This is a genomic window from Dyadobacter sp., assembly GCF_039919315.1.
Lineage (GTDB): Bacteria > Bacteroidota > Bacteroidia > Cytophagales > Spirosomataceae > Dyadobacter.
This window is the reverse complement of record NZ_JBDSFX010000058.1, coordinates 57,672-99,220: the sequence shown is the minus strand read 5'-3', so window position 1 is coordinate 99,220 and position 41,549 is coordinate 57,672. Positions and strand designations below refer to the sequence as shown.

Here is a 41,549-nt window from a genome sequence, read left to right as displayed (position 1 = left end):
TCAGTAACTGTACCAATGAAGTCAGATAGTTGCTCTGTGCGTCCAGCAGGCTATTTTCGGATTGAATGACATCGGTCAGCGATACGGTACCCTCTTTAAATTGCAGCTGGATCTGTTTGTAAACCCGTTCTGCCAGCGCTACCTGATCTTTCTTGGCGTTAATGTTCCTTTGCTCTACCCCAAACTTGTTTCGCGCATTGGCTTCCTCCATTTGAATCGACTCTTTCACCTGTCGCAGCTGCACATTCAGCTTCTCCTTATCGATCTGGTTCTGGCTTCTTTTAGCCCGTCTGGCAAGTCCGTCGAAAACACTCCAGTTCAGTTGCAAACCCGCCCGGTAACCCGGCACATCCTGAAAAGTAGAGTTCTCCCCGGCTTTGGCATAAAAAGCCATATTGGCCACTCCATAAGCATTTACGGTTGGAATAATGCCCGACTTAATGTTCTTGTCCTGCAACTCATTCAGATCTCTTTGTTTCTGCAAAAGTGCCACATCTGTACGCCTTGTTTCGTCAAATCCGTCCCTACCAGGCAGCGCAACACCACTAACGCTAATAGCTATACGCATTGAATCCGATTGCGGTGTACCAGTATAGTATTTCAACAAATTAACCAGCTGACTATAATTGTCTTTCAATGTAGCCAGCTGGGTTTCTGTTGTAGTCCTGTTGATGATAATGCGGTCTACGTCCACTCTCTGGCCTAATTTATTCTGATAGAGGAGGTTTGAAACTTTGTATAGGCGGTCCAGAGAAATGAGGTTACTGTCCAGAAAAGCCATTTGTTGTACGACGGTAACAAGGTTGTAATAAGCGTCCGTCACATTGTAGGCAACATCTTCTTTCGTCTTCACCGTACTTAATGAAGTTAGCTCACGATTCAGGTTGGCAGCTTTCAATGCGTACCTAACCGACGGATTGTAAAGATTCTGAGTCACTTGCGCCGTGGTCGACAAATTATACGGAAGACCGAACGCCAATGTGCTGTAAGATCCTTCCGGTCCGCCAAATGCGCTGGCTGGTACTACCTGGCCGGGAATCTTGAAATATCTCTTATAGTCACCGGATACGTTCACACTTGGCAAAAGGGCCGATTTCACTTCGTCAATTTTAGCATTGGTTTTCAGTTCGTCGAGTCGTGCAGATTGTATGCTGAAATCGTTTTTCATGGCCAGGTCAAGCAACTGGCTCAGATTGTAGTCCTGCGCATGCAGGCTTTGCGTCGCTAAAAGGCATAGCACGGCCAGTAAATGAAATTTGAATTTCATAGCAATGGGTCAAATAAATGTTTATTTTAAATGGTTGTTTAAACCGAGGGCAAAAAAAATCGCTATTATCCGATCACCAAATAATTGCAGATCATCTCTTTAACGTGTTCTTTTTGCGCCTCTGCATGAACATTAAATTCCTCTTCTGTCAGATTGAAAAGCTTTTTATGAATGTGCTTTCCTAAAAATATGAACTCTACATTACACTTAATAAGCGGTAAGATACTTTCGAGGTGCATAGGCCGTAATGTTCCGTTTGCTACCCCTTCCTCCAATTGCTGTGTGAAATAGGTATTCCGCATCTGATGAAAAAACGTCATGTCGGGAAACAAACGCTCCGGTTCTTTATGGATTTCATTGACAATGAAGATGACCAGGTCCGGTTCCTTTTTCATCATTTTAAAATCATTCTCAATCATTTCCGAGATTTTCGCCTTCACGTCAATCTTTTTGTTCAGAATATCAATGGTACTTTGAAAATACTCACTCAGAATGTCCCTGAAAATTTCCAGAAAAAGCTTCTCCTTGCTCCGGAAATAATAATTGGTCAATGCAATGTTCATATCGGCCTCCCGTGCAATGTCACGAGAAGTAGTTCCGTCAAAACCTTTTTTCAGAAAAACCCGTTTCGCCGCTTCCTTGATCTTATCCTCACTTTTTTCTGCTATGCACTTCACCTTGTTACCGATTAGGTTTGTTTAAATATCCAAAACAGGTGTTTCAGACTTAACGATTCAAAGGTTGGAAATAATTTTCAAAAGCACAAGCGTTTTAAATGAATAATTTAAACAACCATTTAAAATGCATATTTAAGCCTAGAAAATATTGACTTTATACAATTGCGCGCAGCCAATTGCATCAGTGCCTTTGACCTGCGTTCTCCTGAGATTGAATGGCCGTAATCATGACGGTATTAAAGATATCTTCCACCGTACAGCCACGGCTCAAATCATTAATAGGCTTGTTAAGTCCCTGTAACATAGGACCAATCGCCAACGCGCCAGTTTCGCGTTGCAATGCCTTGTAAGTGTTATTTCCTGTGTTCAGATCCGGAAAAATAAACACGCTGGCCCTGCCCGACACGTCAGGATTTGACAATTTCTGACTTCCTACAATCGGATCAACCGCAGCGTCGTACTGGATTGGCCCGTCAATTTTAATGTCCGGCCGCTTCTTTCTTACCAAAGCCGTGGCTTCCCGCACCCTTTCCACATCCTCGCCCTCACCGGATAGGCCCGATGAGTAGGACAGCATTGCGATGCGAGGCTCAATACCAAACAACTTACTGCTCTCTGCGGACGAGATCGCTATTTCCGCTAGTTCCTCCGCAGTCGGATTCGGATTGACCGCGCAATCTCCAAAGACGCTTACCCGTTCGGGGAAACACATAAAAAACACGGATGAAACGAGCGAAACCCCGGGTTTTGTTTTGATGAATTGCAACGCAGGCCGGATCGTATGCTGCGTGGTATGCACGGCTCCCGATACCATTCCGTCTGCATGGCCCTTGTACACCATCATTGTCCCGAAGTATGAAACATCCGTCATCAGGTCGCGGGCCATTTCTTCGTTCACATTTTTGGATTTTCGAAGCTCGTACAAAGTTTCCACATACGAATCATAGTTTTCGGAAGTAGCCGGGTCCACAATCCTGATTGCGTTGAGATCCAGGTTCAATCCGAGTCTTTTGAGCGAAGCAGCTATTTCGACGGGGTTTCCGAGCAGCGTCAGGTTTACAATATTCTGGCTGATCAACCGGGCCGCTGCCTTTAATATCCGGTCATCGTTACCCTCGGGCAACACAACGTGCTTTTTCTCGCTTTTCGCCCATTTCACGAGTTGGTACTGGAACATATGCGGGGTAATACCCTCCGACCTGAACGTGATGATCTTGTCGTCCAGCATTTTCATATCCACGTACTTCTCAAAAATATCAATGGCGAGCGTGATCTTCTTCTTGTTATCAGCCGAAATCCTAGAATGTATCGCCCCCACTCTCGTCGTGGTTTCAAAGGTTCCTTTTTGCACTGAAATCACCGGCACGATCGTTTGAAGACCTTCGATTAACCTTACAATGGGCTCCTCAGGCTCAGTTCCCGCAGTAAGCAAGATACCTGCCACTTTCGGATAATTAGCGGAGAGATTCGCCTGCAACGCACCAATGATGATGTCCCCACGATCACCAGGGGTGATGATCAGTACATTTTCTTTAATGTGATTCAAAAAATTCGGGAGCATCATGGCGCCCGTCACGAAATGGTCTACCTGGCTGGAAAGAAGGTTTTCACCGAAAAGAACCTTTGCGTCGAGTGCATCGGCAATCTCCTTCATCGTGGGGCTTTGCAGATTTTTGTCCCACGGAATGACCGTCAGCATGATATCTTCGGGTAACTGCATCCGCAGCAACGCTTGCACATCATCGACCTGCTCGGGTTTTACGCGGTTCGCGATGATACCCAGCACCTGCACCTCGCGGGACTCAAAATTGCGGAGTACATTCAGCGCGGAACTGATGATCTGCGTTGTGGACTTGTTTTCCCCATTGATGATCGTCAAAACGGGTGCTCCGAGATTCTTGGCGATAGCAGCATTGGTTTCAAACTCAAATGCTACCCCTTCCCCCAGAAAGTCACTCCCCTCGATGACCGTGAAATCATAAGCCTCTTCCAGTTTTTTGAATTTACCAATGATCGTGTTGATCATATCGCGCCAGTTCTCCGAGTCTGTCTGCTCCAACACCTCCTGCCTGCTGAACGCGTACGTATCCTCATAGGCGATCGGGAGAGAAAAATGGTTAAGGATCGCTTCAATGTGCTTATCCTTTGTACCGGGAGCCAGCTGGGAAATGATAGGTTTGAAAAAACCTATCTTTTTGGTTTTGGCAAGAAGCATATTCACCAGCCCCAGCGCGATCACCGATTTGCCGGCATAAGGCTCCGCGGAAGCTATAAAAATCGTTTTCGTCATAACCAGCTTTCAGTTAACCTGCATTTATTCAAGCATATTCCAGTCGGCAATGCGTTCGTCCTGCTTTTCCACCAGCCACACGCGACTGCCGGGGAAATGTTTCAGATAGGCTTTACTTTTATCAATTCCCGCTACGCTGAATGCCGTCGCCAATGCATCCGCAACTGTTCCGTCGGCTGATATAACCGTGGTCCGCACATGGAACAGCAAGCCTATACCTGTCTGTGGATCAACGATATGTGAGTATTTTATACCTTTGTATTCCATAAATCGGTAGGTAGGGCCGGACGTGGCCAGGGCTACATTCGAAAGTTCCATCGTTTTGAGTGAATCGCTGCCGTTGGAAATCGTAATGTTCCAGCCTTTCGTACCCGGAGGTGGATTGGTGAGCACTATTTTCCCGCCGGCGTCCATCATGGCAGACGTAATGCCCATATTTTTCAACACTTTAATGGCTTCCTCAGCAGCATATCCCTTTCCTAACCCTCCAATATCCAGCCGCATACCTTTTTGAGTCAGTAAAATGCGCTGTTTCGACTTGTCCATTTGCATTTTGGAATAACCCGTCTTTTGCAAAGCGTCCCGAATTTCGTCCTGCGACGGAAAAATTCCTTTCCGGGTTGCGTGTCTCCACATCTGAACGACCGGCCCTAGTGTAGCATCAAAAGCCCCGTCTGTTTTCTTGCTAATATCCTGGGAAACAGCAAGAATATCGAAGAGATCCTTGCTCACAGAAACCCATTTGCCACTACCCGACTGGGCCGAAAGCATGTTGATCTCACTGCCATCACGGTAGTCACTTAAAATCTCATTCAGTTTTTCAATTCTTTCAAATGCACGCTTAGCAGCAAGGTTGGCCAGTGAGTCGCCGGAGGCGTAAAACACCAGTTTAAAAGGCGACCCCATCATTCCTTTTTCAAAACTATAACGCACTTCCTGCCCATAGGTGTGGATTGAAAACAGGCATATCAGAATGGTAAGTTTCAGGGAGTTTAAAATAGCATTCATGTGGTAACGGAAGAAAACAGGGCTGAAAATTACTTCATTTTGCCCAATTACAGCCAGCAAAGTAAATTATGTTTTGAAATAGACAAGGCTATAAAAAGCAGCGAGGGTACGGATTGTGAATCCGTACCCTCGTATATCATTTTGATTTTCAGCAGAATATTATCCGTAATAGTCTAAGAGATTGTTCGGGTCAGCGTGATGATGCTGTGAACCCATTGCATCCTTCAACATACCCACTCCGATAAACGGAAGAGATACAATCGTTGAAATGATCATTGCCACAAACAGTATGGTTGCAAACAATAGCTTTCCGGAATAATATATGATGTTTGACAGGAAGTTCATAGTCGTACAGTTTATATGATATTTTTCATTGACAAAATTAAACAAATTCCCGTGCCAGACAAGAAAATATGGTGATTTAATTATATATTTAGATGATTTTCAGACAAAGACCTGTCATTTTCCTTGTTTAAGTAGTTGCATTTCTATGGTACGATAGTATAATTTTTCAATAATTATATTTATAGCAGAATTTATTCTACACATACACCACACACGAAGATTTAAATGAATCAAATCCTGATCACCATTCTTCGGCTCCTATTCGGATCCGTCCTCGCGATAGCCACCATTGTCACCACCACCATCCTCTCTCCCTTCGTTTTGACCCTCTGGATCTGGAAAAAATTAACGGATTTCACCTCCAAAAAATGAAGCGCAGGTTTCCATACTTTATATATTGCATTGGAACCGTCACTGACATTCACTCTTATGAAAAGAAGCACTTTTATACGACTAAGCTCGCTGGCCAGCTCGTCTTTTTTTGCCATTCCATTTGCTCATTCCAAATCAAAAACTGGGATTAACCGTGCATATCTCCCGGAAGCCGCAGCAGACCTGTCGGAAATGAGTGTGGCCAGCCTGCAGAAAAAAATGCAGTCAGGTGAGCTGACATCCAGGGCTATAACCAGCTATTATCTGGAACAAATCGGCAAACTGGATAAGCAGGGGCCGAAATTGAATGCTGTCATTGAGCTAAACCCGGACGCATTGAGCATTGCCGATGCATTGGATAAGGAAAGAAAAGCCGGAAAAATGAGAGGGGCTATGCACGGTATCCCCGTTTTGATCAAAGATAATATCGACACGGCTGACAAAATGCAAACCACTGCCGGTTCGCTGGCATTGGTGGGTAACATAGCTAGTCAGGATGCATTCGTTGTAAAAAAACTGAGAGAGGCCGGCGCGGTCATATTAGGTAAGACTAATCTGACTGAATGGGCCAACTTCCGCTCTACCCGGGCATCCAGCGGATGGAGCAGCCGGGGCGGACAAACGCGGAATCCCTATATACTAGACCGTTCACCATGTGGTTCCAGTTCGGGATCGGGTGCGGCTGTGGCTGCAAACCTATGCGCAGTGGCCGTGGGAACCGAAACAAACGGATCCATCGCATGTCCGGCATCCATGAATGGCGTGGTGGGTATTAAGCCTACGGTTGGGCTCGTGAGCAGGTCGGGCATCATCCCTATTTCTAAAACACAGGATACAGCCGGCCCATTCGGAAGAACTGTCGCCGATGCAGCAGCATTACTCGGCGCGATGATCGGAAACGATCCCGCTGACCCCGCCAGGCACGTTGCTACTACGCCGGTTCCTGCTGATTATACCAAATTCCTGGATTCCGGTGCATTGAAAGGCAAAAGGATCGGTGTGGAAAAAAGCATGCTCAAAGTGCACGAAGGCATTGATTCACTTTTGGCAAAAGCATTAAGTCAGATGAAAGATGCGGGGGCGGTGATCGTGGAAGTGGAATATATGAAAACGCAGTCGCTGGACGGCGCTGAATCTGCATTGCTGCAATTTGAATTCAAGGATGGTGTGAACAATTATCTGTCCCATTCCAATGCGAAGATCAAATCGCTGGAAGGCCTGATCGCGTTTAATAAGGCGAATGAATCTAAAACCATGCCCTATTTTAAACAGGAATTGTTTGAAACCTCTCAGGCCAAAGGTGATTTGAACAGCGAAGCATATCGGAATGCTTTGAAAAAAATAACCGGCGTCGCAGACTCGCTCAATAAAAAGTTCGAGGACGACAAACTCGACGCACTTTGCGGCCCCGCCACCGGCGCTTCCTGGTGTATCGACCTGGTTAATGGTGATTTTTGGACGGGTTACGGCGCTTACGGACCAGCTGCCATTTCCGGATTCCCCTCCATTACGCTTCCAATGGGCAATGTCGACGAATTACCAGTTGGGCTATCATTCCTTGGAAAAGCCTACGACGAGCCCGGACTGATCGGCATCGCCTATGCTTATGAGCAAGTTTCAAAAAATCGCGTAGCTCCAAAATTCATTGAAACCGTCGGTAAAAAGTAGCTTGGCTGACGCTATCTTGCCAGATAAACCTCGTAAAAGGAGCCTTTCTGTCCCAAAAACTGATTGGCTTCCTGCTGCGAATAAATCACTTTGCCCATTTGGTAAAAATCCTCGTACTGACTGTAAGGATAAGGCGTAAACTTTACCTGATCGGGAAACAATGCATGCGTGATCAGGTTCTCTTTCAGCGCCCGCGTAATGTGCGAAACCGGCACAATAAGGCCAAGAAGCAGAAATAAGACCACAGGATATGCCATTTTCATCTTATACCAGTCCGGCCGCTCTTTGATCCAGACTGAAAAACGATGGAGAATAAATAGTGAAAGCAGAGTCAGTACCGGTGTACTCCCGCGCAAAAACCAGTCATTCCATTTCCCCATCCTGACCAGTGATATCATGATCAGCAGCGCAAATAATGCGTGAATGAACCAGCTGAACGAGCTTTTGTGCAGATTAAGCAACAATACAATTCCGTATAGCACCAGCAGATCAACCACCACTCCGAAAAAATAATGGAAAGCAATCTCATTCAATGGCTTAAACTGCCAGATAAAACCGGCCACTACTGAATTTTTCCCCGACAAAAAATAAAAGAATGTGGGTATGAAAAGCAGGCCGGGGACCATTATGTCCATCATTGCCCTGGGTTTGAGGAAGTATCGCAAATCCTTATGGTAACGGAACAGCACCAGGATACCGAAAATAATCACAAAAACAATGGATGGGAATATGCCCCAAATGAAAATGGCAGTTACCGCGATGAAGCTTTTCTCAGGCCTTTTCGTGTAAACGTAATCGTGAAATAAAATACAGGAAACAATAATGATCGGGATGAGCTGGTTGGGTGCCCATTGAGTTTGGTACAATACCGGCCAAATTTCTGTAAAAAACGGTGGTACATGGTAATTGAGACCTATTGCGCGCAGCAAAAGCACTTTGGTAATGTGCCCTACCCCGCCGAGTGACAGGAAAAATATCAGCGCCAGGTAATTTTTGCTCGTAAAAATAAAAATCCAGCTAAGTCCGATAAACAACCCGATCGATGCCCAAATGTAAAGCGCGATCCCGGACAATTCGCCCAGGCCTTTTGAGATCAATGCTGGTACGAGGAAAAACCCGAAATAATGGCAGGCATAGCGCCCATTTTCTTTGAATAAAACCGGCCAGGATTGGTTGTATAATGTATAGTATTTGGAATTGTGTGCCCAGAAATCAAAAGCCTGAAAGCAAAAACCGCCAATTCCGGAAAATGCAATGATGAGCAGGGATATAAAGGAAATCTGAACTATTTGCTTGGTTTCCAGATCGGTTTTGAGTGTTTTTCCACGTTCATAACTTTGGATAAACATAAAAATTAATCCGGCAACTAATAAGATAGATATGGGCAACCTGAACCAGCCGAGCGAAAAAATAATGTTCGGCAGAAGCAGATATCCTAAACTTAAATTACGCAGTAGAGTTGTTTTCATTTAAAGATGCGGCCATTTAATGATTGGTTTTTAATTGATGAGGACGGAGTTAAAATCTAACAAAAATAACGGATTGATTGATTATCAAATGTTAAGACGAAAACATATTTCCGAGGGTTGGAAAATGGATATGGATTTTTTCAGATTAAAACCGATCTGGGAGGGTTTTTGAGGCGTATATCAAGCTAAAAAGACTCCTATGAAATTAATCAGCATGATTCTTCTGACATGGCTTTTTAATGACAGCAAGATTCCCAACTCCACGGTGGACAAACTCGACGTGGCACACTATTCAGGAACCTGGTACTCACTCGCTTCTATTCCGACTACATACGATAAGGGCAGCAGGGAAACCACGGGAAAATATAACTGGAATAACACAGGCGGCTATTTTGATGTGGTAACCTCCTACAAAAAGCCCGGCAGCGAAGAGATTTTCTCCATTCATTCCAAAGTCTATAAAAACGCGGATCAGGGCGCAAGGATGAAATGCCAGTTTATGTGGCCATTCAAACTGGATTACTGGGTGATCGAGCTCGCATCCGATTATTCCTACGCAGTGGTAGGCCACCCTGAGCATAAGCTGCTGTTTATCATGAGCCGTAAAAAAAACATGGACAAGAAGCTTTATTCAGAGATTGTTGCTCGATGCCGCGAACGTGGCTATGACGTCGCCAGGCTCACTTCACAACGTCATGATCAATAATTAAAAACCAGGTTTCAGTATCCTGCAAGGCTTCTGTTCTTTTACTTCCAAAGTAAAAAGTACCTTCATGGACAGAAGAAATTTTGTAAAAAACAGCACGCTTACCCTTTGCGCATGGCCCGTCGCTCATTTGTCTGGAATTTTCCCTACAAAAATCAATGACGATAAAATGCCTCCCTGGCTACTGGCACTTGTAGCCCAGAATGATAAAGGAGTAGAATCGCTGAGGAAATATCAGGTCAAAGATGTGCAGGGCGAAATATATGGTGGATTGAAGGATGGATTCGACATTCTCAATCCGCACAGTACGGCTGCTTTGGTGCAATGGGGCGCGTGTGCATTGTTTTCTCCTTCTTCTAAATTTTACCAGTCTGCCGAATTGCTGGCGGATATGAACCTGGCCACGCTGTACCTCATCCGTACCCAGCACGCCGACGGTACTATTGACCTCCTATCGACCAATTTCCATTCAACGCCTGATACCGGTTTCATTGTCAAACGGCTCGCAATGGCCTACACTTTGGTTGAAAAATCCGGGATGCAGGGATCGCAGAAGTTTTTGTCAAATCTCAAAACCTTTTTGATCCGCGCAGGAAATGCGCTAAGTGTTGGTGGAATTCACACGCCCAATCACCGATGGGTAGTTTCTGCTGCATTGACCAAGCTAAATGAACTCTGGCCAGATCCCAAATACGTCGCGCGGGCTGAGCAATGGCTCGGCGAACACATTGATATTGACAAAGATGGGCAGTACAATGAAAAAAGTACATTCATTTACTCTTCGCTGACGGATCGGTTGCTGATAACGGTTTCAAAAGGTTTGAAAAAACCGGAGTTGTTGGACGATGTGCGTAAAAACCTGGATATGACCTTATACTACGTCCACCCTAATGCTGAAATTGTGACTGATGCATCGGGACGGCAGGACAAGGCGATCATTGGCACGCTGGAAAATTACTATTATCCGTACCGGTACCTGGCCATTAAAGATCAGAACGGAACTTATGCTGCCATGTGCCTCCTGATTGAAAAAACAGCGGGCCCGAAAACCGGTGCTTTTTTGGACTACTTTCTGACGGACCCTACTTTATGGGCCGAGCTTCCGGCAGCCAAAGACTTGCCTGTTGATTATGTCAAAACATTTCCAAATTCGGGGCTTGTGCGAATCCGAAGAAATCAATGGGATAGCACGTTGATCGCCAATAATCCGGTTTGGTTTACTTTTATGAGAGGTAATGCGGTGTTGCAGGGCGTGCGTTTTGCCTCTTCGTTTTTTGGGAAAGGACAATTTCAAACAGAAAAACTAGTACAAAACGGTAATACCTGGGAATTGACCCAAAACCTGGAAGGCCCTTATTTTCAACCCATTGCCAAAGACGCTATCGCCGCTGACGGCGATTGGGAGAAAATGCCGAAGACAACCCGCCCTCAAAGCGAGGTTCAGAAACTCGAAACCAGAATCCTGGTCCGGGAAACCACGGAAGGTATGGAAATCGAGATCACATCGAATGGTACCGAACGCGTTCCGGCAGCATTGGAACTGATTTTCAGGCCGGGTGGTGAATTAAAAGGTGCTACCAAAATTGAGAACACCAAAGATTCGTGGCTGCTCAAAGAGGAAACAGGCAGCTACCGCTTTGGGGACGATACTGTTTCATTTGGCCCTGGCCTTGCACTGCACAAAAACATTGCATTGCGCGGCGCATTACCTGCAATGGAAGCTCCTACCGTATATCTGACAGGCTTCACCCCATTCCGGCACACGATCCGTTTTCATTAATATCAAACAGATATTGCCTGCAATGCTTTGACCACTTTGTCTATATCATTCAAAGTGTTATAAATGTGCGCCGACATTCGAATGCCGCCCGTTGGCGCGGCTGCAATGCCGTGTGCTTCGTAAAGCTTTTTAGAAAGCTCTGCCGGTTTCTTGCCAGCGAAACTAATGATAGTAACCCCTCCGCTGAGTTCAGTGGGCAATGGTGTTACAAAAGTTGCGCCTGGAACTTTGGCTTTGATTTGGTCTTTGAGGTAGGTATTTAATTGAACCACACGGTTTTCAATATTCTTTTTACCAATGGTCTGGTGAAAATTCACGGTCTCCGCAATCCCTGCCAATGTGGTCTCATTGCGCTGTCCCAGCATGCAATATTTTTCGTCGACTGTCAATGCGCCTTCTTTCCAGCCAGCGCTGATAATGTTCGGCCATAAACTGTCGGCACTTTCCTTTTTCACATACAGAATGCCATTTTCCAGCGGCCCCATAAACCATTTGTGCGTGCTCCCGGTGTAAAAATCACATCCGAGATCTTTCAGGTTTAGGTCAAGAAAACCAAATGATTGCGCACCATCGACGAGACTCAGCACGTTTTTTTCTGCTGCCAGCATGCACAATTCCTTTGCCGGAAGCGCTATTCCGCTGGTATTGGAAATGTGGGAAAAGCCTAGCAGCTTGGTACGCGGCGTGATCGCATCGCGAAATGGTTTGATCAGATCTTCTATCCATTGCGGATCGGCCGGTACACTTATTTTTTTAACGGTAAAACCATATCGCTTCGCCCGCTGCTCCCACGCACTGGCGTTCGAGGGATGATTTTGGTCCCATAGCAGCACCTCATCGCCCGGTTTCAGATCCAGGCCATTGACGATAATGTTGTTGCTTTCCGAAGTATTTCTGGTAATGCCGATTTCCTCCTTTCCTACTCCTGTGAATCCTGCCAAAACCTGTAATGCCTTCTTTCGTTTCTCTGAAAACTGCTCGCGATATTGGAACGACACATCTTTTCCCAGCCCATCGAGCATCTTTTTAACCTGATCATTGACTGCTGTCGGCGGCGGACAGAGATTTGCCGCATTCAGCATAATGAGGTTGGAAGGAACAGCAAACTGCTTTTGGATTTGCTCCCAGTACTTTTCGTCGGGTGCGCTACCCCCATTAGGTGCCATAAGCTGCACATGACCTTCGTTTGCAAACGCGGGCAATGCAATGGCGGCGAGCGATCCGGCTCCCAGCCGTTTCAGGAAATGCCGTCTTTCATACTGTATTGAGGTTTCTGTTTTCATAGGAGTAACTGGAGTGTTATGAGCATTAGTTTCTGTCAAGCCATTCTAAAATGTAGTCGGCATCTTCGGTCCAGGTAGGTTGTCCTAAAACGTAGTGGTTGCGGCCGGGGAATTCTTTGTATTCAAGTACAGAACCATTGGCTTTGTACGCCTTGAAGTTCCGGGTGTTCAATGAGGCAGGGATAATGTTGTCTTTATCACCGGAAGTGAGCAACAATGGTACGTGAGGTTTTGCAAAATCAACTTTCGCAGCTGAACCCAATCCGCCTCTCGCTACTGTTTTCGATTCCGGGATCGTATTTTCCTCCCAGGATTTTTTCTGATCTGCCAGGGACATTCCATTCGTAAATGCATACTGCCAGTCTGCCAGTGACATCAGATAGGTTTTTTTCAATGATGTAAACAAACCCAGCACTTTATAACCTGCTCTTAAAAATGAAAACTCGTAAGGGATCACGCCTTGTGGAGGCACCGAGTGAATGGCTACTGCGGCGGCGGCCAAATCTCTGTTTACCAAAATTTGCGTAATCAATCCGCCCAGCGAGTGACCGATAATGATCGGTTTGTCAGGAAGCGCTTTTACAAAATTAGCATAGTGATCGACCAGCTCTGATAATGTCAATGCAGCGAGGTCAGTATCATTGGGTTGTCTGTTTCTCAACTCCGCTGCCGGTGCATCTTTGAATGGCCAGGCCGGTGCGTAAGTAGTGTATCCTTTTGCTTCAAAATAGGCTTTCCATGGATCCCAACCACTGTTACTTACAAATGCGCCCGTTACAAATACGATGGTTTTTGTGTTACTGCTTTTCATGATTTCTATCGTTTAAAAATGAATTTTGTTTTTGTTAAGTGCTTTGAACATGACAAAATTCAGCAGTATCGGAGACAATAAAATTAACCTCGGTTAAGATCGTCACTTACCCATCATTCTTTTTCGGATACGGCTCAATGATGGCGCCTGTATGCCTAGATAGGATGCAATGTGGTACAATGGAACGTTGTTAAAAATGTTAGGATGTTTCTGGATCAGATCAAGGTAGCGTTCTTCCGGCGTGTGGAACATTAGGTCTTCGGCCCGCGTCATGGCTACATTAAAGGCAGTTTCAGCTACCAATCGGCCGAACCTTTCCCATTGATGCGACTTTTGATACAGTTCTTTCAGATGATTGATGTGAATGTACAGAATGGTCGAGTCCATCATGGACTCAGTGTAATAATTGCAGGGAGTTTGGGTAACGAAGCTTTTATAGGAAACCACCACCTGATTTTTAGAAAAGAAAAATACATTCTTCTCCTCGGCGGTATCATCATTGATATAATAGGTTCTGAAAACCCCGTCCAGAATGAATCCAAGGTGTTTGCAGACATTTTTGTACTCATTGTAGAACTCGCCTTTTCCATATTCTTTCCGTTGCCAATAAGGTAATGACAATGCAAAAGCCTCCTCTCCGATGTCCGCAAAATTGTTTACAGCGTAACCAAGTATATCTATTTCAGTCATGAAGAAGGGAGTTTAGAAACGCATATTCCAAAAATAACCAGATATGGCATTATTCCCTCATGAATTGACCTGCCGCACCACAAAACATTCAAAAAATGATAATACTGATTTGAATGTTACAGATTTTGGGCTAAAAAACTCGTTTACAGCATGATAAATCCAATTTTAATTCATTAAATTTGGTAACCTCTCCCCCTACTTTACAGCTCTCGACTTCTAAACTTTACCAGTATGCTGAAAAGGGTTACACTACTGCTTTTGCTACTTACGTCCGGTGTTTGTTACGCAAATCAGATCCTTATTCCGATGGATCAGGCGCAGACGAACCACCTGAAGGCGTACGGCCTTGCCTATATGTTGCTCAAAGGGGATATCGAGGTTGAATGGCTGCTCAATTATCGCGGCGGCAGCTTCAAGGTTCAGTATGCCAAATCCATCGAAAACGAATGTAAGCTGCGGGCGATCTCCTATGAGGTACTGTCAGAGGCGGCCAGCCAGCAGATTGTGAGCCAGATCAGTAGTCCAGACGTGAACATGGATGTGGTGAAGCTATTTAAAGCGGCCAAAATCGCGGTTTATTCGCCCATCAAGATCAGTCCGGCCGAGTTTGAGAATACAGATGCGGTTTTGTTGGTTTTAAAGTATGCTGAAATTCCTTTCGAGGTCATTTATGACGAAGAAATTCTGAAAGGCGAGCTTCCGAAATACGATTGGCTGCATTTGCATCACGAAGATTTCACCGGTCAATTTGGTAAAAACCTGCGCCGCACGACACAAACGGACATTAAAGCCCAGGAAGCGATCGCTAGCCGGTTTGGCTACGCGAAGGTTTCTAAAATGAAGCTGGCGGTTGCGAAGTCTATCAAGGAATTCTGCGCAGGAGGAGGATTTCTATTCGCCATGTGCTCCGGTGCAGAAACATTTGACATTGCGCTGGCAGCAGAAGGTCTCGACATCGTGGATAACCTCGACGGCGATGGTATAGACCCGGACGCACAATCCAAACTGGATTTCGACAAGACTTTCGCCTTTTACAATTTCAAATTGCAACTCGACGATTACGAGGGAATGAATTTCTCCGATATCAACTCCTCTGCGGGTAGGTTCCGCGGCTGGGGTGAAAATGATGCCTACTTCTCGCTTTTCGATTTTTCAGCCAAATGGGACGTCATACCTGCCATGCTGGTGCAAAATCATGAACATCTGGTTCGGGAGTTTTTTGGCCAAACGACTGCCTTTTCAAAATATACTGTCAAGCCTAGCGTCCTGGTCATGGGTACCAGCAGTTCATCGGATCGCTACATTTACGGTGAGCTTGGCCGGGGACAATGGACATTCTACGGCGGTCACGACCCGGAAGGCCGCGGCGGCGGCGGCCGCAGAATGCCAACTGACCTGAATTTATATCCCAATTCACCAGGTTACCGGCTGATTTTGAATAATGTGCTGTTTCCCTCGGCGAGGAAGAAGAAGCGGAAAACGTAAATCAAGACTTTCATTTTACTCTTTTGTCGATTTTCGGTAGCTTTACCTGAAGCAGCAACACTATGCAGACTACAATCAGGGATATCAATCAACTGGATCTCAACGGGACCTACACCTACGCCGACTATCTAATGTGGCGTCTGGAAGAACGTCTGGAATTGATTAAAGGGAAGATTTTCAAAATGTCTCCCGCACCAAATGTGCGTCATCAAAAAATTTCCGGAAAATTGCATTTGGAGATGGGCATGTTTTTCAAAAATCATTACTGCCAGGTTTTCTATGCTCCTTTTGATGTAAGGTTGCACGAGAAAAATAGTCAGTCATCAGATACCAAAATTTACACAGTAGTCCAGCCGGATCTTTGCGTGATCTGCGACGAAGGAAAACTAGATGAAAAAGGGTGTTTGGGCGCCCCTGATTTGATTGTTGAGATACTTTCCCCAGGTAACTCTCGCAAAGAAATGGATATTAAATTCGAACTATACGAGGAATCGGGAGTAAGAGAGTATTGGCTCGTCGAACCAGCGGAAAATGCTGTATTTGCTTATGTATTAAATGAATCCGGCACTTATATAGGTCTTAAACCAGCCATTAACATATTACAGTCTGCCATTTTCCCAGATCTCAAAATTGATCTTGAACAGATATTTAAGTAACTATCCCATTCAAGCCAATTCCATTTCCATTTTAATATCTGCACGTTTAAAGTTCGTACCTCCCAGCGGTACTTCCACAAAACCCAGCTTTTTATACAGGTTAATGCCCGCCGCCGAGCCTTTTCTATTTGAATAAAGAATTACCTTTTTCGCACCAAGGTCCGCAGCTTTCTGAATGACTGCATGACCAAGCAAATCGCCAAGTTTTTTGCCTCGCATGGTTTTAGAAACAGTCATTTTGCTCATTTCCACCACTCCTTCGCCGCTCCATTTCAGTGCGCAGGTACCCACTGGCTCATCGTTATACAAAGCCATTAATATTGCTCCTCCGTCTTTGAGGTAGTATTTTTCAGGATCTGAAAGTGTTTTTTCGTCTTCCGGTTCCACTTCGTAGGTCTCCGAGATCCATGCATAATTGAGATCGTAGAATGCTTGTGCGTGCTCAGGTTTGTAATCGATAATGCTCACTGCTGAATCAGTTTCCTCCTGCGTCAAACGAAGATAGCGATCAAGAAAGCCCTCTTTGTTCAGTTGATACTCTGTCTCATCCATAGCTAGTAACAGGTTATTTGCATTGTTTGTAATTTCTTCGGCAGTTTTTCTCATCTTTTCCCAAACCGGCTGCATCTTACTCACCAGTTTTTGGGCCTTGGCAGTTAATCGCACCATTCTCTTCCGCTCGTCCTTTGAATCCTTGAAAGATTCTACCAGACCTTCCTTTTCCAGTTCTTTCAACAAACTAATCGTGGACGGATGCGCGTAACCGATTTCCTCTGAGAGTTCGATAATGCTAAGTGATGTTTTTACATGCAAAGCATAGATTACAGGAAACCATTTTGGCTCAAAGTCAATCTGGTTGGCCTGATAAATCAAAATTCCCTCCTTCCGAAACTGATCACTCAAACGCTGTAAACGCGTAGAAATGGCCAGTCCTCCCAGTTCATTAAAGATATTCATTGCATCCATTTAAATTAATGTTCAATTATACGTAGTTGACTACTTAAATACAAATGAAAGAACTATTTTGCCTTAAAATCTTTACTATTTCAAATAATTAACGATCAGATTCCCTGCTCTCCCCGAAGCTCCCGGGCCGCCTACCAGCTCTTGCAAAGTTGCATAATCACGAAGCTGAGCAGCATGTTTTGTCCCGCCAGGAATAATTTGTGTCAATTCCTCTACCAGCAATTTCTCGTTCAAATAGTCCTGGATTAATTCTCTGACAGCCTCTTTTTCAAGGATCAGGTTTACCAATGAAATGTAGGGAACGCGGATAAGACGCTTGGCGACGGCATAGGAAAAGCCGCTCGTTTTGTAACAAACTACCTCGGGTACATTGAAAAGCGCCGTTTCCAAAGTGGCGGTACCGGAAGTGACCAGTGCGGCCGTGGCTACTGAAAGTAAGTCGTACGTACTTTCGTAAACGATGGTAGCCCGCTCCGAGGAGCTATATTGTTCGTATAAGGTAGCTGGCAGATTACTAACTCCTGCTATGACAAACTGATGATCAGGAAAATGGGGTTGAACAGTCAGCATTAAATCCAGCATGCCCGTGATTTCCTGTTTCCGGCTTCCGGGAAGCAATGCAATGATCGGCCTTTCGTCAAGTTTGTTTTTCTTTTTAAACTCAGGGTCAGGTTGGAAAGCCGCAATCGCGTCCATTAGCGGATTACCTACGTAATCCACTTTGTAATCATACTTTTTGTAAAAATCGATTTCAAACGGAAAGATCACGAACATGTGATCTACATTCGTTTTGATCTTCCATGCCCGTTTCTGGTTCCAGGCCCACACTTTTGGAGAAATGTAATAGAATACTTTCAGCCCTTTTTCTTTGGCAAACGACGCAATGCGAAGGTTAAAACCCGGATAATCAATGAGTACCAGGGCATCCGGCTGGTAAGCAAGGATATCCGCCTTGCATTTTTTCAGAAATCCGGAAATCTTGTGCAGATTGAGCGCTACTTCCAGGAAACCCATGAAAGCAGTATCCTTGTAATGTGTGACCAGGTCCAGCCCCTCCGCCTCCATCATATCACCGCCCCATCCCCTGAACTGGGCTTCCGGGTCATTTTCTCTAATCCCTTTGATCAGGTTAGAGCCATGCAAATCTCCCGAACGCTCGCCAGCAATGAGGTAGTATTTCATTTTTTGAGGTGTTGACTTTTAGCGATTAGCTTTTAGCTGCTAGCGTTTATTCTCCGTAGTATTCTACGAAGTTCTTAGGAGTTTCAACGAGTTTGATGTAATGTAGTTTTGCATTCGGAGCCGCGTCAGAAACTGCGGGAGCGAGAATATTCCAAATTTCCATTACGAAAATTTCGCAGGAAGCCATTTTACCCTGCATAAAATCTACATCGAGGTTCAGGTTTTTGTGGTCAACCTTATCTACCACCTCATTTTTAATGATATCTCCGAGTACTTTTAAATCGATCACAAAACCTGTGTCGGCATCCGGTTTTCCTTTTACCGTAACAATCAGCTCAAAATTATGCCCGTGCCAGTTGTTATTGGCGCATGGGCCAAAAACTTCCTGGTTTTTCTCTTCTGACCAAGCCGGGTTAAAAAGCCGGTGGGCCGCATTGAAATGCTCTTTTCTGGTGACGTAAATCATAAATTTTCTTCGCACTTATTAAATAGGACACAAAATTACATCTTGTATCCGTAGTTTTGCAGTTAAACAAGCGGATAACTAAAAAAAATCCTATTTCAGAATAAAATTTAAGAGTAGATTACACATCATGTATGCTCTTATCTGGCATTCTTTTTACAGTTTAACATATAATCTCTCCCATGATTATCGTAACAGGTGCAGCCGGATTCATTGGCAGCGGACTTATTAGCCGCCTCAATCAAGATGGTTTTCAAAACATTATTGCAGTCGATGATTTTTCAAAAATTGATAAGGCGGAAAATCTGGAAGGAAAAACGATCAAGGAAAAAGTAGAAAGGGATTCTCTTTTTGAATGGCTTGACCAGAACAACAGGGACGTTGAATTCATTTTTCACATTGGCGCCCGGACAGACACTACCGAGTTCGACAAACAAATATTTGATGAACTGAACGTCAACTATTCCAAACAAATCTGGGAAAAGTGCGTAGCCTACCAGATTCCACTCGTATATGCCTCTTCCGCTGCTACTTACGGCCTGGGCGAACACGGATATGATGATAATGAGTCTACACTATCGCAGCTCAAACCATTGAACCCGTACGGCGATTCTAAAAATGAATTTGACATTTGGGCATTGCAACAGGAAAAGAAGCCTTTTTTCTGGGCAGGACTGAAATTCTTCAACGTATACGGGCCTAATGAATATCATAAAGGAAGAATGGCTTCGGTTATTTTCCATGCCTACAACCAGATCAAGGCGACGGAGAAAATGAAGCTTTTCCGGTCACACAATCCTGATTTCCAGGACGGAGAACAAATGCGTGATTTCATTTATGTGAAAGATCTGATCGATGTGTGTATCTTCTTCATGCACCACCGCAAGAACTCGGGGATCTATAATCTGGGCAGCGGCCGCGCGAGAACATTCAAAGATTTGGTAACCAATACATTCACTTCCATGGATAAAACACCGGATATTTCATTTATTGATACCCCGGTAGACATTCGTGATAAGTACCAGTATTTTACACAAGCTAACATGAGCAAACTTCGTTCCATAGGCTACACCCGTCCATTTACCTCACTCGAAGACGGTGTGGCTGATTACGTGAAAAACTACCTGAGTTCAAGCGCATACCTATAATATTTTTTATTTTTCAAAACCCCTGATACAGACTGAGACCAGCTCAATCCGTAACAGGGGTTTTGCTTGTCATGACGGATTTGTCCGCAATTTTCCGTATTTTTGACCCTCTGATTAAACTCAATCCCACTTCTCTGTGTTACAATAACTACGAAACACAGTGTGATACAAATACGACTATGAGCAAAGAAGATGAATTGTTGGAGGAAATCACCAGTTCGGAATACAAATACGGCTTTGTAACTGATATTGAAGCAGATGAGGCCCCAATGGGGTTGAATGATGATATCGTAAGGTTCATTTCAGCCAAAAAAAATGAACCGGAATGGATGTTGGCGTGGCGTTTGAAAGCTTACCATTTGTGGCTTACCATGGCTGAACCCAAATGGCCGAACGTACATTATCCAAAAATCGATTTTCAGGCAATCAAATATTATTCGGCGCCTAAAAAGAAAAAACAAGTTGATAGTCTGGATGACATTGATCCGGAATTGCGTGATACATTCGAGCGTCTGGGAATTTCCCTGAACGAACAAAAAAGACTTTCAGGTGTTTCTATTGCAGTGGATGCTGTCATGGATTCGGAATCAGTTTTCACTACTTTCAAGGAATCCCTGAAAGAAAAAGGCATCATTTTCTGCGCGATCAGTGAAGCAATCCGCGAACATCCGGAACTGGTAAAAAAATACCTAGGATCGGTTGTTCCCCCAAAAGATAACTATTACGCCGCGCTGAACTCCGCAGTGTTTTCTGACGGTTCGTTTGTATACATTCCAAAAGGCGTTCGTTGCCCGATGGAGCTTTCGACTTACTTCCGTATCAATGCAGCGGGAACCGGCCAATTTGAGCGTACATTGATTATCGGTGATGCCGATAGCCACGTGAGTTATCTGGAAGGCTGCACCGCGCCGATGCGTGACGAAAACCAGTTGCATGCTGCTGTCGTTGAGATTTTTGCGCATGAAAATGCGAATGTTAAATATTCGACGGTACAAAACTGGTATCCTGGTGATAAAGAAGGTAAAGGCGGGATTTACAATTTCGTAACCAAACGCGGTATTTGTGACGGCAATGGCTCCAAAATTTCCTGGACACAAGTGGAGACCGGATCTGCCATTACCTGGAAATACCCTTCGGTCATCCTGAAAGGTGATAACTCCATCGGAGAATTCTATTCAGTTGCTGTAACCAATAACATGCAGCAAGCCGACACCGGTACTAAAATGATCCATATCGGGAAAAATACCAAAAGCCGTATCGTTTCCAAAGGTATCTCTGCCGGAAAGAGCCAGAACTCATACAGAGGCCTGGTACAGGTTTTCAAGAAAGCCGACAAGGCGAGAAACTTCTCCCAATGCGATTCTCTTTTGCTGGGCGACAAATGCGGCGCGCATACTTTTCCATACATTGAAGTAAGCAATCCTTCGGCCACGGTCGAGCACGAGGCGACCACTTCGAAAATCGGCGAAGATATTCTTTTTTACTGCAACCAGCGAGGTATCCCAACGGAACAGGCGGTTGCGCTGATCGTTAACGGATATGCGAAAGAGGTACTGAACCAGCTTCCAATGGAATTTGCCGTAGAAGCGCAAAAGTTACTGGAAATCAGTCTGGAAGGCAGCGTTGGTTGAAAAAACTGCGGGTACTTTTTACAAGCTTATATTACAGAAGCCTTTGATTCGTCAAAGGCTTTTTGTATTTTATTGATTCTAAATTATGTCCCACCGACTATAACCCTTCATGACCCACGTTCCACAACTAATCATTGACCTTTCTTTAATACTCTCGATGGCGGGTATCATTACCCTCATTTTCAAGAAATTGAAACAGCCCATCGTGCTGGGATACATATTGGCCGGATTACTCGTTGGACCTAATTTTCATTTGTTTCCTACCATCACCGACATCAAAACCATTGAGATATGGGCGGAGATCGGTGTGATATTTCTGCTCTTCAACCTAGGCCTCGAATTCAGTTTCAAAAAGCTGGTCAAAGTCGGGAATACTGCCGCTATTACCGGTCTTTTCGAAGTCACGATGATGCTGGTAACGGGTTTCACAACCGGGCAGTTATTGGGATGGAGCAAAACGGACAGCCTCTTTCTTGGCGGGATTATAGCCATTTCATCGACAACCATTATCTTCCGTGCATTCGACGAACTGGGCATTAAAACACAAAAATTCACAAGGGTTGTACTCGGTATCCTCGTGATTGAAGACCTTACCGCCGTTTTGCTGATGGTATTGCTGTCCACGTTATCGATCAGCCAGCAGTTTGCCGGGTATGAGTTGCTTCAATCTATATTAAAACTCTTCTTTTTTCTTACGATCTGGTTTCTGGGAGGGATTTTCGTCTTTCCGACATTACTCCGGCGCTACCGGAAACTGATGAATGACGAAAGCGTATTGATCACGTCGGTTGCACTTTGTTTCGGAATGGTATTTTTCGTTACAAAAGCCGGTTTCTCTGCGGCCCTGGGTGCATTTATCATGGGCTCCATTCTCGCGGAGACCACGCATGCGGAAAAAATCGAACACTTACTCAAACCCGTCAAAGACCTATTTGGTGCGGTGTTCTTCATCTCGGTAGGAATGTTGATCAATCCGGGGCTATTGCTGGACTACGCCATTCCGACTGCTATTTTGGTATTAGTCGTGATCATTGGCAAAACCACTTTTGTAACAATGGGTGCCGTCATTTCTGGCCAGCCATTGAGGAAATCATTGCAATCGGGAATGAGCCTTTCCCAAATCGGAGAATTTTCTTTCATCATCGCCAATCTCGGTTTATCCCTAAAAGTAACAAGCGGATTTCTCTATCCTATCGCTGTGGGAGTATCTGTGATCACGACTTTCGCGACGCCCTACATGATGAAAGCCTCAGAGCCACTATATGAATGGCTCGACAAGCGGTTACCGGAGAAATGGCGGCTCTATCTGAACCGGTACAGCACCAGTACGGAAACCATCGCGCAAACTACACATTGGAAGGAAATATTGCAATCCTATGCGCAGACCGTCATCCTGAACTCCGTAGTGGTCATAGGAATCATCCTGGCAGCGTCACGTCAGCTAGCGGGGCAGCTTCATACTTTCATTCCCGAGACATTCCTTACCAACTCTGTACTCTTTGGTATTACCTTTCTTTTGATATCCCCGTTTCTGTGGGCGCTGATCTTCAAAAGGTCAAACCGAAAGGCTTATTCATTCATTTGGCTCAGCCGAAAGTACAGTCGCGGGCCATTGTTACTGCTTGAATTGTCCCGGGTGCTGATCGCCATTGTGCTCACAGGATTTCTGTTAAATTCATTTTTCGATACACCCACGGCCCTGAGCGTTGCGGGAGGAATTATGGTGTTGGGTTTTGCGATTTTCTATCAAAGACTTCAACAGTTTTATAGCCGGATTGAAGACCGGTTTTTACAAAATTTGAATGCAAGACAACTGGAAGGCAGCGGTAAGTCTAAGAAAATATTGCTTCCCTGGGATGCACATTTCGCTTTCCTGGAAGTGAGCGCAGATTCCTCATTAATTGGCAAGACTTTGCAGGAGTTGAAGATCCGGGAGAATTTCGGGATTAATGTGGTCCTGATCGAACGTGGTAGCAAAACCATTCACTTGCCGCGACCCACAGAAGTGCTCTATCCCTGCGACCGCATTGAAGTCATTGGCACGGATGATCAGCTCGATATTTTCCGCGGGCACGTGGAGGTGAGTACCAACGGGGACGTGTATATGGCACACGAGGACAGCATTGTACTCGAACGCGTGGAAGTGAGAAACGAATATAACATCCGCGGAAAAACCATTCGTAACAGCCAGATCCGTGAGAAAACGCATGGTATGATCGTAGGCCTGGAACGAAATGGCGAGCGTATCCTTAATCCCGATTCATCCATGCTCATTGAAAATCAGGATGTGCTGTGGATCGCAGGCGACCGCGATCTGATCAAGGAATTTATGGATAACAAAACTGCCAATAGTGATGAGGAAATTCCGGCTGTTATTTGAGCAAACCTTGCAACCCACCAGTATGTACAGCCACAATGGTTGAACCTGCTTTGAAATATCCTTTTTCAATCTGATCAAACAATCCGTAGAACATTTTGGCTGTATAAACCTGTTCAAGCTGAATATCAAACCGGCTTTTAAAATTGTCCATAAAATCGGTAAGCTGGGTATTCCATTTGGCATAGCCGCCAAAGTGGTATGTTGTGAAGAGTTTCAGGTTCCCTTTCTGTTCAGAATGTACCAGCAGGTCGTGGATATCGGTTTCGAGAAATTCGCCTCCTTTCAACGCAGAGAATGCAACTACATTGGCCCCGGCAGAAAGTAGTCCGGCGGCGGTACCGCCCGTACCAGCTGCAACCGCGAAAAAATCCGGTGAAGTTCCCAGCTGCTCCTGCACTTCGGTTACCATTTCGGCAACGCCTTTCAATCCAAGTCCCGAGGTACCGCCTTCAGGGATCAAAAAAGGATGATCCAGTTTTTGTACAAGTTCATATAAATAGGATAGTGAGTTTCTCTGCTTATATTCTTCCCTCGAAACAAATCGAAGCTTCATATTTTGTTCTCTACAAAATTGCAACGTTGGTGTTTCATTCTCAGCAAACTCCTCTCCTCTTACCACACCTATTGTCTCAAAACCCATTGCATTACCCGCGGCTGCTGTGGCATACAGGTGATTGGAATAAGCCCCGCCGAATGTGAGAATAGTCTTTTGCTGCGTCGATTTTGCTTCCTGCAAATTATATTTCAGTTTCCTCCATTTATTACCGGAAACAATGGGATGAATGAGGTCGTCCCTTTTAATGTATACTTTTACTTGTGCTTTGTCAAAGATCGGATCCGAAATTTCGAGCAGAGGCGTAGGTAAGGCAGGATGAAGTAAATCCATCAATTTTAATAATTTTGTTTTTAGTAAATATAGAATGAAAATGTCCGACGATAATATCGAATTTACCTCCGAAGAAGATGATTTATTTGAACATTACCGAATCGTCGCGGATAAAGGTCAGGGTCTGGTAAGGCTCGACAAATATCTGAACCTTCATGTGGCCAATGCTTCCCGGACAAAAATACAAAACGGAATTGAAGCAGAAGCTGTAAAAGTTAACGGACTGCCTACAAAAGCGAGCTACAAAGTCAAGCCGCTGGATGTGATTACACTTTCTCTTCCCGAACCGCCGCGGGACACCGAAATTATCCCGGAAAATATCCCGCTGGATATCGTTTACGAAGACGAAGTTTTGCTGATCGTAAACAAACCCACCGGAATGGTCGTACATCCGGCATACGGCAATTGGACCGGCACCTTGATCAATGCATTGGTATACCATTTTCAGCAGCTCCCTACCGGCAGGAACGGTGAAGGGAGGCCCGGCCTCGTCCACCGGATCGATAAGGATACCTCAGGACTGCTGGTGATTGCCAAGACCGAATTTGCCATGTCATTCCTGGCCAAACAGTTTTCTGATCATACTATTGAGAGAACCTATAATGCATTGATCTGGGGAGAACCAAAAGAAGAGAAAGGCACCATTACCGGCAACGTTGGAAGGAGCGTCCGTGACCGGCGCGTGATGGATATCTTTCCGGATGGCAGCCAGGGAAAGCATGCCGTTACACATTATGAGCTTATCAAACCACTGCGTTATGTTTCGTTGATCAAGTGTAATCTGGAAACTGGCCGAACACATCAGATCCGCGCACACATGAAGTATATCGGGCACCCGATCTTCAACGATACTACTTACGGAGGCGATAAAATCCTGCGTGGAATTTCGAATGGAAGTTATAAAGCAATGGTTGAAAATTGTTTCAGTATGCTGCCTGGGCAGACACTACACGCCAAATCACTGGGGTTTATCCATCCTACTACCAGGCAATGGATTCAGTTTGACACTGAATTACCTGAAAACTTCCAGGCGATTATAGAAAAGTGGGAAAACTATGTAAACTATTAGTAGGAAATAGTATATTTTAAGTTTGTAAGTATTTTAAAGATAAAAACCGAACTATGAATGTCTCAACCCGGCAAGGAACAATAGAGGATATACCTGCCATTTTTGAATTGGTAAAAGAGTTGGCGATTTATGAGAGAGCTTTAAATCAGGTCACGAACAATGTCGAAAAAATGACCCGTGACTATCATGAAAAGCTGTACGATTTTTTTATCGCCGAGTCCGATTCGAAGATCATAGGCCTATCCCTTTATTACTACCGGTACTCTACCTGGAAGGGAAAGAGATTGTACATGGAAGATATTATTGTGACGGAATCAATGCGGGGAAATGGCATTGGAAAGATCCTGTTTGACGCCACTGTAGCAGCTGCCAAACAAACCGGATGTACCGGTATGCTTTGGCAGGTACTGGATTGGAATACGTCGGCAGTTGGTTTTTACCGTAAATACGGCACTAATTTCGACAATGAATGGATTAACTGCAGCCTGGATTTTTAGGCTAACAGGTCGGGCCTTCTCTCCCGGGTTCGTTGCAGAGATTGCTCATAACGCCACTCTTCGATTTTAGCTTCGTGTCCCGACATGAGAATGTCAGGCACCTTGCTTCCCTCATAATCCGCAGGCCTGGTGTATACCGGCGGCGCGAGCAAGTTGTCTTGAAATGAATCGGTTAATGCAGATGTTTCATCATTGAGCACACCCGGTAGTAATCGTATAATCGCGTCGGACAGCACCGCAGCAGCCAGTTCGCCACCCGAGAGCACATAATCACCGATACTGACCTCTTTAGTCACAAAAAGATCCCTGACGCGCTGGTCGACACCTTTATAATGTCCGCAAAGCATGATCAGGTTGCCTTTTAGTGATAATTGATTCACCATTCTTTGCTGCATCAGCTCACCGTCCGGCGTCAGGTATATCACTTCGTCGTAATGCCTTTCAGCTTGCAATTTCCTGATACAGGCCGCGATGGGCTCGATCTGAAGCACCATTCCTGCGCCGCCGCCAAATGCGTAATCGTCAATCGTGCGGTGCTTATTGACCGAATAGTCTCTAATATCATGTACTAACACCTCTACAAAGCCACCCTGCTGTGCGCGTTTCAGGATTGAATGTGCAAAAAAGCTGTCCAGCAGGTTAGGGACACAGGTTAAAATATCAATCCGCATCGTCGGGGATGTTTTCAGCGTCAGAGGTATTATCCAGATAAACTTCCAGCAATCCTTCGGGCAAATTGACCAGCAGGTGCTTTTGTTCTTTATCAGCTTTTAAAACAATGTCCTCCGCAGTAGGGATCAGGATTTCTACACCCTGGTAGTCCATCGCGATCAGATCCTGTCCGTTGAGAGAATATACTTCGCGAACAATGCCCAATTCACCCTGATTTTGGTCAATCACTGTAAAACCTTTGATCTCGTGGTAGTAAAATTCCTCTTCACTCAGTTCTTCCAGTTCATCCAGAGACAGGTAAAGTGAGCTTCCGACAAGCGCCTGCGCTTTTTCAATGGTATTCACATCTTCGAAAGTCACGATCGCATTCGCCTGTTTTTGAAGATTAAAATTACTGATGAAGTAAGGAACCAGTTCTCCTTTTATTTCCACGAAAACAGCGTCCAATTCGTCGTAATCTTCCGGATAATCTACATCCAAAAATATTACCACATTCCCGTTCGTCCCGTGCGTGCGAACGATGTAACCCAGCAAGTAAGAATTATCGTGTGTCACCGATTCTTAGTTTAATTTGTCTTTAAATAAATATGAGTCTGCACGGAAAACCGACAGACTCATATTTGACATTGTCTTTGAAATACTTATGAAGCAGCTTCGTCTTTCTTAACTTCTTCTTCAGCTGCAGGAGCAGGAGTTTCAGCAACAGGCTCTTCTACCGTTTCAGCTACCGGAGCAGCTTCTCCTACTGCAGGAGTTTCCGCAACAGGCTCTTCTACTACTGTTTCGGCTACCGGAGCAGCTTCTTCAACCGCAGGAGTTTCTGCAACAGGCTCTTCTACTACTGTTTCAGCTACCGGAGCAACTTCTTCAACCGCAGGAGTTTCTTCTACAACAGCTGCTGTTTCTTCAGCAACGGTTTCCTCTTCCACAACAGGAACTACTTCTTCAACAACTTCCTCAACAGGAGGCGCGTTTTTCTTAGCAATAGCTTCTGCACGGGTCTGATTCACTTTGCGTTCAGCTTCCAGCTTAGCACTTCTCTCAGTTTCTTTCTTTTGAGACAATGAATCAGCAGCGGTAGCTTTACGATCTGTTTTAGATCCTTTCCACTCTTCAAAACGTGCATCAGCAACTTCCTGAGTAATTGCACCTTTGATCACGCCCACTTGCAAGTGTTTTTTAAGCATTACACCTTCATGTTGCAAAATAGAACGGGCTGTATCCGTTGGCTGAGCTCCTTTAAGCAACCAGTCAACGGCCTTATCTGCTTCCAAAACAATGAAAGCCGGGTTGGTACCTGGATTATAGATACCAATTTTTTCGATGAAGCGACCATCACGTGGTGCTCTGGCATCTGCGATTACGATATCATAAATCGCTTTTTTCTTGCGTCCACGACGCGCTAACCTAATTTTAACTGCCATTATTGAATTTGTTATGTTGGGAACTCGTCCCTCGTTTAAACAGGGTGCAAAGGTAATCTAAATTCTCGGTTTATTAAATAGTTAGGCGCAAAAAAGGGGAGATACTAAGTACCTCCCCTTTAAAATGTTTGATAACTACTAGCGGCGGAAACCAGCCGGGTAAGTAGAGCGGATGGTGTTATTTGGAAGAATCTTGATCTCAACACGACGGTTAGACTGTAATCCTTCAACTGTTGTATTTTCTGAAATCGGGCGATATTCACCATAGTACTCTACAATGATACGGCTTGGATCCGTTAAGCCTCCACGAACCAGGAATCTCTTGGCTGCGTCAACACGACGACGTGAAAGTGATACGTTGTAGCTGTCAGACGCACGAGCATCTGTGTGACCAACCAGAACAATGCGGCAGTTCGTACGCATGTTCAACAATTCAACCACTTTGGCTAATGTTTCTTTCGAAGGATTGCGGATGATCGCTTTGTCAGTATCAAATTCGATGTTGCTGAATAGCGCTTCGCATTCGTCTTTCGGCAGGTTATTTTTGATAGCGTCTCTAATAATTTTATCAAGATCCATTGCTACACCGCCACCCGAAACGACGCTTCCGATTGGCGTATTAGCTTCTTTGTCAAAAAGGTCAGCAACGCCGTCACCATCAGAATCCGTGTAAAGACGTGGGTCAACTGCCTTTGGCATATTTGCTTTTGCAATCGAATCCGCATCATCCATAGTAGGATTGTATGGAACTGGAATCAACGCCTGTGGATTAGCCCAACGAAGGTGGTAACGTCCGCTGCCTGCATCATACTTGCCTTTTTTCGCCATCACCGCATTTTTGCCCAATTTGTAGGTCAATGCGATGGTCGCCAATCCGTAAGCGTCATTGTTTGATTCTCCTTTCGCAAACGTCCAGATTCCTTGTTGGGTAGTGTAATCACTCAATCCACCAACCGTAGCATCCAATTTCTCGGTATTTACGAAGTTGTGTGTGTAGTCGATACCCAAATCAAACCGTGGAGTCAACTCATAGTGTACTGACAGCCCTGTCGGCATAACCCATTCCCGGGTATAAGTAGAACCATTACGTTCCCATTTACCAGCTGTTTTCGAGCTACCGTCGGTATTGGTTGAGAAGCTTGCTGTTAAACCTTTGGTCACGTTGGTATAGTCAACGTCTGTGTGGTAGTAGATGATACCAGCTCCCAAATGTGCATCAACTTTCCATCTGCGCATTTTTTTGTATCCAAAAAGGAGACGGTTAAGATTGGCTGTACCGTCCAAAGTCACCTGCACGAATGAAGGGCTGTTGAAGGTAGCATTATAAGTATCGTTGGATAGTGAACTGATGTGTCCGTTTTTAGAACCTTGGAGGCGGCCATTGTATCCAACAATCTGAACTCCGAAAATGGGTGATAATTGCTTATTTACGGAAAGCCCCCATGCGCCGGTTAATTTTTCATTGTCTCCGCGTTTCCAGCCGCTGTATTGAGTCAAATCTCCGAAGAATTTGGTTATCCCGCCGTAGCCTGTGATGGACCAGGTGTTCATTTTATTGGGTCCTTCATACGTCCGGTTTTGAGCAAACGTATTGAAACTCAGTAGGGAAAAACAAATTAAAGTAACGTAAAGATTCTTTTTATTCATGGGAAACACCAGTTATGTGATTCAATATTCACTATTTAATTAACTAAAAATCAGAAAAAGGATAAGCCTATAAGCCGGGTTCTGTTTCCTTCATTGAAACTCAATAAAAGACTCCTACCATTTATCCAGGATTCCGGTCGCCCGAAACCTCTAACGATCTACCCGTGTCATTGTTCCGAAGAACGGGGACGAGTAACCCCACTTCATAACACCTATTTGATCTTTCAGCCCGTAAGGTTTACCCTGCCTCACCGGTTGCCCGGGGAGCGGTGGGCTCTTACTCCACCATTTCACCCTTACCTTCACATATAAAAAACATGCCAAGGCGGTATCATTTCTGTGGCACTTGCTGTCAACCGGTCGTCTCCATCCGGTTGCCTTCCCGTTAGGAAGTACGGTACTCTTTGCTGCCCGGACTTTCCTCCTCGGCCAAATACCGCGGCGGTAGGACAGCTTATTCCTTTCCTCTGACCACAAAGCTAAGAAATACTTTCTTTCGATCAGCAGTCAATATACCACAAAAAGTAAAAAAATATGGTAGCGACACTGATTATTGTACAAATTTTCTTTTAAATTCCTTTCAATCCGCCTACTTTCAAATTGACCTTTCCGTGCGCAAATACAACAGAATAAAGGTGTTTCGGGGTCAGGTAAACTTTATCCGGCGTGATATCTGAAAGCGTTCCTTTGATCACAACTCCCTCTGTGACTTTATAGTTACTTAATGCTTTCTGAATGGTTTTCTTAGCTTCGGTGATCTGGTCGCCCACAGGAAAAACCATTTTTTTCTCCATCATTCTGCTGAACTGTCCCTGCATTAACCACCCCGCCGTGCGGACAATACTATTTCGTGTGTCCAGGTCGTAATCTAATCCTTTCAGTGACAGCTGCTGAGTCACAGGATCGTAGTAAGGTATGCCTTTCAGATAAATAAAGCCGTTTATATTACCTTTCAGGCCAGCCTTAATTACCATTCGGTCATTTTGCCCATACATCTCAATGGAGGTTACCTCCACATTGTACTGCCCACCCAGGAATGAAAACTTCTCGCCCGCAAACTTTGCCGTAGCGAGCCGGGCCGCATCTTCGTAGGACACCAGACTGATCAGACCAACTTTAAAGTCTTCATCGACTTTGTCAACAATTTGCAAATCAGGCAGTTTATATACAGCCGGTATTGCAGGCTTGGTCGCTGAGGTGATCGTTTGCGTGTATCCCTGGATCCCTATTACCGAACGAAGGACATTGTTTTTGGCCAAAAGCGGCGTCATCACGATAGCAGTAGGGACGATCACCAGCCAGGTATCAAACTCTTTGGCGAGCATAACCGGCTGACGTGCAATACCCCACGCAAGCTCCACATTCTTTTTGAGTTCAAGGTTACTGGCAACCTGTTCGTCAATCGCCTCCGTGATTTTATCGAAGTTCTTGTTCAGCAGGCGACTCGCCATGCTCTTAATGGGAATGTTAATTCCTGCTACTTTAATGTTTGGGTCTGAAATCCAGTCATAACTATCCACATAAGTTTGCGATTTGATCTGCCAATTGGGTGAAATACCTATTTTCGAAATAAGGCGTATTTTGATCGAAAACTCGGTATCCTTGTATCCCGACATGGTTATTCCGAGCGGACTGATCTTGTAACCTGCACTTACCCAAATTTTTAAAGGAACTTCAAACAAAAATGAAGAATCAATCGCTACAACCCGTATCGGACTAATTTTCCAAACTTTGGCTTTCAGGTTGTCCTGCCCGTCATCTTCGTAGCTGTTGTCTTCATAAATCAGCCCCTTAATTTTCGCATTGATCTGATTTTCAATCTCCGACACTGGTATTTCCACCGGCACATTCAGTGAGGACAAATGCTTTTCATTCTGGATTTCCTTATCGGAATACTTATATTCTTCCATAGGTGCCTGGGGAGAGGTTTTTTTGGGAGTACATTGCCATTGGCCGCAAATAATGATTGCTAATACCAATGGATACAAGCACTTAACGAGTCTGCTATTTGATTTTAACGAGGGTTGCACCGTATCCGAATTTTTCTTTTTGAGCGTCTTTAAAATATTGAACATGCTGATTTTTGCCCAGCCGGCGGTGAAGTTCATTTTTCAGGGCTCCGCTTCCGGCACCATGAATAAAAGTTATTTCCTCCATCCCGTTCGCTATCGCCATTTCCAGGCTGCTTTCAAACGTTTCTAACTGTGTTTTTAATATAGCATCATTCGAAAGCCGGGACGAATCCTGCGTCAGTTTGCCAATGTGCAGATCCACAACCTGTTCCGGCTTTTCCAATATCGCTTGCTCCGGCTTCGGACCTCCCAACATACTGGCCCTCAGACTTTCCGAAAGATTTTCGGCTGCATTCACCGGCTCCTTTTTAAGGCTTTCATCATCCAGCTGGTACACAAATGCTTCCCTATCCAACACCGGCGCCTTGCCCTTATTTTTATAAAAAGACTGGGCGCGACATTTGATTTTTCGGGTCAATGGCTGTGGCAACAAGTGATTTCCCTCTCTGAAATACAGCAGTTTAAGTTCAAATACCGGCCAGCTTTCAAAATCTTTCAATTGCACTTCCGTCAGCTTTTGTGACGTCCGTGGTTGCAGCACCCCTGCTCCCAGCCCGGCGCTCACCTGCTCAGTGAGCGAAACGGCTGTAAATGGTAAAATCCAGTCGGTATTGTTAATGACATGCAATGTCAAAGCACGGTCATTAATCGAAACGAAAGCGATATAAATCCCTTTTTCTGCAAACGGGGCCTGTCTCGAAACAATGATATCGCTCTGAGAACCAATCTTTTTAGAATCCTGGGGTTTCACAAGCCGCTGTGACTCGATCGGGGAAATGGTTACGATCTCATTACGAAGTACCGGAATCCTGAAACCGTCTTCTATTTCAATTTCAACAATATTGCCGGGCAAAAAAGCATAAATAACGCCTTCTTCGCGACCATGTACCAATCTTACTTTATCTCCAATATTCATAAATTCACTTTGTTAAACTATCCTTCTCAGTCCTGCTGCCACTATATTTCTTTCCAAAAGAATGTTGTCAAAAATAGAATGGTTTAAAATCAACCCCTTTTTTGCTGAAAACCAGCGCAGGCGCCGGAATTTTAAGGGAGTTGGCTAAAAACCCTATTGTACGAACAAACTTACTCTTGCTTTTGATCTTCGTCAGGTCAATATCCAGTGATAAATAATATTGACGATAAGGGCGGTAACCCATTTCTATACTTTTGCCACGCTCCGCTGAAACCATGTTCTGAATTCCGTAACCCACTGAAAAACAGAGCCACACCGGCCAGTTACCACCTTTAAAAAATGATCTCGGACTCGCTGATAACCAGTAAGTTTGCCCGTTATAATCTTTCAACCAACTTTCATAACGATTACTCCCCAGTAACTCCGGCCTCACCTTGGATAATGATGTGTAATGAAAGGAATACTTAGGTTGAATGCGCACTTCATCCCATAAAGCCACCTGCCCCAAATACAGTACCGAGCCGGTAATGTTAGCGATCATATCTCCCGGAGAAAAACCGTAATCGGGTGAAAAGCCGTCCAGAATTTCAATGGGTGTCTGGAAAATAATTCCGGAGATCGCGCCGTACACAAGCATCTGTCTTTTTGAAATACCCGTTTTTTTATAAATAGCAGCCGTATGACGTGCGATCTGGTATGATGTGTAAACGTGCCCCATTTTGTCCATTTGGAGCCACTCACCCGTGTCGTCTTTGATGGTGAAGTTGGTAAGCTTGTTTTTATACCATGACTTGCTCAGCCCATAAATGCTACCCAGATACAATGCCGACTGCGCAGCAAATATCCCCCGAAGCATTTTGTAGTTAGGATGGACGTGTGAAGTTGAATCTTTCGTTGTAGGCCAAACTTGTGCTGAATCTGGCTGGGCAAACAGGTTATTACTTTGAGCGAGACCCAGTATCAGGAGAAATTGAACCAAAAATACCGACAATGGATTACTGAAAACTCGTTTTTTACTAATATCCACCATGGTATTTTCTTAATCCCCACTCTGTTCCAAGTAGCAAAACCAGCAGGAAAAACAACCATTTGAGGTAAATCAGTTCTACCATATCTTCGGAACTGTCGAGCCGGTCGGCAGGACGATTGTCTTTCAATTTTTGAATAAAACCTGCAAATGACGCCGGGGTAATAAATGATCCGCCGGAACGTGCGGCCAATTCACGAAGCATGCCAAAATCAGCAGTGGTATTGTTCAATTCCACATCTACATTTCTGATTACAAACTGTCCGCTCGCCTTTTCCTGACCATTCCGCAACGCAGCAGAAGCCGAATAGCGGTACACGCCTTCCAACAGCCCACTCACATTAAACCGTGGCGACTCTTTGGTATGGGTATATGTGAATTGCTTAGTCCGTCCCTTTTCGTCGGTCACGTCCAGTTTCACTTCCTGGCCGTAAATCGGTTCATAAATGTCATTGTAAATCTCGGTCTGGAAAACTACCTGCTCGCCGCCCTCGAATTCGTTCCTAACCGGATAAACCCTGAACTTCCGCTTGTCTTCCCGAACAGAAAGTACCTGAATCAGCTTTTGGAACAAGTTATCAACCACTTCCTGCTTGTTAGTCTGAGCAAATTCCTCCTGCCTCCACTGCCATATTCCTTCTCCCGCGAGTACGGCGATTTTCTGTTCCCCGCTGGTATTAAGCACCAGTAAAGGTTTGTTGGTATTTAATGTCCCCACTTTTTGGTACAAAATGGTCTCCGTACCCGACGACACATTGTATTCCCCGAATGGTACCGATAATGGCGGCAGGCGTTCGAGTAATTTAAGACTTTCTGTATCGAAATTAAGTTGTTGAAATGACGGGTTAAATCTTGCCGTAACCTTGTCAACCTGACTATTAGCCGCGTTGATCATCAATGACCGGTTCAGTGAATTGGCTAGCGGTACTGCCGACTGGTTTCCCAGAATGTAAAATGCAGGCGTTTTGGATTCAACGAATTTTCGGACCTGGGCATTGCCCAGCCCCAGCAAATTGGGTATTTGGTGCAAAATAACGAGGTCGTAAGGCTTGGTACTGGCAGGCGGCGTATTGGAGATCGAAAGAATGTTGACATCCAATTCATAATTATCATTGGCCTCGATCAGGCTTCTGATACTTTTAATGTCCGGATGTGGCGCCAGAGCCATCAGCAATATCTTTTGTCTGCCGTCGATGATATCAATGTAAATATCCTTGCGGTTGTTCCGACCCGAGGTTTCGCCGGCCACCGCACCCAGTTCGAGTATGTAATGCTGCACACCTTTTTGCGTAGATGATGCCTTGAAATCAAATGCCTTAAAAAAGGTAGGCTTATCAATCAGGACATTCTGGCTTTCGATCACGCGACCATTCTGTTTCAATGAAATCGTAGTCGCTTTTCCTGCCAGACCATTCGCTACAATCTCGGCGCGGATCGGAAATTCATTGCCCCGGTAAGCTATGCGGTTACTGATCACATCCTTGATCCGGATGTCAAGATCGGGCACAGAATCGCCCACTGCTAATGTATTGACGCGAAAAGGATAACGATTATACGAAGGAGAGATTCCCTGGTTGACGATCCCGTCAGAGAGCAAAACTACGTCTGTCAGATTGCGGCCTTCAAAGTTGCCCTTCACATTTTGTAACATTCCCGACAGGTCAGTCTTATTTCCATTGAAACTGACAGAATCAGCATTCTCAGGTTTAGCAGTTTTATCCAGTGTTTGGAAACTTATTTCAAATCCCGAGGCAACGAGGTCCGCAGACGCATCCGCGATTTGCTTCATTAAATCCTGACCATACTTCCCTACCGACTCAGAATTATCGATTGCAAAAACGATTTTAGCTTTATCAACCGAAGTTTCAGTCTTTCGGATCAGCGGGCTCAACAGCAAAAAACAGATCAGCGAAACGGTAATCCCGCGAAATGCAGCCAGAATGTTGTTCAGCCTCTTTCCCCAGGAGGCTTCCGGCTGATAAAGAAAAAATGCATAGGCTGCCCCTGCTATCAAGCAGAAAATGATAAACCAATAAGGGGTTTGAAAAATCAGTTCGGACCGCATGTCTTTAAATATCAATAGCTGGCAACGTTACAATATACAATGAAACTGCCAGCTATTCACTAACGAAGAAAGAGACTAGGTTAACATACCACCGTCGACCTGAATAACCTGTCCGGTGATGTAACGCGACAAATCAGATGCCAGGAAAACGCAGGCATCAGCCACTTCTTCCGGTTGTCCGCCTCTCTTCATGGGTATGGATTGTTTCCAATCATCCACCGCTTTGGAGTCCACGGCGTCCGTCATTTCTGTTTCTATGAAGCCTGGCGCTACCGCATTGGAGCGAATGTTCCGTGAGCCTAGTTCAAGTGCAATGGATTTGGTAAAACCGATGATACCCGCTTTGGAAGCCGCATAATTGGATTGCCCTGCATTGCCACGGATACCTACTACCGACGTGATATTGATGATTGAACCAATTCTGGCTCGGATCATGCTTTTGGTAGCGGCTTTGGTAAGGTTAAAAACCGATTTCAGGTTAATGTTAATGACAGTATCCCATTGTTCCTCACTCATGCGCATCAGCAGACCGTCACGCGTGACACCGGCATTGTTGATCAGCACGTCAAGTTTACCAAAATCAGCGATCACATCCGTTACCAGCTGATCAGCGGCCTGAAAATCAGAAGCATCTGAGCGATAACCTTTTGCTCTCACTCCAAAGGATTCCAGTTCTTTGGTAAGGGCCTCTCCTTTTTCAACGCTTGAAAGATACGTAAATGCCACATCAGCACCTTCCTCAGCCAACCGCAATGCGATAGAGCGGCCAATGCCTCTTGAAGCCCCTGTTACCAATGCAACCTTGTTTTCTACTATTTTCATAAATGGGTAAAAATCTGTCAAAATATATACTGCCGGCAAAAATAGGATATTGACCAGAGACCGGCAAAAAAACAGAGTACAGAAACTTGTAGTGGTACTTTATTCTGAAAAGAAGTAATATTGACAAACTCTACTATCACAATCACTTAATTAACACCAACATGAACACTATTACTGCACAAAAAACCTCTGGTGCGTTTATCGCGGCTTCTTGGATTGCATTGGGCGTTGGAATGCTCGGTTTCATCATAGGACTATGGAGGTCCGAAATGTTGCTAAGCGAAAAAGGCTATTATTTTACCGTTTTAATGTACGGCTTATTTGCAGCCGTATCCGTTCAAAAAAGCGTTCGGGACCGCCTGGAAGGTATACCCGTCACGAACATCTATTACGGCATCAGCTGGTTTTCAACGATCCTGGCGATCGTACTTTTAGCGGTCGGGCTATGGAATGCGACATTGCTTCCAAGTGAAAAAGGGTTCTATGCTTTTGCTTATTTACTTGGCATATTTGGCGCCATTGCCGTGCAGAAAAACACCCGGGATTCACAAATTTTTGAATCTCCCGGCAATTAATCCAAACCTTAAAGACTTGAATGCTGTTCATCCATTACGCTTCATTTTTTCAAAAAACATATTGTAATGGCAGAATCAAATAAAGTCGCCCTCATTACCGGCGGCTCCAAAGGAATCGGGTACGGCATAGCAGAGGTACTTATCGGCGAAGGAATATTTGTCGCGATCACCAGCCGGTCACAGGAAAGTGCTGACCGGGCCGCTGTCTCGCTCAATAAAATTAAGGATGGCTACGCGATCGGAATTGCGTCGGATGTAAGAGATCTAAAATCGCAGGAAGCTGCCGTTGAGCAGGTGATTTCCAAATGGGGGCACCTCGATTATTTCATAGCCAATGCAGGCGTAGGACATTTCGCCCCTATCCAGGAGCTGACCGCCGAGCAATGGAATGAAACGATCGACATTAACCTGACGGGTGTATTTTTCAGCGCGAAAGCATCGTTAGCGGCTCTTACCGAGTCCAAGGGTTATTTTATCAACATTTCTAGCCTTGCCGGGACCAATTTCTTCCCGAACGGCACTGCTTACAATGCAAGTAAATTTGGCCTGGTCGGCTTCTCGCAAGCCATGATGATGGACGTGCGAAGTGCGGGTATCAAGGTGACCACGATCATGCCTGGCTCGGTAGCAACGGAATTCAGCAATCACCAGCCTTCGGAAAAAGATGCGTGGAAAATCCAGCCGGAAGACATTGGCCAGATCGTTTCTGACCTCATCAAGTTACCCGCCCGGACATTACCCAGCAAGATCGAAGTAAGGCCATCCGTCCCCAAATAACCCGTCACTTCAGTGGCGGGTAGCACCGCACCCGTCGCTAAACCTTATACCATTTCGGGAACATGTAATAAGTCAGCACCAGCAAAACCCCGCCGATCAGTAACAGCGGGGTTTTATATAATATCAAAATAGTGACACCAACGAAGCCAAACAGGATCGTTTGCATGGAATCTTCCAGCAATCCTTCTTTTTTGTAAAAAAATGAATGGAGGACGGTCAGCACCGATAGTCCCAGCCCAAACAACTGCGATATTTCAAAAAAAGTGAGTGCGCCATTCCGTATCACGGCCAAAGTTTCGGGTAGTATAATGATCGCGTGCAGCGCCAAAACTCTGCCAAACCGTTGCAGATTCGAAACCGGCAACGTCCTCCCCCACAGCCACACCTGGCTCTCCCATCTGTAAAGCTCATAGGAAATCCCAAGGTTCAGCGAGTAAGCCAGTAACAAGCCCACCGCCGGAAGCCGCAGATCATAAGCATCGGTAGTGTAATAGAGCATCGTTCCCGTCGCTACCAGAATAGCCCCCGCTTTCCCTGCCAGTAATGTCACTCCCCGCTCCCTGAAAAGCCATTCAATAGACCAGTATGTCCAGTTGCCCGGTCGTGGAAAGGGCCAGTGGAAAATTAGTTTGCTGTTTTTAGCGACATATAATCTGGGATTCCTGATCCGCCATTCTGCAGCAATCATAATGAATGCAATCATGACCAGGTACAATGGCAACACGAACCCCAGCCGCCCGGAGATGTGGTCTTGAATTGAAATGGAAATCAGGTAAACTCCGTAATAGAGGATGGGTTGCAGGAAACCGAGAGACATCAGCAAAAATCTTAAAAAGCGCCTCGATAGCACCCATAGCCTTGTATGGTACACAAATGTATATTCGGGCTGCTTCCAAAGCCGGGTCAAAAATTGCACACATAATAAGGTATACGCCAGCCAGATCGCACACAGGTACACGATGCCGTAGGTACCCGTGAGGAAAAAGACCGCAAACGCATGGTGCTCCGCTCCGCTCAAAAACCCGAACAAAATTCCCATTAAAACGAAGAACAGTCCCGCCCTTTGACTGAAAAACGCCGTCACCGTCGAAAGCATCAATGTTTTCATGGTACCGGAAATTCGACGAGTGTTTTGTTCATTAATGCAAAAGTTTGCGTCACCTCTAAGCCCTCCTGCTGAAAAGTCTGATGTGAGGATAGCAAAAACGTCACACCGGCGCCATAGTAAGTTTTGATCAGCTCAAATAATGCGGCGCGCGCTTCCAGATCAATGGTAATGAGCGGTTCGTCGAGGATAATGACCGAGGGCTTGCCAAGAAAAGCGACGGCCAGCGATACTTTTTTCACCATTCCACTGGAACAGCTACCGAAAGTATTGTTCAAATACTGAATACCCAATGCGTTGATCAACTTTTCGGCTTGACCGGCAGGACTTCTTTTTGCTTCCGCTACAAATGCAATGAGGTCTGCCGGAGTTAGAAATGAGGGGTATAAGGGTTCCGCTTCTCCAAGATTAAGCCCAAGCCTGTAATCAACCGGGTCTTTCCGCAGATCGTAGTGGTTATTAAGCAGAACTGTGCCCTGGTAAGGCAACATTCCGGCGAGCGTCCGGAAAAGGGTGGATTTACCCGCACCATTCTCGCCTTGGATCCAGTAAATACCGTGACCGATCTGAAAAGATGGTATCGCCAGAATTTCCTGATCACCATATCGCTGATGAAGGTCATGAATTTCAAGAACCATCTTAGAATGCTATGTTATTTAAATGACTGGACTGCTTCATACCTGATAACCAAACTCATCTTTCAAACACTGTAACGCTACCGACTCTTCATATTGGTATAGCTCCTTATTAAATAGCGCTTCATGTCCCGCGTTTTTGAGACTAACCCAACTATGAATGGCATACGGTTCATAATCGAAATGGGTAAAGGTATGTCCCGCATTATTAAGCATATAAAACCACTCCACGCCCGTATCAATGCGGTTATGAACCCCAATCGGCGTGGCTTTGCCGAATGGTACAGTGGCTGGCCGCGCATATTTCATGTTCACCATGGCGACATATTCATTCAGACGGCATTCGGGCAGCGGCCAGATTTTGTCCGCCTTCATTACATCTGCATACTTGTGGCTTCGCGGGCCGGGAAATTGGTTCGACAAATTCATGATTTCCTGGTAATCGGGACGATAAGTCGTATAGTTTTTACCATCGCACATGTTAGCCGAAAAAGCAGGACAATTCCAGCATTGCCCGATCTTCCCGATACCGGTATGTTCGCCAATATTGCGCAGATATTCCCCCACCAGATCACCGGTGAAATAAACGTCATTATGGAGTAGCAGGAGATAATCTTTATCGGTTTTTTCCCAGCCATACTGGTACCTGATCGATTGCCGGTAAGGTCTGAACTTTTGAAATGACGAATGCACTTTGTTGTACCAAAACCAGAAAAAAGGTTTGTAATGAATGAGTTGGCTACCGATATGATCGTAAATAAACTGAAAATCAACCGGTTCAGGCTGCTTTCTTTCTTCAACAAAATAAATTTTATCAATCCATTGTCCTGAATGCTTTAACAGGGAAAACAAGGTAACTGCGGTCTGGTACGGTTTTCCGTAAGCCGAAATCGCCACGTCTACACTGAATTTGGAAGGAACTATCATGAGTATTGCTAAGAAATAATTCAATGACCATGTCGGGTGGTCAATTTAAGTATTAAATAAAACATTCTGATACTCAATCCTCCAAAGACAGACAATCTGTTTCCCTATTTTACTATCCGTCAAAATATTACTATTTTCATTTGCCACGTTACATAG

Annotated in this window: 38 protein-coding genes and 1 other RNA gene; 13 read left to right on the top strand and 26 right to left on the bottom strand. The window is 45.0% G+C overall.

Annotated features, from left to right (window positions below):
• From ABIO93_RS17350 to ABIO93_RS17330, 5 genes are all read right to left on the bottom strand, one after another.
• Window positions 1-1,267 (bottom strand): TolC family protein (locus tag ABIO93_RS17350; RefSeq protein WP_348069873.1); only part of this gene is annotated, 1,267 nt, incomplete at its 3' end.
• A 65-nt stretch (window positions 1,268-1,332) separates the two neighbouring features.
• Window positions 1,333-1,944 (bottom strand): TetR/AcrR family transcriptional regulator, encoded by a 612-nt coding sequence (locus ABIO93_RS17345; protein ID WP_348069871.1) that lies wholly within the window; start codon window positions 1,942-1,944, stop codon window positions 1,333-1,335.
• A gap of 181 nt (window positions 1,945-2,125) precedes the next feature.
• A complete protein-coding gene (pta, locus tag ABIO93_RS17340) occupies window positions 2,126-4,234 on the bottom strand; it encodes a phosphate acetyltransferase (RefSeq protein WP_348069869.1) in 2,109 nt (702 codons plus the stop codon).
• A gap of 24 nt (window positions 4,235-4,258) precedes the next feature.
• Window positions 4,259-5,302: an FAD:protein FMN transferase gene (locus ABIO93_RS17335; protein WP_348069868.1), complete on the bottom strand. Its 1,044-nt coding sequence runs from the start codon at window positions 5,300-5,302 to the stop codon at window positions 4,259-4,261.
• Window positions 5,303-5,401: 99 nt separating this feature from the next.
• Window positions 5,402-5,587: a hypothetical protein gene (locus ABIO93_RS17330; protein WP_348069866.1), complete on the bottom strand. Its 186-nt coding sequence runs from the start codon at window positions 5,585-5,587 to the stop codon at window positions 5,402-5,404.
• A 225-nt stretch (window positions 5,588-5,812) separates the two neighbouring features.
• Here ABIO93_RS17330 and ABIO93_RS17325 point away from each other — a divergent pair, with 225 nt between their 5' ends.
• Window positions 5,813-5,959 carry a hypothetical protein gene (locus tag ABIO93_RS17325; RefSeq protein ID WP_348069864.1) on the top strand — a complete coding sequence of 49 codons (147 nt, stop codon included), beginning with the start codon at window positions 5,813-5,815 and terminating at the stop codon, window positions 5,957-5,959.
• 57 nt (window positions 5,960-6,016) lie between these two features.
• On the top strand, window positions 6,017-7,627 hold the full coding sequence (locus tag ABIO93_RS17320; RefSeq protein WP_348069863.1) for an amidase: 1,611 nt from the start codon (window positions 6,017-6,019) through the stop codon (window positions 7,625-7,627).
• Between the two features lie 11 nt (window positions 7,628-7,638).
• On the opposite strand, the gene ABIO93_RS17315 is transcribed toward ABIO93_RS17320, so the two are convergent.
• The gene (locus ABIO93_RS17315; protein ID WP_348069861.1) at window positions 7,639-9,096 is read right to left on the bottom strand and encodes a hypothetical protein; all 1,458 of its coding nucleotides are present in this window, start codon (window positions 9,094-9,096) and stop codon (window positions 7,639-7,641) included.
• Between the two features lie 199 nt (window positions 9,097-9,295).
• On the opposite strand from ABIO93_RS17315, the gene ABIO93_RS17310 reads away from it, so the two are divergent.
• Entirely contained in the window at window positions 9,296-9,802 is a 507-nt protein-coding gene (locus ABIO93_RS17310; RefSeq protein WP_348069860.1) for a lipocalin family protein, read from the top strand.
• A gap of 67 nt (window positions 9,803-9,869) precedes the next feature.
• Window positions 9,870-11,582: a hypothetical protein gene (locus ABIO93_RS17305; RefSeq protein ID WP_348069858.1), complete on the top strand. Its 1,713-nt coding sequence runs from the start codon at window positions 9,870-9,872 to the stop codon at window positions 11,580-11,582.
• Between the two features lie 2 nt (window positions 11,583-11,584).
• Here the strand turns inward: ABIO93_RS17305 and ABIO93_RS17300 are convergent, their stop codons facing one another.
• The 3 genes from ABIO93_RS17300 to ABIO93_RS17290 all read right to left on the bottom strand — a co-directional run bounded on the left by ABIO93_RS17300 (window position 11,585) and on the right by ABIO93_RS17290 (window position 14,366).
• Window positions 11,585-12,865: an aminotransferase class V-fold PLP-dependent enzyme gene (locus ABIO93_RS17300; RefSeq protein WP_348069857.1), complete on the bottom strand. Its 1,281-nt coding sequence runs from the start codon at window positions 12,863-12,865 to the stop codon at window positions 11,585-11,587.
• Window positions 12,866-12,890: 25 nt separating this feature from the next.
• Entirely contained in the window at window positions 12,891-13,676 is a 786-nt protein-coding gene (locus ABIO93_RS17295) for an alpha/beta hydrolase (RefSeq protein WP_348069855.1), read from the bottom strand.
• 102 nt (window positions 13,677-13,778) lie between these two features.
• A complete protein-coding gene (locus ABIO93_RS17290; RefSeq protein WP_348069853.1) occupies window positions 13,779-14,366 on the bottom strand; it encodes a Crp/Fnr family transcriptional regulator in 588 nt (195 codons plus the stop codon).
• A gap of 231 nt (window positions 14,367-14,597) precedes the next feature.
• On the opposite strand from ABIO93_RS17290, the gene ABIO93_RS17285 reads away from it, so the two are divergent.
• Both ABIO93_RS17285 and ABIO93_RS17280 read left to right on the top strand, forming a co-directional pair.
• Complete coding sequence (locus tag ABIO93_RS17285) at window positions 14,598-15,851, top strand: asparagine synthetase B (protein ID WP_348069852.1); 1,254 nt, start codon at window positions 14,598-14,600, stop codon at window positions 15,849-15,851.
• A gap of 62 nt (window positions 15,852-15,913) precedes the next feature.
• Window positions 15,914-16,507, top strand: coding sequence for a Uma2 family endonuclease (locus tag ABIO93_RS17280; protein ID WP_348069850.1), 594 nt, complete (start codon window positions 15,914-15,916; stop codon window positions 16,505-16,507).
• 9 nt (window positions 16,508-16,516) lie between these two features.
• Here the strand turns inward: ABIO93_RS17280 and ABIO93_RS17275 are convergent, their stop codons facing one another.
• The 3 genes from ABIO93_RS17275 to ABIO93_RS17265 all read right to left on the bottom strand — a co-directional run bounded on the left by ABIO93_RS17275 (window position 16,517) and on the right by ABIO93_RS17265 (window position 19,121).
• The gene (locus ABIO93_RS17275; protein ID WP_348069849.1) at window positions 16,517-17,464 is read right to left on the bottom strand and encodes a bifunctional helix-turn-helix transcriptional regulator/GNAT family N-acetyltransferase; all 948 of its coding nucleotides are present in this window, start codon (window positions 17,462-17,464) and stop codon (window positions 16,517-16,519) included.
• 84 nt (window positions 17,465-17,548) lie between these two features.
• The gene (lpxB, locus tag ABIO93_RS17270; RefSeq protein WP_348069847.1) at window positions 17,549-18,655 is read right to left on the bottom strand and encodes a lipid-A-disaccharide synthase; all 1,107 of its coding nucleotides are present in this window, start codon (window positions 18,653-18,655) and stop codon (window positions 17,549-17,551) included.
• 46 nt (window positions 18,656-18,701) lie between these two features.
• The gene (locus tag ABIO93_RS17265; RefSeq protein WP_348069845.1) at window positions 18,702-19,121 is read right to left on the bottom strand and encodes a 6-carboxytetrahydropterin synthase; all 420 of its coding nucleotides are present in this window, start codon (window positions 19,119-19,121) and stop codon (window positions 18,702-18,704) included.
• A gap of 179 nt (window positions 19,122-19,300) precedes the next feature.
• On the opposite strand from ABIO93_RS17265, the gene rfaD reads away from it, so the two are divergent.
• The 3 genes from rfaD to ABIO93_RS17250 all read left to right on the top strand — a co-directional run bounded on the left by rfaD (window position 19,301) and on the right by ABIO93_RS17250 (window position 24,277).
• Entirely contained in the window at window positions 19,301-20,266 is a 966-nt protein-coding gene (gene rfaD, locus ABIO93_RS17260) for an ADP-glyceromanno-heptose 6-epimerase (protein ID WP_348069843.1), read from the top strand.
• A gap of 179 nt (window positions 20,267-20,445) precedes the next feature.
• Complete coding sequence (gene sufB / locus ABIO93_RS17255; RefSeq protein WP_348069842.1) at window positions 20,446-21,897, top strand: Fe-S cluster assembly protein SufB; 1,452 nt, start codon at window positions 20,446-20,448, stop codon at window positions 21,895-21,897.
• 109 nt (window positions 21,898-22,006) lie between these two features.
• Window positions 22,007-24,277 carry a cation:proton antiporter gene (locus tag ABIO93_RS17250; protein ID WP_348069840.1) on the top strand — a complete coding sequence of 757 codons (2,271 nt, stop codon included), beginning with the start codon at window positions 22,007-22,009 and terminating at the stop codon, window positions 24,275-24,277.
• Here the strand turns inward: ABIO93_RS17250 and ABIO93_RS17245 are convergent.
• Window positions 24,270-25,163 carry a pyridoxal-phosphate dependent enzyme gene (locus ABIO93_RS17245; RefSeq protein WP_348069838.1) on the bottom strand — a complete coding sequence of 298 codons (894 nt, stop codon included), beginning with the start codon at window positions 25,161-25,163 and terminating at the stop codon, window positions 24,270-24,272. The genes ABIO93_RS17250 and ABIO93_RS17245 overlap by 8 nt on opposite strands.
• A 40-nt stretch (window positions 25,164-25,203) precedes the next feature.
• On the opposite strand from ABIO93_RS17245, the gene ABIO93_RS17240 reads away from it, so the two are divergent.
• Window positions 25,204-26,232, top strand: coding sequence for an RluA family pseudouridine synthase (locus ABIO93_RS17240; protein WP_348069837.1), 1,029 nt, complete (start codon window positions 25,204-25,206; stop codon window positions 26,230-26,232).
• Window positions 26,233-26,285: 53 nt separating this feature from the next.
• A complete protein-coding gene (locus tag ABIO93_RS17235) occupies window positions 26,286-26,729 on the top strand; it encodes a GNAT family N-acetyltransferase (RefSeq protein ID WP_348069835.1) in 444 nt (147 codons plus the stop codon).
• Here ABIO93_RS17235 and trmD read toward each other — a convergent pair.
• From trmD to fabG, 10 genes are all read right to left on the bottom strand, one after another.
• Window positions 26,726-27,400 carry a tRNA (guanosine(37)-N1)-methyltransferase TrmD gene (trmD, locus tag ABIO93_RS17230; RefSeq protein WP_348069833.1) on the bottom strand — a complete coding sequence of 225 codons (675 nt, stop codon included), beginning with the start codon at window positions 27,398-27,400 and terminating at the stop codon, window positions 26,726-26,728. The genes ABIO93_RS17235 and trmD overlap by 4 nt on opposite strands.
• Window positions 27,390-27,956: a ribosome maturation factor RimM gene (rimM, locus tag ABIO93_RS17225; protein WP_348069832.1), complete on the bottom strand. Its 567-nt coding sequence runs from the start codon at window positions 27,954-27,956 to the stop codon at window positions 27,390-27,392. The genes trmD and rimM overlap by 11 nt, the downstream gene beginning before the upstream one ends.
• Window positions 27,957-28,042: 86 nt before the next feature.
• Window positions 28,043-28,825, bottom strand: coding sequence for a 30S ribosomal protein S16 (locus tag ABIO93_RS17220; protein WP_348069830.1), 783 nt, complete (start codon window positions 28,823-28,825; stop codon window positions 28,043-28,045).
• A gap of 138 nt (window positions 28,826-28,963) precedes the next feature.
• Complete coding sequence (locus ABIO93_RS17215) at window positions 28,964-30,472, bottom strand: OmpA family protein (RefSeq protein ID WP_348069828.1); 1,509 nt, start codon at window positions 30,470-30,472, stop codon at window positions 28,964-28,966.
• Between the two features lie 54 nt (window positions 30,473-30,526).
• Window positions 30,527-30,933, bottom strand: an RNA gene (gene rnpB / locus ABIO93_RS17210) — RNase P RNA component class A.
• Window positions 30,934-31,041: 108 nt separating this feature from the next.
• Window positions 31,042-32,382, bottom strand: a complete 1,341-nt coding sequence (locus ABIO93_RS17205) for a DUF4403 family protein (protein ID WP_348069827.1) — start codon at window positions 32,380-32,382, stop codon at window positions 31,042-31,044.
• 94 nt (window positions 32,383-32,476) lie between these two features.
• Complete coding sequence (locus ABIO93_RS17200) at window positions 32,477-33,460, bottom strand: Smr/MutS family protein (RefSeq protein ID WP_348069825.1); 984 nt, start codon at window positions 33,458-33,460, stop codon at window positions 32,477-32,479.
• Window positions 33,461-33,527: 67 nt separating this feature from the next.
• Window positions 33,528-34,490 carry a DUF2279 domain-containing protein gene (locus ABIO93_RS17195; RefSeq protein ID WP_348069823.1) on the bottom strand — a complete coding sequence of 321 codons (963 nt, stop codon included), beginning with the start codon at window positions 34,488-34,490 and terminating at the stop codon, window positions 33,528-33,530.
• Entirely contained in the window at window positions 34,477-36,552 is a 2,076-nt protein-coding gene (locus ABIO93_RS17190) for a VWA domain-containing protein (RefSeq protein ID WP_348069822.1), read from the bottom strand. Before ABIO93_RS17190 ends, ABIO93_RS17195 begins: the two co-directional genes overlap by 14 nt.
• 75 nt (window positions 36,553-36,627) lie before the next feature.
• Window positions 36,628-37,374 (bottom strand): 3-oxoacyl-[acyl-carrier-protein] reductase, encoded by a 747-nt coding sequence (gene fabG, locus ABIO93_RS17185; protein WP_348069820.1) that lies wholly within the window; start codon window positions 37,372-37,374, stop codon window positions 36,628-36,630.
• 161 nt (window positions 37,375-37,535) lie between these two features.
• Here fabG and yiaA point away from each other — a divergent pair, with 161 nt between their 5' ends.
• A complete protein-coding gene (yiaA, locus tag ABIO93_RS17180) occupies window positions 37,536-37,949 on the top strand; it encodes an inner membrane protein YiaA (protein WP_348069819.1) in 414 nt (137 codons plus the stop codon).
• A 66-nt stretch (window positions 37,950-38,015) separates the two neighbouring features.
• A complete protein-coding gene (locus ABIO93_RS17175; RefSeq protein WP_348069817.1) occupies window positions 38,016-38,726 on the top strand; it encodes an SDR family oxidoreductase in 711 nt (236 codons plus the stop codon).
• 37 nt (window positions 38,727-38,763) lie between these two features.
• On the opposite strand, the gene ABIO93_RS17170 is transcribed toward ABIO93_RS17175, so the two are convergent.
• Genes ABIO93_RS17170 through ABIO93_RS17160 form a run of 3 tightly spaced genes read right to left on the bottom strand, consistent with a single transcriptional unit; the run spans window position 38,764 to window position 41,393 of the window.
• Window positions 38,764-39,834 (bottom strand): hypothetical protein, encoded by a 1,071-nt coding sequence (locus tag ABIO93_RS17170; protein ID WP_348069815.1) that lies wholly within the window; start codon window positions 39,832-39,834, stop codon window positions 38,764-38,766.
• Window positions 39,831-40,469: an ATP-binding cassette domain-containing protein gene (locus ABIO93_RS17165; protein ID WP_348069814.1), complete on the bottom strand. Its 639-nt coding sequence runs from the start codon at window positions 40,467-40,469 to the stop codon at window positions 39,831-39,833. Before ABIO93_RS17165 ends, ABIO93_RS17170 begins: the two co-directional genes overlap by 4 nt.
• A gap of 36 nt (window positions 40,470-40,505) precedes the next feature.
• On the bottom strand, window positions 40,506-41,393 hold the full coding sequence (locus ABIO93_RS17160) for a hypothetical protein (RefSeq protein WP_348069812.1): 888 nt from the start codon (window positions 41,391-41,393) through the stop codon (window positions 40,506-40,508).
• Window positions 41,394-41,549 lie beyond the last annotated feature (156 nt).

Excerpts from the sequence above, each read along its gene's own strand:
- ABIO93_RS17240 (WP_348069837.1), top strand. The coding sequence starts at position 25,204 with ATGTCCGACGATAATATCGAATTTACCTCCGAAGAAGATGATTTATTT.
- ABIO93_RS17215 (WP_348069828.1), bottom strand. The coding sequence starts at position 30,472 with ATGAATAAAAAGAATCTTTACGTTACTTTAATTTGTTTTTCCCTACTG.
- ABIO93_RS17275 (WP_348069849.1), bottom strand. The coding sequence starts at position 17,464 with ATGAATATCTTTAATGAACTGGGAGGACTGGCCATTTCTACGCGTTTA.
- ABIO93_RS17280 (WP_348069850.1), top strand. The coding sequence starts at position 15,914 with ATGCAGACTACAATCAGGGATATCAATCAACTGGATCTCAACGGGACC.
- ABIO93_RS17205 (WP_348069827.1), bottom strand. The coding sequence starts at position 32,382 with ATGGAAGAATATAAGTATTCCGATAAGGAAATCCAGAATGAAAAGCAT.
- ABIO93_RS17325 (WP_348069864.1), top strand. The coding sequence starts at position 5,813 with ATGAATCAAATCCTGATCACCATTCTTCGGCTCCTATTCGGATCCGTC.
- ABIO93_RS17195 (WP_348069823.1), bottom strand. The coding sequence starts at position 34,490 with ATGGTGGATATTAGTAAAAAACGAGTTTTCAGTAATCCATTGTCGGTA.
- lpxB (WP_348069847.1), bottom strand. The coding sequence starts at position 18,655 with ATGAAATACTACCTCATTGCTGGCGAGCGTTCGGGAGATTTGCATGGC.
- ABIO93_RS17165 (WP_348069814.1), bottom strand. The coding sequence starts at position 40,469 with ATGGTTCTTGAAATTCATGACCTTCATCAGCGATATGGTGATCAGGAA.
- ABIO93_RS17305 (WP_348069858.1), top strand. The coding sequence starts at position 9,870 with ATGGACAGAAGAAATTTTGTAAAAAACAGCACGCTTACCCTTTGCGCA.
- ABIO93_RS17320 (WP_348069863.1), top strand. The coding sequence starts at position 6,017 with ATGAAAAGAAGCACTTTTATACGACTAAGCTCGCTGGCCAGCTCGTCT.
- ABIO93_RS17190 (WP_348069822.1), bottom strand. The coding sequence starts at position 36,552 with ATGCGGTCCGAACTGATTTTTCAAACCCCTTATTGGTTTATCATTTTC.
- ABIO93_RS17285 (WP_348069852.1), top strand. The coding sequence starts at position 14,598 with ATGCTGAAAAGGGTTACACTACTGCTTTTGCTACTTACGTCCGGTGTT.
- pta (WP_348069869.1), bottom strand. The coding sequence starts at position 4,234 with ATGACGAAAACGATTTTTATAGCTTCCGCGGAGCCTTATGCCGGCAAA.
- ABIO93_RS17220 (WP_348069830.1), bottom strand. The coding sequence starts at position 28,825 with ATGGCAGTTAAAATTAGGTTAGCGCGTCGTGGACGCAAGAAAAAAGCG.
- ABIO93_RS17290 (WP_348069853.1), bottom strand. The coding sequence starts at position 14,366 with ATGACTGAAATAGATATACTTGGTTACGCTGTAAACAATTTTGCGGAC.
- ABIO93_RS17295 (WP_348069855.1), bottom strand. The coding sequence starts at position 13,676 with ATGAAAAGCAGTAACACAAAAACCATCGTATTTGTAACGGGCGCATTT.
- ABIO93_RS17310 (WP_348069860.1), top strand. The coding sequence starts at position 9,296 with ATGAAATTAATCAGCATGATTCTTCTGACATGGCTTTTTAATGACAGC.
- ABIO93_RS17245 (WP_348069838.1), bottom strand. The coding sequence starts at position 25,163 with ATGGATTTACTTCATCCTGCCTTACCTACGCCTCTGCTCGAAATTTCG.
- yiaA (WP_348069819.1), top strand. The coding sequence starts at position 37,536 with ATGAACACTATTACTGCACAAAAAACCTCTGGTGCGTTTATCGCGGCT.
- ABIO93_RS17250 (WP_348069840.1), top strand. The coding sequence starts at position 22,007 with ATGACCCACGTTCCACAACTAATCATTGACCTTTCTTTAATACTCTCG.
- ABIO93_RS17175 (WP_348069817.1), top strand. The coding sequence starts at position 38,016 with ATGGCAGAATCAAATAAAGTCGCCCTCATTACCGGCGGCTCCAAAGGA.
- ABIO93_RS17315 (WP_348069861.1), bottom strand. The coding sequence starts at position 9,096 with ATGAAAACAACTCTACTGCGTAATTTAAGTTTAGGATATCTGCTTCTG.
- ABIO93_RS17330 (WP_348069866.1), bottom strand. The coding sequence starts at position 5,587 with ATGAACTTCCTGTCAAACATCATATATTATTCCGGAAAGCTATTGTTT.
- fabG (WP_348069820.1), bottom strand. The coding sequence starts at position 37,374 with ATGAAAATAGTAGAAAACAAGGTTGCATTGGTAACAGGGGCTTCAAGA.
- ABIO93_RS17170 (WP_348069815.1), bottom strand. The coding sequence starts at position 39,834 with ATGAAAACATTGATGCTTTCGACGGTGACGGCGTTTTTCAGTCAAAGG.
- ABIO93_RS17200 (WP_348069825.1), bottom strand. The coding sequence starts at position 33,460 with ATGAATATTGGAGATAAAGTAAGATTGGTACATGGTCGCGAAGAAGGC.
- ABIO93_RS17235 (WP_348069835.1), top strand. The coding sequence starts at position 26,286 with ATGAATGTCTCAACCCGGCAAGGAACAATAGAGGATATACCTGCCATT.
- rfaD (WP_348069843.1), top strand. The coding sequence starts at position 19,301 with ATGATTATCGTAACAGGTGCAGCCGGATTCATTGGCAGCGGACTTATT.
- ABIO93_RS17300 (WP_348069857.1), bottom strand. The coding sequence starts at position 12,865 with ATGAAAACAGAAACCTCAATACAGTATGAAAGACGGCATTTCCTGAAA.
- sufB (WP_348069842.1), top strand. The coding sequence starts at position 20,446 with ATGAGCAAAGAAGATGAATTGTTGGAGGAAATCACCAGTTCGGAATAC.
- ABIO93_RS17160 (WP_348069812.1), bottom strand. The coding sequence starts at position 41,393 with ATGATAGTTCCTTCCAAATTCAGTGTAGACGTGGCGATTTCGGCTTAC.
- trmD (WP_348069833.1), bottom strand. The coding sequence starts at position 27,400 with ATGCGGATTGATATTTTAACCTGTGTCCCTAACCTGCTGGACAGCTTT.
- ABIO93_RS17265 (WP_348069845.1), bottom strand. The coding sequence starts at position 19,121 with ATGATTTACGTCACCAGAAAAGAGCATTTCAATGCGGCCCACCGGCTT.